We start from the raw sequence: 56065 nt of genomic DNA, 5'->3' as shown, positions 1-56065 counted from the left end.
GACAGTACAATGCGGCACGGTATTAGAAGCCTGGGTACACAGGACGCGCGGGTGTTTTGGGCTTGCACCCATATCAAAGGTGTCAGTTAGTAGCCTGCCATACAATCTTCATGGTTCTTTGATCGGGTCAAACTGAAACCTTAGGCGGCAAATGGGTTGCATGGGCTATGCCAGTGCATGGCGGTTATCGGTATTTAGGCACATGCTTACATAACACGGTCCGAAAAACCAAAGGACCACAGCTTGTTGCAACACGTCAGATCCTAGCGGTGAATGGGCTAAAGCAAACCCAACCGGTTTTCCGCTAGTGAGCGGCCAAAAGCGAAAAGCCGCCTGGTCCCGCCTGGCGAAACTTTGACTGACCCTTGATATCTGGCCGCTATGGTTCCACTGAGCCGCTAACTGTAATTTCACTAATGTGTTTGTTGCGAACAGAGGCAGCAAGCTGCCCCTGTTCGATAGGCTGTTCAGAAAGGGAACCTATGGCGAAGTGGTGGCGGGCGTTCAACCTCTGGTGGGAGGCCAACGTCCTTCCTCAGATGGTCCGGCAACTCCGCATGCCTGAACTGGACGGGACACTCTCCACCGAGCCGCCGCACTAGACTTTCTACCAATCGCAGCAAGAGGCCGTGCTGCCGGCTGAGGGGGATGTAAAGGTATAAGCTTGGCATTGTTCTCTCCATGAATTGATGGAAAGCCGCCACATGAGGAAAACACAAAAAAGGCCGCTCATGAGGCGGCCTTCAGATTAGAAACCTGTCAGACCGCGTTAACGGATTACTGCGCCTACCGCGCGAAGCATTGAGGTCTGACAATTCAGCATTTCTGATCTCTCCTGAATCAGGGTTTCCGGAACGCATGTGTACCAAACGGATGGTGCCGGTTCAACAAACTATGAAGTCATAGGTCGAATTTCGCCGGATAGCGAACTCGCGTTCATTCGCATGAACCGAGTGATGCACCCCATAATCGTGACTTATGTAAAATCTCTTGCCAATACCCGGTACGGCCATCAACTGACTGTTTTAATTCCGTTTAGATCGCGTTCAGCAATGGTGGGGGGCATTTTACAACGTTAAAAGTCCAAGTTTTCGACACTCAACGCATTCTGCTGAATGAACTCTCGCCGTGGTTCCACTACATCACCCATCAGCTTCGTGAATAGATCGTCGGCTTCGACCATGTCATCAACGCGGACCTGCAACAATGTGCGCGCATCGGGGTCCAACGTCGTTTCCCAAAGCTGATCCGGATTCATCTCACCCAGACCCTTGTAGCGTTGCAGCGAAAGACCCTTTTCGCCCTCTTCAAGAATAGCGCGCAGCAGGTCCAGCGGGCCGTGGATGGCTTGCGATCGGTCGCGACGGATCAAGGTGGCCGGCGTGTTGTAGATCTCTTGCAGACTTTGGGTGAAGCTGCCCGTCTTGCGGGCCTCGCCCGAGCGTAGCATCGGGCCGTCGAGCGTGCGCACTTCTTCCACACCGCGCAGGATACGAGCAAGGCGGATGCCGTGATCCTGCGTGATCCGGCCTTGCCAACCGCGTTCGTATTCCAGCGCAATCAGGTCCAATCGGGCGGCGACCTTATCCGCCACGCCTTGCAGGTCGGCATCCACTGCACCGGGCACAAAGGCACCGGCGACGGCGGCCTGCTCCAGAATGTGGCGCGGATAATGCGTCGGGAAAGCGTCCAGAACACGTTTCAACTGGCGCGCCTCGTCAACGACGCGAGTCAGGTCCTGGCCGATCATTTCTTCGCCCGAGCCAAGTTTCAGTACGGCTCCTTCGACACCTTGGTTGATCAGATAGTCATCCAGCGCAGCCTGATCTTTCAGATAGACCTCGGACTTGCCGCGCGCCACTTTGTAGAGTGGTGGCTGTGCAATATAGAGGTACCCACCCTCGATCAGTTGCGGCATTTGCCGGTAGAAGAAGGTCAGCAGCAGCGTTCGGATATGTGCGCCGTCGACATCGGCATCGGTCATGATGACGATCTTGTGGTAGCGCAGCTTTTCGATGTTGAACTCGTCACGGCCAATACCGGTGCCCAGCGCCATCACAAGGTTACCGATTTCCTGGCTCGACAGCATCCTGTCAAACCGCGCGCGTTCTACGTTCAGGATTTTCCCGCGCAACGGCAGTACCGCTTGCGTCAGACGGTCCCGGCCCGTCTGCGCCGAACCACCGGCCGAGTCACCCTCGACCAGAAAAACCTCGGTCTTGGACGGGTCTTTTTCGGAGCAGTCTTTCAGCTTGCCGGCCAGATAGTTCACATCCATCGCCGTCTTGCGGCGGGTCAGTTCGCGGGCCTTGCGGGCGGCTTCACGGGCCAGAGCGGCCTCGATAATTTTGCCGACGATGATCTTGGCTTCATTCGGGTTTTCTTCGAACCATTCAGCCAGTTTTTCGTTCACCATCCCTTCGACCGCCGGGCGCACTTCGGACGACACCAGCTTGTCCTTGGTCTGGGAGGAAAACTTTGGGTCAGGTACTTTGACCGAAAGCACACAAGTCAGGCCTTCGCGCGCATCGTCGCCCGTGAAACTGACTTTTTCTTTCTTCGCGATCCCGCTGGACTGCGCATAGTTGTTGATCGTGCGCGTCAAAGCGCCCCGGAAACCCGCAATATGGGTGCCGCCATCTCGTTGGGGAATATTGTTAGTAAAGGGAAGTACGGATTCATGGTAGCTGTCATTCCACCACATCGCGATTTCGACGCCGATATCGTCCCGTTCGCCCTTGATATAGATCGGCTCGGGCATGGAGGACGTCTTTGACCGGTCCAGATACTTGACGAATTCCTTGACGCCGCCCTCATAAAACAGCTCTGTCTCCAGCCGTTCTGCGGGGCGCTCATCGATCAGAATGATCCGGACGCCCGAATTCAGGAATGCCAGTTCGCGCAGTCGCTTCTCCAGCGTCTCGAACGAGTATTCCAGGTTTGAGAATGTGTCCGTAGAGGCAAGAAAGCGCACCTCGGTTCCGGTGCGGTCACCGCATTCGCCCACAACTTTCAGATGTTCAGCGGTTTCGCCCCCTTCGAACCTGGCGACATGCTCTTTACCGTTCCGCCAGACGCGCAGTTCCAGCCAGTTCGACAAGGCGTTCACCACAGAAACACCCACACCATGCAGACCGCCCGAAACCTTGTAAGAGTTGCTGTCAAACTTACCGCCCGCATGCAATTGGGTCATGATGACTTCAGCCGCCGAGACGCCCTCTTCGGGATGAATATCCACCGGAATCCCGCGCCCATTGTCGCTGACCGAGACACTGGAATCGGCATGAATTTTGACGGTCACATGATCAGCGTGACCGGCCAGTGCTTCGTCAATACCGTTATCGACAACCTCATACACCATATGGTGCAACCCCGAGCCATCATCGGTATCCCCGATATACATTCCGGGGCGCTTGCGGACCGCCTCTAAGCCTTTGAGAACCTTGATGGAATCTGCGCCGTATTCCTGGGGTGCCTGTGCGTCTTCGGACATGCCGTTAGTACCTATATTATTTTCGTAACTTATACGTTCTCTGGTGGGGAATGTCACGCGATCCCCCAACATTTTGTGTGTGTTTCGGCATTTTCACGCAGATCAGAGACGCTCGATATCAGCCGCAATATCCTCGGCGATTGCAAGCGCATCCACATCGCCGCGCTCGGCGGTCAATCGCAACCCCAGGAGGTCGGATTGATAGCGCGCTGCCAGCCGTTCCGGATCATGTTTCAGGTCGATTTCGCCCATCTCCTGTGCACGACGAAAAAGCGAGGCGAAACATGCGCGCATCTCGGCCAGATATGCGCTGGCCCGTGCCGCCAGATCATGATCCTTCGCCTGCAGTTCCGCGTAGGTTTTGGCTAGCATACAGGCTTTTGTGGGCATCTCTGTGCCTTCGGCCACAAGGCGCGGCTGCGTTTGCAGCGCGGCCTTTGGCCCGATGTCATCTGCCAGTGCGGTCATCCGCGCCACACCTTCTTGCGCATAACGTTCTAGAGCCAACGCATAAAGCGCATCCTTGGACCCGAACGCCGCATAGAAACTGCCGGGCTTCAGCCTCAACTCGCGCTCAAGGTCTTTCAGAGAGGTTCCCGCCCAACCCTGTCGCCAAAACAGGTCGCGGGCACGGGAGATCAGGGCATCCCGGTCATATTCAGGCTTTCGTGGCATCGTCTTCACCAATTCTTGAGCGTTCACTCAAATATATACTTGAGTGAACGCTCAATAAACCCTATTTCGGTGTCATCACATCAAAACAGGAGTTCCAAGATGGCAGACTTCCCCTCGCACGACCTCGAATCCGCCCCGGACGGGTCCAAACCCCTGCTGGAAAAATCTCAAGCCGCGTTTGGTCGCCTGCCCGGTCTGCACAAGGTCATGGCGGAAAGCCCTCAGCATCTGGAAGGCTATCAGGTCCTCCACCATCTGTTTCTGCAGACAGATTTCGACAATGATGAGAAAACTGTCGTCTGGCAGACGATCAATGTGGAAAACGAGTGCCACTACTGCGTGCCGGCCCATACCGGCATCGCCAAGATGATGAAGGTGCCAGACGAGATCACCGAGGCCCTGCGCAATGAAACCCCGCTGCCCTCGGCCAAGCTTGAGGCGTTGCGTACCTTCACTCTGCAAATGATGCAGACCCGCGGCAATCCGACCGAAGAACAGCTGCAGTCCTTCTTTGACGCGGGATATTCCCACCGCGCAGTATTAGACGTGGTTCTGGGTCTGGCGCAGAAAACCATGTCCAACTACGTCAACCACATGGCGCAGACGCCCGTTGACGAGGTGATGCGTGGTTTTTTGTGGGAGCGTAGGATCGGCGCGCCTGCCTAGGCGCGGACAACCGAGCCCGCTTCGCCGTCGGTAACCACCAGCGTCTGGGCCCGCTCGCCCAGTTCCGCAAACAGCTCAGGCCCGGTGCCCGTCATCCAGGCCTGAGCGCCCAACGCACAGATCTCATCATAAAGCGCCGCCCGCCGCGCCGCATCCAGATGCGCAGCGACCTCATCCAGCAGCACGATCGGCGGGGCACCCACCATACCCGCCAGTGCGCGCGCGTTCGAGAGTATCAGCGAAACCAGCAATGCCTTCTGCTCACCCGTTGAGCAATCTTTGGCTGGCACACCCTTCGCGGCAAACACCCCATAAAGATCCGAACGGTGCGGCCCGACCAACGTACGCCCCGCCGCCAGATCGCGGAACCGGCTTTCATGCAAAGCCTCGCGCAGATCATCCACCGTATCAGGCATTGTGCCTTCCGTCTGGACAAGCTCCAGCTCTGCCGATGGGAATGCGGTTTCCGCCTGTTCCTGTGCCGCACGCAGATGATCCAATGACGCCAGGCGCGCGGTGTTAATGCGATGGCCCGTTTCAGCCATATGCCCTTCCAGAGCGGTATACCAATGGGCGTCCCGGACCTGATCTTTCAGTAGGCGATTTCGCTCTCTCATGGCCTTTTCATAGGTCAGGGATGACTCAGCGTGTGAAGGATCAAAACTCAGAGCAATACGATCCAGAAAGCGCCGCCGCCCTTCGGCCCCCTCGATCCATAGACGATCCATCGAGGGGATCAGCCAAACAATCCGCGCCAGCTTGCCCAGATCGATTTGACTGGCAGCTTTGCCATCAATTCGAACCTGTCGCGCCGCGCCACCTTCAGACCAGGTTTCAACCTCAAAGTTTTGACCCTGCGCCCGCAATAACCCCGACAGTTTCCAACCCAGCCCCTCAGGTCGTCGTGTCATCTCAGCCGCGCTCGCTCGCCGCATCCCGCGACCCGGCGAAAACAACGAAACCGCTTCAAGGATGTTGGTCTTACCCGCCCCGTTCGGGCCGTGAATCGCCACCGGGCGTCCATCCAAAGACAACCGGGCCAGCTTGTGAGACCGGAAATGCGAGACCGTAAGCTCGGTCAGGGCCAATCCCATGACCCCTCCCTTTCGTTAGAAATCACCCGAACCGGGCAAATCAGACGCGCATCGGCATGACGACGTAAACCGCGCTTTGGTCACTTCCTTCGCGCATCAGCGTCGGATCACCTGCCGAGTTGAACATGAACACAGCGTTTTCGCGATCCACCTGAGACGCGATCTCGAGCAGATACTTGGCGTTAAACCCAATCTCAAGCCGTTCATCCCCGTAGGCGACGGCAAGTTCTTCCTCTGCCGCACCGCTGTCGGGCGCATTGACCGACAGGACCAGCTTATCCGCATCCAATTGCAGTTTTACCGCGCGGGACCGCTCGGACGAAACGGTCGCCACACGATCAACGGCTTGTGCAAATTCGGCGGCGTCCACCTCCAGCTTGCGCGTGTTGCCCTGTGGAATAACGCGGGTGTAATCCGGGAACGTCCCATCAATTACTTTCGATGTCAGCGTGATGTCTGGCGTTGCAAAACGCACCTTGGTTTCACTGACCGAGACGGCGATATCCATCTCGTCATCATCCAGCAGCTTGCGCATTTCACCTACAGTTTTGCGGGGAACAATTACGCCCGGCATGTCCGCAGCGCCATCCGGCAAATCCGCGTCGATACGCGCGAGACGGTGACCATCAGTAGCGACACAGCGCAGTACTTTGCCGCCTTCAGATCCGTCCGCCACATGCATGTAGACACCATTCAGATAGTACCGGGTCTCTTCCGTCGAAATGGCGAATTTTGACTTGTCGAACAACCGGCGCAGCAGTGCCGCTGATGCGGTAAAGTTCGACTGATATTCCGACGACGCCATGACCGGGAAATCTTCTTTCGGCAGCGTCGCCAGCGAGAAATTCGACCGCCCTGCTTCGACCGTCAGACGGCCCGCTGCATTGTCAGCAGTCAGCGTCACAAGCGCTCCATCGGGCAGCTTGCGCACAATCTCATGCAATGTTGTTGCCGCAACAGTCGTCGCGCCCGCTTTCTCAACTTGCGCAGGAGCTTTGTCGACAACCTCGATATCAAGATCAGTTGCACGGAACAGCGCCTGATCACCTTCGGCTTCGATCAGCACGTTGGCCAGGATGGGAATAGTGTTGCGGCGTTCAACAACGGATTGGGCCTGCGAAACGGCCTTGAGAAGGGTGCCGCGTTCGATGCTGATCTTCATACCCTCGGTTCCTCTGACTTGAGTGCGTACATGGGCGGGACTGGCAAGTTACCGGTTCAGCCCTGAGGCACAAGGATTTTTTACGAATTTCTGGGTTGGATTGCCCCATGCGTCAAGGGGCACGTGGTCCACAGGACACAGTTCATCCGGGATCGTGGACTATTCTGCACAAGAAATCGCCCCGGAGGGCAGTTCCGGGGCGTTCAGATGGAATGACCGGATCAGGCTTCCAGCGACCGGCGCAGCATCTCGACATCCTCGGCAATCTGGCCATCGGTCAGCTTGAGCTCTTCGATGCGCTTAACGCCATGCATGATCGTGGTGTGGTCGCGCCCACCAAAACGACGCCCGATTTCCGGCAATGACCGGCTGGTCAGCTGCTTGCACAGATACATCGCCACCTGACGCGGGCGGGCATAAGACCGCAGACGCTTGGGCCCGATGATATCGCTGAGGCGGATGTTGTAGTATTCTGAAACCTTGCGCTGAATTTCTTCAACGGTGATCTTGCGTTCAGATGCGCGCAGCACATCGGCCAGACAATCCTGCGTCAGCTCCATATCAATCTCGCGGCCGACCAGTGAGGCAAAGGCGAAGAGACGCGTCAGGGCGCCTTCAAGCACACGCACATTCGTCGAGATACGGTGGGCAAGGAATTCCAGAACACCGTCGGCAATTTCCAGGCCGGGATAGGTGCTGCTGTACTGCTGCACCTTGTTCTGCAGGATGCCCAGACGCAATTCATAGTCGGTGGGATGCAGATCAACGACCAAACCACATTGCAGGCGCGACTTCACGCGATCTTCAAGATCCTTGATCTCACCCGGCGCACGATCCGCCGAGATGATGATCTGTTTGTTCTGATCCACCAGCGCATTGAAGGTGTGAAAGAATTCTTCCTGCGTCGAATCCTTGCCCGCAATGAACTGGACGTCATCGACCATCAGCACGTCAACCGAGCGGAACAGATGTTTGAAATCCATCATCCGACGTTCGCGCAGGGCCTGCACAAAGCGGTACATGAACTGTTCTGCCGACAGGTAGAGCACGTTCAACTCGGGATGCTTGGTCTTCAGCTCCCACGCAATCGCGTGCATCAGGTGGGTCTTACCAAGGCCGACACCGCCGTAAAGCACCAACGGATTGAAAGTGACCGGGCCACTTTCGGATACGCGGCGCGCTGCGGCATGGGCAAGCTCGTTCGGCTTACCGACAACGAAGCTGTCAAAAGTAAACCGCGCATCCAGCGGTGCAGCCTGCAGCGCCTCAAACGCATCATTGGCCGTGTCTGTAATGGCGGGCCGGGATTCGGGCGCTGATGATGGCTTGGACTCTTCCACTAAAGTGGGGCGCGCTGAGGAATTGGCCGCTGTGCGGAAAGCCAGGCGCTGCACGGTCTCACCCGATGTGTTCAGTTCATAAAGAATGAGATCTGCGAAATTCTGGCTGACGTAGTTGCCCATGAAATTGGTCGGCACCGAGAACACCGCCACACCGTCCTGCAACTCTTGGAACTCCAAAGGTTCAATCCAGGTAGTAAAATTGTTTTTTCCAACCGCCTTGATCAGTTTACTACGCAGTTGTCCCCATTTCTCTTGTGTCATACGGCGCCTCACGCATCCCATCTTTGTTGGCCTAGTGGCCTTATCAATATGTCCCGTTTTCCGGGTCTTATGACGTTCACACACAAGGGTACCATGCACCAAACCTACTGGTCTGGCGGGTATGACTGAATATCATCGCAGTCCAATACAGCACTGCCCCAAAACTAGGGCGCACCCGGAAACCGGGATGCGCATGACATTCCAATTTTTTGACAGGGCTAGGATCGCCGGAAAACCCGGAACCCAGAGCAGATCGTCCATCCGGCCGCAGCCGGTTTTCGAACATTCGTTCCGTGATCCTTCTGATGCCCGTCAGTCAGATCGCTGGAACAGCCTGTCCCCCCAAGCGAGTGAATCGCTGATCTAGTGGTAGCAAGAGGCCGCGGGCGCGGGCAACGAAACTCTGATATTGACTCGGGGTTCGAGCCGAAAGAATCTCTCGAGCCCGTGAAGACGCGGCTTTCAAGCAACAATGAAAAAGGCGCCGCTATGCGCGACGCCTTTTTCGCAATTCAATGCTTGACTGGTATTCGAAGAGAATCAGCCCAGCGCTTTGACGCGTGCCGACAGGCGCGACATTTTGCGGGCAGCGGTGTTCTTGTGGAAGACGCCTTTGGTGACGCCGCGCATCAGCTCGGGTTGCGCAGCGCGCAGGGCTGCGGTGGCCACGTCCTTGTCACCGGATGCGATTGCTTCTTCAACTTTGCGCAGATAAGTGCGGATGCGCGAACGGCGTGCTTTGTTGATAGCGAAACGCTTTTCGTTCTGACGCGCGCGTTTTTTTGCCTGGGGCGAGTTAGCCATGTGTCTCTGACCTTTGTTCGGTACGGTTTTCTAAAATTGCGCGCCACGGGAAAATCCGCACCGGATCGAGATCACGAGTGTGAGTCGGGCCAGAGCGGGCCGCACGCGCATGTATAGCGGCGGTCTCTAACCAAGTTTGGCAGGTTTGCCAAGCTGATTCTTGCGCCTGAGCTTTGACATGAAAAAGGCGGGACCAAGCCCGCCTGATTTCGCTGAATGTCCGTTGTCGTCACTTGTCGCGGAACTGCGCGGCTCTTTTTTCCAGAAACGCCGCCATGCCTTCTTTCTGATCTTCCGTCGCAAACATCGAGTGGAACACCCGGCGTTCAAACAACATGCCCTCGCTCAGCGGTAATTCGTAGCTGCGATTGACGACTTCTTTGGCGGCAATGGCCGTGATCTGGGATTTCTCTGCTATCTTCTGCGCCGCACCGGTTGCTTCTTCGATCAGTTTCTTGGCGGGCACGACGCGGCTCACCAATCCGGCACGCTCGGCCTCTTCGGCGTCCATGAACCGGCCCGTCAGGTTCATATCCATCGATTTGGACTTGCCGACGAACCGCGTCAGGCGCTGGCTGCCGCCGAGTCCGGCGATAACGCCCAGATTGATCTCGGGCTGGCCGAACTTGGCGGTATCGGCGGCAATGATGAAATCGCACAGCATCGCCAGTTCACATCCGCCACCTAGCGCATAGCCTGCAACAGCCGCGATAATCGGCTTGCGGATTGCCGACACACGATCATTCGCGTCGGCAAAGAGGTTAATGTTGAACACATCGACATAGCTCATCGCGGACATCTCTTTGATGTCCGCGCCTGCGGCAAAAGCCTTGTCCGAGCCGGTGATGATGATGCAGCGCACTTTGTCGTTGCCATCCGCATCTTCCAGCGCGTCGCACAGTTCACCCAGCAACTGGGTGTTCAGCGCGTTCATCGCATCTGGTCTGTTAAGCTTGATAAGGGCGATGTGGTCTTCGATTTCGACGATGATCGTCTCAAAAGCCATGAGATGTAAGCTTCCGGTTGTTCCGTTCAAGTACGATTCCTTACCACGCGATTTCGCTGGATCAAGTTATCTTTGGCATTGCGCACAATAGAAGGATGAGCGACCGGATTGGGTGATTCTCTTAATAGCAGCCCCGCATCCATCGGTTCGGCAGGGGTCGCCCTCGCGGCCGTAAACATCAAAGCGGTGCTGAAAATATCCAAGCTCTCCATCAGCTTGGCGGAAATCGCGCAGCGATGAACCACCTGCCTCGATGGCCTCTTGCAGCACCTGTCGGATGATCGGCACCAGTGCTGCGACGCGCGGTGCAGAAATCTTCCCGGCTTTGCGACGTGGCGACACCTTGCCGCGATAAAGAGCCTCGCAGACATAGATATTTCCCAAACCGGCAACGATTCCCTGATCCAAAAGCGCTGATTTGACCGGGGTGTTCTTACCTTTGAATGCATCGATCAGGTGCTGCTCGTGAAAATCATTGCCCAGTGGTTCGGGCCCAAGAACCGCCAGCAGCTTGTGATCTTCAGCCGTTGCTGTCGACAACAGGTCCATCGCCCCGAATCGGCGCGGGTCGTTGAACGTGATGCGCGCACCATTCGCCATGTGAAAGATGACGTGGTCGTGCTTTTGCTTCGCTGGATGGTCCTGCACGAACTGCCCCAGCGGATCACCTGAGACCGTCATCCGTCCGGACATGCCCAGGTGAATAAGCAACGTCTCACCACTGCTCAGATCGGCAAGGATGTATTTCGACCTACGTCGCAGCCGATCTACCCGCTGTCCCGTCAGACGCTCTGCCATGCGATCCGGGAACGGCCAGCGCAAATCGGGGCGGTTCACATCTGCCCGCTCGATCACCACACCCTCCATCGCGGGGCTCAACCCGCGACGGACCGTTTCAACCTCGGGAAGTTCCGGCATGTACCCTCCTGATTGGCGGCAAGCGTATCTTCGAAGGCCTGCATCATTTCATCATGTCCGGTTACATATTTCAGAATCCGCGCAGTCTTCCCATCTGAAAAACGCAATACGTAAGTCCCATGATGCCTAAGGCTGATCTTGGCGAGCTTTTTCAGGTCATAGCACTGCCTCTGAAAAAGCGAGCCTTTGGTGACAAGTTCCGTCCCGTCAATCGTGATCGTGTTGGTAAGATTAAGGATCAGAGTGTAGATCATCAAAGCCAGCAGAATGAGTTTGACTGCGATAATCACTTCCGGGCTCTGCAGAGGGATCGCCTCGTCGAACCCACCCAGATCAGGCCTGACAAAACCCGTATAGAAATAGGCGACCAGCACCATGATCGTCACTACAATCGCCCCAGGAGCGGTGCGAAAAGTTCTGCGTGTCAAGGTTTGCAGCACAGGCTTGTCACTGCCCGCGCGCAACATGGCCTCTTCGATGATGTCATTTGGAAAGTGCCGGACTGCCGCATCCAGCTTGTCGCCCAGTCCTTCGGCGCGGCGCACCCGCAGGATCGTGCGAAAGACGGCCCTGATCCGCCAGCCGAAATACAACAGAACAGCAGCTATGGACAGCAACGCAACCAGCAAGCTCGTCAACAGGAAATCTCCGAGGGTCTAGAATACCTACGCTCTGTGATATGTGGCGACTAAGGAAAATCTGTGGCACATCTGTGCCCCCTGCTACCATTTCGCGCGATTGTCTTCCCCGCCCCGCGGCCTATAAGGATGAGCAACACAGACAGAGGCAGCCATTGATGTCCGACAACAGCGACAAGACCACCCATTTCGGGTTCGAAACCGTACGCGAGGCCGACAAGGCCGGACGCGTGCAGGGCGTGTTCAACTCTGTCGCCTCGAAATACGACGTGATGAACGATGTCATGTCGATGGGCATCCACCGGGTCTGGAAAGACGCGATGATGGACTGGCTGGCCCCGCGCCCCGGCCAGCGCCTGCTGGACGTGGCGGGGGGTACAGGGGATATCTCGTTCCGGTTTCTGAAACGTGCGGGCCACGGTCATGCCACCGTGCTGGACCTGACCGAGCCGATGCTGATCGAAGGTCGCCAGCGCGCCGAAGCCGACCGGATGTCCGACAGCCTGAACTGGGTGGTCGGCGATGCGATGTCGCTGCCGTTCGAAGACAACACGTTCGATGTCTACACGATCTCGTTCGGCATCCGGAACGTCACCCGACCGCAGGTGGCCCTGAATGAGGCCTACCGCGTACTGAAACCCGGCGGCCGTCTGATGGTTTTGGAATTCAGCCAACTGCCTAATGACGGGCTGCAAAAGCTCTATGATCTCTACAGCTTCAACGTCATCCCGCGCATGGGCAAACTGATCGCTGATGATTATGACAGCTATCAGTACTTGGTCGAATCGATCCGCAAATTCCCCGATCAGGAGACGTTCCTAGGGATGGTCCGCACTGCTGGATTCGAAAACGCAAAGTACCGTAACCTCAGCATGGGCATCGCCGCGCTGCATTCCGGCTGGAAAATCTAAATGCGCGGACCTCACAATATCATCCGCCTGATCCGGACAGGCGCTACTTTGGAACGCACAGGCGCCATGAACGTGGTGCTCGATGCATTCGAAGCCCCACGGGCCATCCGCATCCTGGCGCATGTTCTGGGCAAGCCGTTCCAGTGGCTGGGTTACAAGGGCGATCCCGATATGCCGCCTGCCACACGCGCTCTGACGGCGCTGGGCCCGGCTTATATCAAGTTTGGGCAGGTGCTTTCGACCCGGCCGGATGTGGTAGGAAATGAGCTGGCAGCGCAGCTGCGCGTCTTGCAGGACAAGCTTCCGCCTTTTTCAAAGGCCGAGGCCATGGCCGAGGTCGAGAAAGAGCTCGGCCAGTCGATCGCCGAGGTTTTCAGTGACTTCAGCGAACCCATCGCCGCCGCCTCGATTGCGCAGGTCCACAAGGCCAAGCTGACCAGCACGGGCGAGGATGTGGCCGTCAAAGTCCTGCGCCCCAATGTCGAGCGCGCCTTCCGCAAGGACGTCGATGCGTTCTATTTCGCCGCCCGGATTGTCGATCTGTTTGCCCCGGGCGCCCGCCGCCTGCGTCCGATGGAAGTTATCGAACACTTCGACGGAGTTGTACGCGGCGAACTCGACCTGCGGCTGGAAAGCGCCGCCGCCTCGGAGTATGCCGCCAACACCAAGGACGATGACGGCTTTTGGCTGCCGCCGGTGGTTTGGTCTCTTTCTGCACGCCGAGTCATGACACTCAGCTGGGCAGACGGCATCCCGCTGGGTGATAATGACGCACTGGATGCCGCAGGCCACAATCGACGCGATCTGGCGGAACGTGTCCTGCGTCTGTTCCTTCTTCACGCTCTGCGCGACGGCTATTTCCATGCCGATATGCATCAGGGCAACCTGAAGGTCGCCGCGAACGGTGATATTATCGCCTATGACTACGGCATCATGGGCCATATCGACGAATACACACGTCGGGTCTATGCCGAGATCCTTTTCGGTTTCATCCGCCGCGATTACAAACGCGTGGCCGAGGTGCATTTCGAGGCCGGCTATGTCCCCGCCGACAGGGACGTTGACGAGTTTGCCCGCGCCTTGCGTGCAGTTGGCGAACCGATCTTCGGAATGGACGCCACCCATATCTCAATGGGTCGGCTGCTCAGCTATCTGTTCGAAGTCACCGAACGTTTCGGCATGGAAACCCGGACAGAATTAATCCTTTTGCAGCGCACGATGGTTGTGGTCGAAGGCGTAGCCCGCTCGCTTGATGACCATATGAACATCTGGGAGGTCGCACACCCGGTGGTCGAAGATTATATCAAACGCTCTATCGGCCCGCGCGCAGCCTTGCGTGACTTTGGCAAAACAGCAATGGTGCTGGCCCGTTTCGGCCCACGCCTGCCCGCACTGGTCGAAAACGCCTTGATTGCCCAAACCAAAAGTGATGACACCCTGGCCTCAAGCAAGTTCGCAATACTTCTGCCGGCTGCGATCGGCGCTGCCGCTGGGATTGCCGCCACACTTGCCGTGATGTCCTTCGGCTGACACCAATCCGCCAGCTTCATCTGGCCGAAAATATCTTCGGGGGGGATTGCGCCCTGCGCAATTGGGGGGCAGACAGCCCCCCTTGCATAGTCGATGGTCAGAGCCGTTCTATGGCAAGGGCGATACCCTGACCGCCACCAATGCACATGGTGACGAGTGCCCTGGACCCTCCAATGCGCTCCAACTCGTAGAGTGCTTTCAACGTAATGATCGCACCGGTCGCTCCTACGGGATGCCCCAAAGCAATTGCACCACCATTTGGGTTGACCCTGGCAGCATCCAACCCAAGCTCCTGATTGACGGCCAGGGCCTGTGCGGCAAATGCTTCGTTACTCTCGATCACATCGAAATCGTCCGCCGACAAACCCGTCTTCTTGAACAGGTTCTGAACCGCAGGAATCGGTCCGATCCCCATCACCTCAGGACGCACCCCGGCGTGGGCATACCCCAACACACGGGCTTTCGGCTTTAGCCCGGCCTTTTCAGCCGCGCCCGCCGTTGCAAGAACCATAGCCGCGGCCCCATCATTGATGCCCGAGGCGTTCCCTGCCGTAACACGCCCATCCTTCTTGAACACCGCACGCAATCCAGCCAGCGCTTCGGTGGTGGTGGCCTTCGGGTGCTCATCCACTTTAAAGTCCGCCATCTCGCGTTTGACTTTGACCTGCACAGGCGCGATCTGGCTTTCGAAATATCCGGCTTCGATCGCTGCCGCTGCACGGGTCTGGCTGGTCACGGCAAACGCATCCATCTGCTCACGGCTGATCTGGTGTTCGTCGGCCACATTCTCAGCCGTCACGCCCATATGGCCAGTACCGAAGGGGCAATTCAGTGCCCCCAGCATCATGTCGAGCGAGGTGACGTCGCCCATCTTGGCCCCCCATCTTGCCTGAGGCACAATGTAGGGGCTGCGCGACATGCTCTCGGCGCCACCGGCCACAGCGAATTCTGCATCTCCCAACATCAAAGATTGTACCGCCGACACAATCGCCTGCGCGCCAGAGCCACACAAACGATTCACGTTCATTGCCGGGGTCCCGTTCGGAATGCCGGCCTGCATCGCTGCTACGCGCGACAGGTACATATCGCGAGGTTCGGTGTTGATCACATGGCCAAAAACGACATGCCCGATCTGCCCACCTTCGACCCCCGATCTCTCAAGCGCGGCTTCAGTCGCCACAGTCGCCAGATCAATCGGTGCGGTCGAGGCCAGTGCACCGCCAAAGGTGCCGATGGCAGTACGTGCACCATCCAGAATAACGATATCGGTCATGGGTCACTCCTCCTGTGGTTGGTCGCAGTATGCACCCGCAGAAACCGCCTGTCGCCTGAGACGTCCCGTCACAGACGGAATTGACATCTGCCGATTCAAGGCGCATGAAATTCCGTCATGACGGACAAAACAGACGATATCCTGACACGCCTTCCTGCCCGCCTGAAAGAGGCACGTCGGGCCCAAGGCCTGTCCCTCGAAGCGGTCGCGAATCTGAGCGGCGTATCGCGATCCATGGTCAGCCAGATCGAGCGGGGTGAAAGCAGCCCCACAATCTCGACGCTGTGGAATCTTACCCGAGCACTGCAAGTGGATTTTGCCGGGCTATTGGAAGACTCAAAGACAACCGACCAGATTGAGGTTCTCAGAAAATCCGAAGTGCCCAGCATCGATAACATGGGGGAAAACTGCCGCATCCGCATCCTCTCACCGCCGGAAGAGGCCGGAGGCCACGAGGTCTATGATATTCAGCTCGATAAAGACGGCGCCCTGAACAGCCAACCCCATGCGCGCGGTGCACGCGAACAGTTGACCGTGTTGGAAGGTGCCGTTCGCGTCACGTCTGGCGCAGCTGTATCCGAACTTCGCCAAGGGGATACGGCCCGATATGCCGCTGATGTTGTACATTCCATTTCTGCAATTGATCAGGCGCGTGTCTTTCTGATCGTAAAAAACGCTTAGGATTGGCAGATTTCCGCCTTCACGGAAGTTTATCCGTAATTTCGTAAATCCCCTATTTGGGAACTTCATCCGTTATGTTAGAAGTGCGACTCAGAGCAAGGAGATCGCCATGGCAGATGCATTCCTGTCCCACATCACGGACACCCTTAAGCAGATCGAATCCGAAGGTCTGTATAAGCGCGAACGAATGATCACCTCGCCTCAGGGCGGCGAGATTACTGTGGGTGGAAAGCAGGTCATCAACCTGTGCGCCAACAACTATCTGGGTCTTGCGGATCACCCATCGCTGATAGAAGCAGCCAAGAACGCCATGGAACCAAAAGGGTTCGGCATGGCCTCGGTCCGGTTCATCTGTGGCACGCAGGATATTCACCGCGAACTTGAGCAACGGTTGGCCAAGTTCCTGAACAAAGACGATTCAATTCTGTTCGCCGCCTGTTTCGATGCCAATGGTGGGCTGTTTGAGCCCTTGTTAGGGCCTGAAGACGCCATTATCTCGGACAGCCTGAACCACGCCTCAATCATCGACGGCGTGCGGCTGTGCAAGGCCAAACGCTATCGCTACATAAACAATGACATGAACGACCTCGAAGCCTGGCTGAAACAGGCGCGCGAGGATGGGGCGCGGCACCTCATGATCGCGACCGACGGCGTATTCTCGATGGATGGCTATTTGGCCAATCTACCAAAAATCCGCGAATTGGCTGACAAATACGACGCCATCGTCATGGTCGATGACTGCCACGCTACAGGCTTTATGGGGCCAAACGGTGCAGGTACGCCGGATTATCACGGCGTCGATGTGGATATATTAACGGGAACCTTGGGCAAGGCACTTGGGGGGGCAATCGGCGGTTACATCGCCGGGCCGCAGCCAGTGATCGACCTGCTGCGGCAGCGGGCGCGGCCCTATCTGTTCTCAAATTCGCTGCCACCCTCCATCGTCGCCGCCGGGCTTGAGGCAATCCGTCTGGTCGAACAAGGTGACATGCTACGCGCGCAACTGTTCGGCAATGCCAAATATTGGCGTGCAGGGCTGGAAAAGCTGGGATTTGACCTGCTTCCCGGTGAGCATCCAATCATTCCTGTGATGTTGGGCGAAGCCAGTTTGGCCCAAGAGATGGCATCGCGGTTGTTTGATGAGGGCGTCTATGTTTCTGGCTTCTTCTTCCCGGTGGTACCGCGAGGTCAGGCGCGGATCAGAACGCAGATGAATGCGGCTCTAACAAAGGATGAATTGGATCGCGCGCTCGCGGCCTTTGGCAAAGTCGGCAAAGAGTTGGGAGTAATTTGATGCGACCCAACACAATGAAAGCACTGGAAAAATCCAAACCTCAAGAAGGGCTTTGGATGGTTCAGGCCCCTGTACCCGAGATTGGCCCGGACGAAGTTCTGATCTGCATCAACAAGACCGGCATTTGCGGTACGGACATCCATATCTGGAATTGGGATGAATGGGCCTCGCACACGGTGCCGGTCCCAATGATCACCGGACACGAGTTCGCCGGTGAGATCGTTGAAATCGGGCAAAATGTTTCCGGGCTCGAGATCGGCCAGCGCTGCTCGGGCGAAGGGCACTTGATCGGAACCGACAGCCGCCAGAGCCGGGCAGGCAAATTCCATCTGGATCCCGGTACGCGGGGAATCGGTGTGAACGAACAGGGTGCATTTGCGCAGTACCTGAAGCTGCCGGCCTTCAACGTGATTCCATTGCCCGATGATGTTCCGGATGAGATTGGCGCTATTCTCGACCCGCTGGGCAACGCGGTTCATACAGCGTTGAGTTTCGACCTGCTGGGCGAGGACGTGTTGATCACAGGCGCAGGCCCGATCGGCATCATGGCGGCCGCAGTTGCCCGCCATGCCGGTGCGCGAAATGTGGTCATCACTGATATCAATGCAGATCGCCTGAAACTGGCGGAACATGTGGTGCCGTCGATACGTACGGTCGATGTGACCATCGAAGAGTTACCCGATGTCATAGCCGAACTGGGGATGAAAGAAGGTTTCGACGTGGGTCTGGAAATGTCCGGATCGCAGGCCGCATTGGATCAGATGGTCGAAGCGCTAGTCATGGGTGGTAAGATCGCGCTGCTGGGTATCCCGCCTGGGCAATCCCCCGTCGACTGGAGCCGGATCGTTTTCAAGGCCATCACCATCAAAGGTGTTTATGGGCGTGAAATGTTCGAAACCTGGTACAAGATGATCGCCATGCTGCAGAACGGTTTGGATGTAAGCCGCGTGATCACACATCAGTTTGGCGTCGACGATTTTGCGGAAGGATTCGCTGCGATGAAGTCCGGCTTATCAGGTAAGGTTGTTCTGGACTGGACCTGACACGCTGGAAAGTTGCAAAACCGGCCAATACACAGGGATCGAGCAACAAGCCGGAGGACCAAATGGGCAGCACAAAAGATGACCGACCGCTGGAGCGCGGCATCGAGGACTCACTGATCACCGATTTCACCGAAACGCATCGCAAAAGCTATGGCGACTTTCTGCAGCTTAAGACCCTGTTGAACCTGCAGAAAACATTTCAGAACCCTGCTCAGCCAGATGAGATGCTGTTCATCATCATCCATCAGGTCAGTGAGCTGTGGCTGAAACTGATGCACCACCAATTGGTAGAGGTACGCAGGTTCCTACAGCAAGACGATTTCGGCCCTGCTATGAAAAACCTCGACCGGATCAAAGCGATCCAGAGGCAGCTGATCGCCGCTTGGGAAACACTACTTACCATGACGCCCGCCGATTACATGACGTTTCGGGATGCGTTAGGCAGCTCATCGGGCTTTCAAAGTTATGGCTATCGTCAGATCGAGTTCATTCTGGGCAACAAGGATGCCTCGACCCTCAAGGTGCACACGCACGACCCGGAGGTTATGGAGGTGCTGAATGCTGCGTTGTCCAAACCATCTCTCTATGACGAGGTTTTGCATATGCTGGCCCGTCAGGGGTTCGATGTACCAATGGACCTGATCGAACGGGACTACGCGCAACCTTATTCCGGCGATCCGCGCGTGGTGAAGATCTGGGTCGAGGTGTTCCGCAACACAAACAAGCACTGGGATCTGTATGCGCTGGCCGAAAAGCTGATGGATGTGGAGTCTCTGTTCCAACGATGGCGATTCGATCATGCCACAGCGGTCGAACGCGTGATCGGAATGCAGCCCGGCACTGGCGGCTCCAGCGGTGTGGCTTTCTTGCGCAAGGCGCTGGAATTGCGGTTCTTCCACGACCTATATGATATGCGGGCCGAGCTTATGTATTCAGGGAGCTAACCCATGATGTACCGCGGCTTCACTCAGGCAGAGCTTGAGCAGGAATATTCCCCCAGTTCGATGATCGGCGGCGATCTGACACCATATTTGGCAAGCTACACGGCCCTGAGCACACAAGCGCGAGCAGAGATGAAAGTTCAGGAGAATCTGAAATACGGCGACCAGCCAGAACAGGTTCTGGATTTCTTCCCTTCCTCTGACACAAACGCGCCTTTGCATGTTTTCGTACATGGTGGCTATTGGCAGGCACTCAGCCAACGCGAGTCAGCTCCGATGGCACCAGTGTTGCACGAAAACGGGCAAGCCTTTGCGACGCTGAACTATACGCTCGCCCCCGAAGCCCGATTAGGGCAGATGGTCGAAGAATGCCGAGATGCCTTGCTATGGCTTGCATCACAAGCCGAGTCACTGGGCTTTGATCCGACCAATATCACCCTTTCAGGTCATAGTGCGGGCGCGCATCTGGTGGCGATGGTTATGGCAACTTCTTCCAGCGCTTTGGCACAGGCGGGCCTGCGGGTGCGCAATGTGATTCTGATCAGTGGCGTCTATGATCTGGAACCGATCAGCCTGACTTCGGCAAATGACCCTTTGCAACTGACCAAGGTCGAGATTCACGATCTTTCACCCTGCCTCAATCTGCCCGCACCAGGACCGCGCTACAGAGTGACAGCTGCGGAACGGGATACACCCGAGTTTGTTCGACAAAGCCGTGACTATGCAGAGTTGCTGCGAAAAGCGGGGCATTCTGTCAGTTTCGATCTGCAGCAGGGAAGGCATCATTTCGACATCATCATGCCTTCGGGTACGTTTTTGTCGTCGCGAAGCGAGTAACCCAAAAGAAAACAGCGGCCCAACAGAGCCGCTGTTTCTTATCTCTCATCCTAAGCCGGATCAGTCGAGCGTGCGGGTCACTTCTTCGCGCTCGAAAATTTCGATCACGTCGCCTGCGCGAATATCGTCGTAGTTCTCGAACGCCATACCGCATTCCTGACCCGACTGAACCTCAGCCACTTCGTCCTTGAAGCGCTTGAGCGTCTTCAGCGTGCCCTCGTGGATCACCACATTGTCGCGCAGCAGGCGGACGCCAGCCGAACGGCGGGCAACGCCTTCGGTGACCAGACAGCCAGCAACCTTGCCAACACCCGTGACTTTGAAGATCTCTTTCATCTCGGCATAACCGATGAACTTCTCACGGATCTCGGCGCTCAGCAGGCCGGATGCTGCCGCTTTCACGTCATCCACCAGATCGTAGATTACCGAATAATAGCGGATTTCCACACCCTTCTGGTTCGCGGTGTTCCGCGCCGAGGCATTGGCACGCACGTTGAAACCCAAAATAGGCGCACCGGACGCTTCGGCCAGGCCAACATCCGTCTCGGTGATCGCACCAACACCTGAATGCAGTACGCGCACACGCACTTCGTCGTTACCGATTTTCTCCATCGCCTGAACGATGGCTTCGGCAGAACCCTGCACATCCGCTTTCATCAAAATTGGCAGTTCGTTGACGCTTTCGTCTTCTTTGGCCTTCTGCATCAGTTGCTCAAGGGTGGTCGCGGCACCCGCAGCTGCGCGCTTATCCTTGGCAGCATGTTCGCGGTAATCTGCGATTTCACGGGCCTGCGCTTCGGTCTCGGTGACGTTCAGAACGTCGCCCGCTTCGGGTGTGCCGTTCAGACCCAGAACTTCGACCGGAACCGAAGGGCCGGCCTCTTTGACACGATCGCCCTTGTCGTTGATCAGCGCGCGGACCTTACCGTACTGCTCACCCACAACAAAGATATCGCCCTGACGCAGCGTGCCGTTCTGAACCAAAACGGTGGCCACGGGGCCGCGACCGACATCCAACTGCGCCTCGATCACGGCACCTTGGGCGGCGCGATTCGGGTTGGCTTTCAGTTCCAGAATCTCGGATTGCAGCGCAATGGCTTCCAGCAGTTCGTCCAGTCCCTGACCCGTGACAGCAGACACTTCTACGTCCTGAACCTCACCCGACATTTTCTCGACAATGACTTCGTGCTGCAACAGGTCGGTGCGCACCTTGTCCGGGTTTGCATCGGGCTTGTCGATCTTATTGATCGCCACGATCATCGGCACTTCGGCCGCTTTGGCGTGGTTGATCGCCTCAATGGTCTGCGGCATGACCGCATCGTCGGCCGCAACCACCAGAACCACGATATCCGTCACCTGAGCACCACGAGAGCGCATCGAAGTAAAGGCCGCGTGGCCCGGCGTATCCAGGAAGGTCAGGGTCGTGCCGCCGTCGGTTTTCACCTGATAAGCGCCGATATGCTGAGTGATACCACCCGCTTCGCCTGCCACAACGCGCGCATCGCGAATCGCATCCAACAGTGAGGTCTTACCGTGGTCAACGTGACCCATGATTGTAATGACGGGCGGACGAGACTGAAGATCTTTTTCTTCGTCTTCGATCTCTTTGATGACGTCCTCAACATCAGAATCAGAAACACGGGTCACTTTGTGACCGAATTCCTCGATGATCAGCTCGGCCGTGTCGGCGTCGATGGTCTGGTTCTGCGTGACCATCATACCCATGTTCATCAGCGATTTGACGACATCGCCCACACGTTCGGCCATACGGATGGCCAGTTCCGAAACCAGAATCGCTTCGGGCAGCTGCACGTCGCGGATCACCTTTTCCCGCTCGACCGCGCCACCCATGGCTTTCTGGCGTGCGCGTTCCTGCTTGCGCTTCATCGCCGCCATCGAACGTTGGCGGTTGCCTTCGCCGCCGGTCGCCTGACCCAGTGTCAGCTTGCCGGAACGGCGGTTGTCGTCACGTCCCTTGCCACGACCACGCTGATCGCGTTCACGATCCTGCTTGCGTGGAGTTGCAGCAGGGGCCGGTTTGTTGACCGGAGCACGTGCCGGTTTGGGTGCTTCCGCAGCCGGAGCAGCCGCAGCGCGATTGGCCGCTGCTTCAGCCTCTTTGCGCTTACGGTCTTCTTCCTCGGCCTTGGCACGGGCTTTTTCTTCAGCCTCACGCTGTTCGCGTTCCTTGGCTTCCTGTTCCGCACGGCGACGGGCGCGTTCTTCTTCACGCGCCTTTTCCTGGGCTTCACGCGCGGCGGCCTCTTCGACCTCGCGGGCCTTGGCGGCCTGCAATGCCTTCATCCGGCGTGCCATTTCGGCGTCGGAAATTCCCGCAGGACGACGCGAAGGATCACCCGAAGGCGTGGCACCACCAGGCTTGGACGCGCCCGGCTTGGGAACCACGACGCGTTTGCGTTTGGTCTCCACCACGACATTCTTGGTACGTCCGTGGCTGAAACTCTGTTTCACATTTCCGGGGCGTGCCCCGCCACGAAGACCCAATGTCTTTTTGCCGTCACTATCGCTCATAAAGCTTCTTACCCTTCCGCGCGGCCCTTGCCGCCGTCATCCGTTTCGCGCAAGCCAAGCAGGCGCTGCGCTTCCTCTACAACACGTTTGGCGAGTCCGCCAGAGGCCAAGGCCGCATGAATCACCGTTTGGCGCCCAAATGCTTGCCCTAACTCGTCCGCGGTCAGCCAACCGATGTATTTTCCAAAGTGCGGCGTGCTGAGTTTGGACTTGCCGCGCCCCGATCCATCGGCGGCCTGAAGCAACACCTGGGCCTCTTCCCGGTCCAGCATCGCCTTGACCTTTTCGTATCCAGCGACTGCATCGCCGGACTTGCGCGCCAGACTCAGCAGCTCGATCACGCGGCGCGTAACCTGCCGCTCAACCTCGTTCGCCAAATCCGGCGACGCAGTTACCTGCGCCTTGAAACCGCGTGCAAACAGCTTTTTGCTTACGGCCTTCTCCAGTGCAGACCGATCTGCCGCCACATAGACCCCGCGCCCCGGCAATTTTGCCGCCACATCGGGAAAGACCTGACCGTCCGGTGCCGCGACAAAGCGGATCAACCCATATTTAGGTTGAACCTCGCCCGTGGCGATGCACTTGCGTTCGGGTCCGTCAGACCGATCTTTATGGACGCCACCGCGACCCATTTTCGCCACCCGAAGCCTGAAATCAGGCCTCGGCCTCCTCTTCAATTGCTTCGCCGTCTTCTTCGGCTTGCTCCAACTCAGCCGGATCAACCCAGCCCAACATGATGCGCGCGGTCATGACCATATCCTGCGCTTCTTCCAGCGTGACGCCGAAAGGTTCCAGCACACCGTCATCCTTGATTCGCTCTCCATCAACTGTCGTCCAGCCACCAGCCAGCTCCCAGTCAGCGCAAGTCGCAAAGTCTTCGAGCGTTTTCACGTCGTCCTTGGCCAGCGCCTCCACCATCTGGGGTGTCAGGCCTTCAAATTCAATCAGACTGTCCTCAACGCCCAGCGCGCGCGCAGCATCCAGCGCCGCCTTGGCCTGTGCTTCCAGGAATTCACGCGCACGGGTCTGCAGCTCCTGTGCGGTGCCTTCGTCAACACCGTCGATCACCAACAATTCGTCGATCTCGACGTAAGCCACTTCTTCGAGGTTGGTGAACCCTTCGGAAACCAGCAGCTGAGCGAAGAATTCGTCCAGATCGAGGGTTTCCATGAACAGGTTTGTACGGGCTTCGAATTCTTTCTGACGGCGGGCCGATTCTTCGGCTTCTGTCATGATGTCGATGTCCAGATTGGTCAGCTGACTGGCCAGACGCACGTTCTGACCACGGCGACCGATGGCGAGGCTCAGTTGTTCTTCAGGAACGACAACCTCGATCTTGCCAGCTTCTTCGTCCAGAACCACCTTGGAAACCTCAGCAGGCTGCAGCGCGTTCACCAGGAAAGTCGGCTGATCTTCGTTCCACGGGATGATGTCGATTTTCTCGCCCTGCAGCTCGTTTACAACGGCCTGCACACGGCTGCCGCGCATACCAACGCAGGCACCGACGGGGTCGATCGAACCGTCATAAGATATAACGGCGATCTTGGCGCGCGAACCGGGGTCGCGGGCCACGGCCTTAACCTCGATGATGCCGTCATATATCTCCGGCACTTCCATTTTGAACAGCTCGGCCATGAATTCCGGCGCGGTGCGCGACAGGAAGATCTGGTGGCCACGAACCTCGCGACGGACTTCCTTGATATAAGCGCGCACGCGGTCATTCGGGCGATAGCTTTCGCGGCCGATCTTGTCGTTGCGGCGCAGAACGGCCTCGGCACCGCCCAGATCGACGATGACATTGCCAAATTCTTCGCGCTTGACCGCGCCGTTGATGATGGTGCCTGCGCGATCCTTGAAATCTTCGTACTGACGGTCGCGTTCAGCTTCGCGGACCTTCTGCAAGATGACTTGTTTGGCCGACTGGGCTGCAATCCGACCCATTTCAACCGGCGGCACTTCTTCGACGTAGACGTTCCCGACCTCGGGCGCTTCCATGTATTGCTTCGCCTGCTCGACGGTCAATTCGGCTTGATAGTTCTCCAGCTCTTCATCCTCGACCACAGTGCGAACGCGGGTAAAGGTCGCCTTGCCGGTTTTGCGGTCGATGCTGACGCGAATGTCCATCTCGGCGCCGTAGCGGCTCTTGGCGGCACGGGCGAGCGATTCCTCCATCGCTTCGACAACCAGACCGGGGTCGATCATCTTTTCGCGGGCCACGGCCTCGGCGGTCTGCAGCAGCTCCAGCTGGTTGGCTGAGGTGATTGCCATCAGTTCGTCTCCTCTTCGGACCCTTCGGTCTCAATCTCGTCGAAAGCGTTTTCGTTCAGGGCACCGGCGTCTTTGCGCTGGCGCAACATTTCCTTGATCAGGTCATCAGTCAGGACCAGCTTGGCGTCGCTCAGCCAGTCAAATTGCAGACCAATTGTGATCGTCTCATCTCCCTCGGAGATGTTGATCAGAACCTCATCCCCCTCAATCCCGGCCAGTTCACCCTTGAACCGGCGGCGGCCATCGATCAACTCAGCAGTTTCGATCTTGGCCTCATACCCTTCGAACATCTCAAAATCCTTGAGACGGGTCAGCGGGCGGTCGATGCCGGGGCTGGACACTTCCAGAGCGTAGGCGTCAAGGATCGGGTCCTCGACATCCAGCGTGGCGCTGACTGCATTGGAAATCTCGGCGCAATCGTCCACTTCGATCCCGCCGTCAGGCTTGTCGGCCATGATCTGCAGAGTGGTCATCTTGCCGCTCATCAGGCGAATGCGCACAAGTTCATACCCCAGATCTTCGATCACGGGGGTGATGATCTCGGCCAGTCGCCGGTCGATGGCAGCTTTTGCTATCAGGTCGTTTGTCATCTGGTTCTCTACCCTGTCGTCGGGCACAAAAAAACGGGCGCGCGGCCCGTCGAAATTTCCGGTGGTGCCTCGGACCAGAAGTCCGACGCGCCGCTGTTGCAACTGCATATACGCACGGTTTTCCGAGTCTGCAACCCCCGGCGCAGATCGTGATCAGAATTATGCCAGCCACCACCGTTCGGCGATGCGCCCGTCATCCAGCGCACCCCCCTTGCCGATCTGACGCGGCATCCCGACATGTGCGGCCACAGCCAACATCACATCGGTCTCACCTGGATGATATCTAAGACCGCGTTGACCCTTCAGCTCATCACTTTCGGGCAAGGCAGCAATATCCACATACCCATCCCGCAAAGCCTCGGCACGCACACGCGCGTCAGGGATCACGATGATTTCCAGCGCGTCAACCCAACCCGCCTGACCATCTTTGTAATGTCCTGCAACCCTACGTCCAAGGAAATGGTGAGAATCATTGGCCCGTTCCACGCGATAGCATCCAGTGCCACTCGCCCTGTGCAATGGGGTTACTCCTTGCCCGCCGCGTGTGACAACAAATCGACTGTCGGCCAGCAAGAAAGGCAGGCCCGGATTAGCCTCGACCAGTTCCAGCCTAACGCGATCAGGGGCCAACGCTTCGACCCGTCCGATTTCTGCCAGCACCGCAACTACATCGTCAACATGCAAGGGTATTCCATCGTGGAACATCGCGTCACCGCGCAAATCAAAGTTCCATACACGCGCTTGTTCTTCAGTCTGCCACGCAACCGCCAGTTCGCCGCGTAAGGTACCATCAGGCGCGACTTCGGTCAGCGTGTCGAACACCGCCCCACGAGCCAACAACTCCAAACTGTCATCGCGCGGGACAGCAAGCCGCAGCTTACCACCTGTCTTCGGTGTGTCCGCCAGCGATCCACCCGTGGCCGTGAGCAATGCAGCGGCCGCACCAGAGGCAAACAAGGCACGACGGTCGATCCGGGTCATGCCGCACCCTCCGCAACGCGATCCATGATCCGCACCAACTCGACGCTTATGCCTGGCTCGGACAGGGCATGCCCTGCCTGACGCACCATCTTCAACTCGGCACCTGGCCAGTGCTGCGAAAGGTTCCAGGCTGCCTTGGGCGGGCAGATCATGTCGTATCTGCCCTGCACGATATGACCTGGGATATGCGCAATGCGGTCCATCTGACCCAGAATCTGCCCGTCATATTCCAGAAAGGCACTGTTCCTGAAATAGTGGTTCTCCAACCGCGCAAAGGTCCGGGCATACTCTCCCGGGCTTTCCCCAACCGACCCGTTTGTGTGAATCGAGGCCAGCGCATTTTCCCAGTGCGACCACGCACGGGCATACAGAACTTCGGTTGCGCGATCCCCCGAAAACAAACGTTTGTGATAGGCATTGATAGCGTCGGATTGTTCGGTCTCAGGCAACAGAGAGGTGAACTTAGCCCATTGCTCGGGCCAGAACTTGCCCGCACCGCCTCCATAGAACCAATCCAGCTCGGCCTGCGTGGCCAGAAACACACCGCGCAGCACCAGACGGTTGACCCGATCCGGGTGCGTCTGCGCGTAGATCAACGCCAGTGTCGCACCCCAGCTGCCACCAAAGACGATCCAGTCCTCAATATCAAACAACGTCCGCAACCGCTCGATATCCGCGACCAGATGCCAGGTCGTATTATCTTCGACCGAGGCCGTGGGCCGTGACCGGCCACATCCGCGCTGGTCAAACAGAATCACCCGATAGACATCCGGATCGAAATAGCGCCGCATCGCTGGGCTACAGCCACCTCCCGGTCCCCCATGCAGCACCACAACCGGTATCCCGCTGGGATTGCCGCATTGTTCCACGTAGATACGATGCCCATCGCCCATATCGACCACACGCTGATCGAACGGATCGATCGGCGGGTAAAGATATTGAACTGCGCGCTTTTGGTCCGGGTACTTGTCCATTATGGCCCTATATAGTCCTTAAGCGTAAAAGAGCATACGGAGACAGGAATGCAAGCGCATCCGAACACGGTTGACCCGTCAGAGATCGCAAAATTTGAGGCGATGGCCGCCGAATGGTGGGACCCGCATGGGAAATTCAAACCGTTGCACATGCTGAATCCGTGCCGTCTGGACTATATCACACAGCAAATCGCGGGCGAATTTGACCGTGATCTGAAGGCTCCGCACCCGTTCGAGGGCCTTCGCCTGCTGGATATCGGCTGCGGCGGCGGGCTGCTGAGCGAGCCTATGGCGCGCCTTGGGGCCGAAGTGGTCGGAGCCGATGCCGCCGAGGGCAACCTGCCCGTCGCCCGCATCCATGCCGAGCAATCGGGCCTGCAGATCGACTATCGCCACACCACCGCCGAGGCGATGGCCGCCGCAGGTGAACAGTTCGACGTGGTGTTAAACATGGAAGTGGTCGAGCATGTGGCCGATCCGCTCAGCTTTCTGACCGCCACGCAGCAATTGCTGAAACCCGGCGGGCTAGAGGTTTGCTCCACCCTCAACCGCAACCCGAAATCCTATGCCATGGCGATTTTCGGGGCCGAGGTCGTCATGCGCTGGCTGCCGCGCGGCACGCACGAATGGAACAAGTTCATCACCCCCGATGAGTTGTTCGACTTGCTGCACCAAGCCGGGCTGGAGCCGGTGGACCGCAAGGGGTTCGTGTTCAACCCGATCCTGTGGAGCTGGTCGATCTCGGACCGGGATTTGAGCGTGAATTATGTAACGGCGAGTGTGAAGGATGGGCCGTAGGAGGGGTTTTCACGCCTGTCAAGCAAACATCAATGATGCGGGAAGATGAGTGCAAGCACTCACCCTACAAGACCTATGTTGTGTTTTTTAATGCTTTTTGATCAATTGTTTGGATCGTCAAATCACCACTCGGAAGTCTTTGCAAAGCAACATGCATTAGCTTTTCAAGTAACGCAGTACTCTTTTGGCCCTTGCGCCAGTAGGTAACCTTATATTGGATTTTTCCAGAAAGCCCGGATACTTTGCTTTCGGTTTTTAGGTCGATTGCACCGTTGAGATACCAGCCTTGACCTGTAGGAGGAACTTCGTAGGTTTGGCTCTTGTCGCTGTCTCCAGAGGGAACTCTTGCGCCAATTTCCGTATACAACTCGTCTACTTTGAACTCGATAGGGTAGTCCGCGAGGTTATTCACGATGAACCCAAGTTTTACAGCATTTAGAGCCTGATTGTTGGCATCTGTATAAGCCTCCAAATAGGGCTGTGAGTGCACAAGTTTGCCATCTATCGTAATCTTAGACCTCCATGAGGATACATTGGCAATTCCCCCTGCAATACCTCCAAATGTCAGTGCCATAGCAGCGATTAGGTATGGCAACGGGACTGGTGACGCGGTAAAGTAATGAGCTACCCCTACCAGCACAACGCCTAAAGACGGCCACAACCACGGAGCAACAAATTCGTTTGTAAGAAGGCCGTGCCAAGCTTCGATACTGAAAATGAACTTTAATATTTTTTTTAGCATATGATACTCGTCTTACGATCCACTATTAGTGGTCGAGGACATATGCTAAGGGGATACACCTCAACCTCAACCCATTTGTTCCCGCCAAGGCTGACCTTTAGCCGATCAAATCAATCTGCACAAAGAACCCCTACTCCCCCTCCAACTGCAACCGCAAATCCCGCAGCACTGGCAGTGTACTGCGCACCCGCTCCAGCCCCAGCTCTCCGACCACGCGGTTGATCAGCGGGGCAATCGACGAAATCGCCTGATCCCGCGCGCGGCGACCGGCGGGGCTGATCGCGACCATCTTGCGGCGGGCGTCGTCCCAGTCGGGGCGGATGTGGATGTATCCGGCCCATTCCAGCTTGGCCAAGGTGTTGGTCATCGCCCCTCGGGTCACATGGAAGGTGCTGGCCAATTGTGCCGGGCTGCGCTCATCCCCGACAAAGACCAGATGATTCAGCACCGAGAAATGCGAGATTTCCATGCCCTTGGGCAGCACCCGGCTTAGCCGGTTGCGCAACAATTGGTCAGCGGTCAGGATCTCGCTGAACAGCGTGACCGCCAGGGCATTTTTCTCGTCAGTCATGGTCCGGTTCTGGATCAGGGTCCGTCGAAGGAACGGATATGTGTCAACGAGGGCACCCTGCGGCGCGCCTCGGTCACAGAACTATCATGCAAATCAAAAATGTGAATGCCTTGATCGGTGCCTGCGTCGATCAGCACCTCTCCCCACGGGGTCACAACCATGCTGTGGCCGTGGGTGTGCCGCGTTTTGCCGCGTGTTTTCGAATGCTCGCCGGTCTGGGCCGGGGCCAGCACCCAACACCCCGTCTCAATCGCCCGCGCGCGCAACAGCGATTCCCAATGCGCCGCACCTGTTACGGGCGAAAACGCGGCAGGTACGGTCAGAATACGCGCCCCCGCCTGCGCCAGTGCGGCATAGAGATGCGGAAACCGGATATCATAGCAGATCGACAGGCCAACCGTGCCGAAATCGGTCTGGGCCACTACGGCCTTTTCACCGGGGCGATAGTTCTTTGATTCGCGGAACGTCTCAGTCTCAGTGACCTGAACGTCGAACATGTGTATCTTGTCATATCGCGCCACGATCTGGCCCTGCGGGTCGATCATGAAAGACCTGTTGGCAAAGCGCCCATCCGCGTCATGCGTTTTGATCGCAAGCGATCCGATCAGCAGCCAAATACCCAGCGCGGCGGCCTGTTCGCGCAAGCCAGCCAGAGTAATGTCATCTTCTTCATGCTGCAGAACCTCGCGCTGTCGCGTGGTGCTGGTGGACACGCAGTTCGTCACCTCAGGCGTCAGGATAAAGCGCGCGCCATCGGCGACAGCCTCGGCCATCATGGCGCGCACCATGTCCAGATTTTCAGCCGGATTATCCGACGAGGTGATCTGCAGCAGGGCGGTTTTCATCACGCCGCAAGCAGGCGATCCAGCTTGCCCTGCCGCTCAAGCTCGTGCAGTTCATCGCAACCGCCGACATGGGTTTGGCCTATGAAAATCTGCGGCACAGTTCGCTTGCCGCCAGCGCGCTGGATCATTTCGGGTTTGCGTTTGGGGTGCATCAACACATCGACCTCTGAAAACTTGACGCCTTTCTGCTTCAGCAACCGCTTGGCCGCGTGACAAAAGCCACATAGCGGTGATGTGTAGATTTCTACCGGCTTCATATTCCGTCCCTTCGGGTTTCGCATAATCTTCCGCGAATTATGCATCCTTGGCAACGCGCGCCAGTACCAACACGAAAATATGATTTGCCCCCGACGCGCGGCAGACACGCGCGCAGGCCTCCAGCGTCGCGCCCGAGGTCATAACGTCATCGACCAGAAGAACATCGCGACCCTGCATCATATGCTCTCGTTTGTGATGTGCAGCTACGGCGCCAGTAAGTGCTGCTTCGCGTTCGACCGCTGTTTTGCCATCCAGAACTGGCGTGCGTCTGGTGCGCACCAATAGATCAGGGCAAACGTTTAAACCCGTTTCCCGACCCAATTGAAGCGCAAGCAGTGCCGACTGGTTATACCGTCGTCGGATCAGCCGGGACCAATGCAGGGGAACTGGTGCGATCAGCATGTTCGGACGAAACACCTCGGATCCGGCTTGGGCCATCCAGCGCGCAGCGGGGCGCGCCAATTCCGGACGATCCCCATGTTTCAACGCCAGGATCAGCGATTTGGCGCCCCCCCGATACAGCAGCGCAGCCCGACCATCCCGCCATGCGCGTGATCGCTTGAGGCAGTCGTCACATTCAATCCTGTACCCATCTCGTGCACCGGGAACCGGGATCCCGCAACTCTCGCAAACCGTTCCGCCAATAAACGGTGTATCGCGCCAGCAAGGGCCACACAGGCCAAAGTCTGATTCGGTCAGTGCGCCGCAGGAAAGGCAACGCGGGGGATAGATCATCTCAACTGCGGTTTGAATCCCCTGACGAATGCGATACTTGCGGCTTATGAAACTGCCGTCCGACACTGCACCCTCTCTGTTTGATCGCGCTGCGCTTACGCTTCACCGCAGGCGCGCGCACGATGAGGCGTTGTTCCTGCACCGCGCCGCGGTTGACGAGGTGCAGGATCGTCTATCCATGGTTAACAAAACCTTTAAGGCTCCCGCCGTCGTGACCCCATTCCCTCATGTTTGGGAAGGCTTGTGGCCCGAGGCCCGGATCATCAAGGATGATGAGGTTCTGGATCTGACTTCGGGCACCCATGATCTGGTGATACACGCGATGGCGTTGCATTGGGCAAACGACCCGGTTGGCCAATTGATCCAATGCCATCGCGCTCTGAAACCCGATGGCTTGCTGCTGGCCGTATGCTTGGGCGGTGATACGCTTCAAGAACTGCGTGCAGCACTGGGTCAGGCTGAGATCGAGGTTACAGGCGGTCTCAGCCCCCGAATCGCACCGATGGCGGAGTTACGCGATTTGGGCGCTTTGCTGCAACGGGCCGGGCTTGCCTTACCCGTTGCCGACAAGGCTACGCTGTCGGCTGAGTATCGCGATCTGACGCATCTGATGCAGGATTTGCGGCAAATGGGGGAAACCAACGCACTGGCGAATCGCCTGAAGCAACCGACACGGCGCGTTGTTTTTGAGAAAGCGCAAGAACTCTACTCTGCTCACTTCACAACGGCCAAAGGCCGCCTGGCCGCAACATTTGAACTGGTCTGCCTGACCGGCTGGGCTCCTGACGACAACCAGCCCAAACCTTTACGCCCGGGATCAGCCCGTATGCGTCTTGCTGATGCGTTGGGCACGGATGAGGGCAAACTGCCCGATTGACGACCGGTCGATTCCCTTTATCTCAGGCCAGACACCACAATTCAGGAAGCTTCACATGTTTGATGCCACTCGTCCCACCCATGCACCCGCAGACCATCCCAAGGTCAAGATGGGTCGTGTCGGTATCCTGATCGCCAATCTTGGGACACCGGATGACTTCGGGTACTGGCCGATGCGGCGCTACCTGAACGAATTCCTATCGGACAAACGGGTGATCGATTATCCAGCGTGGAAATGGCAACCAATTCTGCAAGGTATCATTCTGACCAAACGCCCCTTCAGTTCGGGCGAGGCCTATAAATCGATCTGGAATCACGACAAGGGTGAAAGCCCCCTGATGACGATTACCAAGGATCAGACAATCAAACTGCGCGAGGCAATGCAGGCCCGCTATGGTGATCGGGTGATGGTTGATTTCTGTATGCGTTATGGCAATCCATCCACGAACTCCAAAGTGCGTCAGATGGTGGCAGAAGGCTGCGACCGCATCCTGTTTTTCCCGCTCTACCCGCACTATGCCGGTGCCACGTCAGCCACCGCCAACGATCAGTTCTTTCGTGCATTGATGAAAGAGACGTGGCAACCCGCCAGCCGCACCGTGCCCGCCTATTTCGATGAACCGGCCTATATTGATGCGCTGGCAGGCTCGGTCGAGCGCGCCTATGCGGCAATGAAGACCAAGCCGGATGTCCTTGTCTGCTCTTACCACGGGATGCCAGAGCGCTATTTGCAGCAAGGCGACCCTTACCATTGTCAGTGCATCAAAACGTCAAGACTGTTGAAAGAGCGTTTGGGATGGTCAGACGATCAGTTGGTATCAACCTTCCAGTCACGATTTGGGCCAGAAGAGTGGTTGAAACCCTACACTGTCGATCATGTGGCTGATCTGGCACGAGCAGGCAATAAGAATATCGCCGTCATCGCACCTGCATTTTCTGCCGATTGCATCGAGACATTGGAAGAGATCAACGAAGAAATCCGCGAAAGCTTCGAAGAAGCAGGTGGAGAAGCTTTCACTTATATCCCGTGCCTCAATGACGATGATTCGCATATCGCAGCATTGGGTAAAGTGATCGAGGACAACCTGCGCGGCTGGCTGGACTGACTACGCCCATTGACCGGACATGAAAAAAGGCGGTGGTTTGCACCACCGCCTTTTAAATCGATGAAAGTCTCGTCGACTTAGCCTGCGGCAACAGCTGCAGCAACAACGACCAGCAGGATCAGCGGCAGGATGATACCCTGCGACGAACCTTGGGTTTCTTCGACAACAACCGGTGCTTCAACAACCGGCTCTTCCAGGTTGCCCGCATATGCGGTCGATGCAGCAGCAGTCAGAGCAGCAGCGATAACGAGTTTCTTCATATTAACCTCCAGAATTTGCGCGATTCCCAATAGCGAAACCGCACATCTAAGACTTACCTCGTGAGTTTTTCTAATCAGCTATCCCCATGGATTGCAATTGCAACTTACGCTGCAAGCGGGTTCATGCGCGAAAATGTCGTCAAATTAGCAACACTTGCGTGCCGACCCTGGCCATTGAGAACAGCTCGGCAATATCTTCGTTGAACAAGCCGATGCAGCCATTCGACGATCGGCGGCCAATTTTGCGCGTATCGTGGGTGCCGTGGATGCGGTAGTACTTCCAGCCTAGATATAAAGCGTGCGTCCCCAATGGGTTATCCGGGCCGGGCGGGATGTAATCCGGCCATTCCGGGTTACGTTTTTTCATCGATGGGGTCGGCGACCAGCTTGGCCCCTCCACTTTGCGAATGACGCTGGTGCGCCCGCGGCGGGTCAATTCTTCGGTCAGAGGCACCGAAGACGGGTAGAGTTTGTATACGGATTGATCATCTGACCAATAATGCAGCGCCCGAGATACTGTATCGACCAGAATGGCCCCGTTATTGGTGTTCGAGAAGTAGGGTTGCCAGTCCAGCGCCCTAAAGCCGGATACGTTGCGGCGCACATCGGCTTCAGCCTCCGGAGCCGGGCGCAAGGGGTCGCCAGGGATATATTGAGCAAGCGCAGGTGAAGCCAGACTGGCGGTCACACCAGCCAGGAATCCACGGCGCGTCGAAGTTGGAATGCGATTCTTGACCATGCAGAGCGGTCCTTTGTTAACGTAGAATGTAAAATCTAGGGTATTTTATGGCCAGAATGCTTCAGTCGCAAATCAAACCGGCAGATTCACGCAAGGTTGGGCCATTGTGCGTTTGCTCCGGGCCGTCAGGCAGGTTATTTCCCTTGTCGACACAAAATTTAGGCCTCTCATGACACGTATTCTTTCTCTTCTGATGATTTGTTTTGTCGCTTTGGCGGCATGTACCGATTCGGTTGCTACGATTGGCGCTGATGGTCGGCCACTGCCCTCGGTTTACAAAATCCGGGGCAACCCTGAAAAACTGCAGTTCAGAATGCTGGATTCGGTTAATGCGCTGCGGCAGGCCTCGGGCCTGCAGCAGGTACAATTGAATTCGCAACTGAATGCAGCTGCTGAAACCCACTCGAAAGACATGGCACGGCAAAACCGGCCCTGGCACTTTGGCTCGGACGGATCCTCTCCGCTAGATCGGGCGACACGTGTCGGCTATTTCGGGACCTTCCTGGGCGAGGCGATCTCGGAAACCTATGAAACCGAGACCGAAACACTGGCCGCCTGGATGCAGGAACCAGGACCTCGCGCAGTGATCATGGACCCCAAAGCCACCCAGATGGGCTTTGCCTGGCATCAGGAAAACGGCGGCAAGATCTGGTGGACGCTGGAAATGGGAACCGGCGGCTGATCAAGCCCGTGACGGACATAAAAAAAGCCCCCGAAAATCGGGGGCTTTTTTTCGGAGAACATGGAACTCAGGCCGCCTGCATTGATTGGGCTTCGGTCAAAATTGCATAGAGCTTTACCGGATCTGGATTGGCCCGCAGTTTTGTGCAGACTGATTGCTCGCGCAACGTGCGTGACACCAGTGCCAGCGCCTTAAGGTGTTCAACCCCCGCCTCTTCCGGGGCAAACAGCGAAAACGCCAAATCCACGGGCTGACGATCAACCGAGCCAAAATCGATGGGCTTTTCCAGCATGACAAACACACCCGAGACCGCTTCCAACTCGGTCAGACGGGCGTGCGGAAGCGCTACACCGTGGCCAACACCTGTCGGACCAAGGCTTTCCCGTTCAAGCAGGCTGTCGACAATCACCTGCGCATCAAGCCCTAGCGTTGCAGCGCCCACATCGCCAATTTCCTGAAACAAACGCTTTTTGCTGGACGCGGCTGAAAGCACACGCACTGCTTCGGGCTTCAGAATGCTCGAAAGCTCCATCATTTCGCTCCTTAGCCGTGCCCCCGTGGTCAGGGGGCAGGCCAATTATTCTTGCCTGTTTACGGATCGATCCAGCCGATGTTACCGTCCTCACGACGATATACGACATTCAATCCGTCCTTGTTTTCGTTCCGGAACACCAGCACCGGCGCACCGGCGAGTTCCATCTGCATAACGGCTTCACCAACACTCAGCGATGGGATCGTAGTTTCCATCTCAGCCACAATCATTGGCTGCAGTGATTCAGGTTCGTCAGCCGTCTCCGATTCGTCAGAAGCGAGGATATAAGAGGACGCACCAAAGAGTTCAACCGGCTCTGAGCGATCCTTATGGTGGTCCTTCAGGCGGCGCTTGTAACGGCGCAGTTGTGTTTCCATCTTGTCACAACAGCCCTCAAACGCCGCATAAATCTCGGTCGCGTGAGCCTTGGCCTGAGCGGTCAGGCCGGTCGACAGATGCACAGTGGTTTCGCATACATATTCATGCGCTGAACGGGAAAAGACGACGTTGGCGTCTGTTGGCCGCTGGGCATATTTGCCCACAACCTCGCCCAGTTCGGTCTGCACATGGGTCTGCAGGGCCGCACCGATGTCGATCTGTTTTCCGCTGATTTGGTAACGCATGTGATCTCCTTCACAATTCACACCCATTCTGGCGCCACGGAACGTGACGGACTTGTTTTTATCGGGTGGGGGGTCGCGGCGGACTCTGCGGTTGCCGCTGATCCAGCCCTTCGAAGAAGGGACATCGAGATCCAGACTGGAACCGAAGAATTGCCATAACCCAATTGAGGCAAGAGACGGCGGAAGAGTCAATCAAAACAGGTGTGTATATACGCGAATTCCGCCATGCATCCGGCGCATTTCCGCGTATCCTCATGAAATGCGGAAGTTTTCACCCAGATAGACGCGGCGCACATTCTCGTTTTCGACCACCTCATCGGGAGTGCCCGACATCAAAACCTGACCGTCATGCAGGATATAGGCCCGATCCACAATCTCCAGCGTTTCCCGAACGTTGTGGTCAGTGATCAGAACCCCGATGCCGCGCTTTCTCAGGTCGGCCACCAGATGTCGGATATCACCCACGCTGATCGGATCGACCCCGGCAAAGGGCTCGTCCAACAGCAAGTATTTCGGATCGGCAGCCAGACAGCGCGCGATTTCAACCCGGCGGCGTTCCCCGCCAGACAGAGCCAGCGCCGGCGCCCTGCGCAGATGCTCGATCGAGAAATCCGACAACAACTCCTCAAGCCGTTCTTTTCGGCGATGCGCGTGTTTGACGGTGATATCCAGAACCGACGCGATGTTGTCCTCGACACTCATGCCACGGAAAATCGACATCTCCTGCGGCAGATAGCCGATGCCCAAACGGGCGCGGCGATACATCGGCAGTGTCGTGACGTTCTGCCCGTCAATCTCGACGGTGCCCGCTTCGGGGAAAACCAACCCTGCGACCGAATAGAAGGTGGTCGTCTTGCCCGATCCGTTCGGCCCAAGCAATGCCACCACTTCTGACCGGTTCAGGGTCATCGAGACATCACGGATGACAGTCTTCTTGCGATATGATTTCCGCAGCTTCTCGATCTTCAGGCCAGACGAGCCTTCGGCGATGGACAGTTCAGGACGGTTCATCAGTTTCCACCTTGCTGCAAAATGGTCTTGACCCGCCCCGACATCGTGGCTGTGCCAGAAGTCAGGTTCGCAATCATTTGATCGCCGCTGATAATGCTGGGCCCCTGTGTCAGAAGCACATTGCCCTTCATCTCGATCACGCCGGAATCGATAGTGTATTCCGCCCAGTCACCCTCGGCGGCGTCGGGCGGGCTGACCAGAACCACGTTTTCGGTCGCTTCCATCCGTTCGATGGCCGAGCGTTCGTTGTTATAGATGACGAGAACGCGTTTTGCGGTCAGGCGCATCTCGCCCTGAATGACGACAACGTTGCCAACAAACTCGGCCGATCCGTCTTCCTGATTGACGTTCAGCGTCTCGGAGGTCACTTCGACCGGCAGGGTCGGATCGGCATTGGCCGAGCCAAATGCCACCTGAGCCTCCTGCGCAGAAACGGGCGCGGCACCGACGGCCACGGCAATACACAAACAGGCGACACGTAAATCGAACACAAGTTATCTTTCTGCTTTTTGCGGCTCGTATATCAGCTTCACGCCGCCTGTAAAAAGAATATGGACTGGTCCGTCCTTTTTTTCAGTCCCAAATGTCATTCGCCCTGCGGTAAAGTCGCCAATCGGACCCGTTCCGTCTATCTGACCAGGGCTATCGCCACGGATTTCGTTCAAAGATGTGTTCAACAGATCGGTCGTCACCTGAAGGCCATCCGCGGTTGTAATAACCACGTCCCCGACAAACGTCGCAGTTCCCTTGTCGGGCCGGATCATGCCGGTGTTGGATTCAAGCGTTATCTCGCCACCGTTGCTTAGCCCAAAGCGGCCCTGAACCTCAGCCGCCGTTGGGGTATCGCTCTCACCACCCTTGCTGGCACGGCGCGCTTCAACCCGAATTTCTTCGCCCTTGCGGGTCACCCCCTTGTAGTCAGGACGTGTGACAACCTGATCGGTCAGCCGGTTGTCGATCTCCTGCCCGCTAAACGGCACCGAAACGTTGGTGTCGATACTGCGCGAAAGCAGGAAAACCGAAGAAAGCAACAAGATCGCAACCAGCGGCAGCAACACCTTCAGGAACTGCACCCAACGGGAATGACGATCCACCTGTGCCATCTCGTTAACCCAAGCCTACGCGCAGACAATCATGGATGTGCAACAACCCTTCGGCCGCCCCCCCGGTTGCGGGGTCCACTACAAAGAGCGAGGTGATCTTGCGGTCGTTCATGATTGAAACCGCCTCTTCCGCCATCGCGTTGGGCGCAATGGTCAGCGGGTTCTTGGTCATCACCTCTTCGGTGCTCTTGTCCAAAAGGCCTTTCATGTTCCGGCGCAAGTCGCCATCTGTCACGATGCCCATCAGACGGCCTGCCTCATCCGTTACGCCAACGACGCCAAAGCTTTTCTGGCTCATGACCAGCAGGGCCTCGCTCATCGGGGTGCCGGCAGTCACCAGAGGCAATTCCTTATGCATCAGGTCACGTACCGTAGAAAGTTGCGCCCCCAGCTTGCCACCTGGGTGATATGCGCGAAAATCCTCTGGTTTGAAATCCCGATACTTCATCAATGCAATCGCCAACGCGTCGCCCATCGCGAGTGTCAGCGTGGTCGAGATCGAAGGCACCATACCAAAGCCGCAGGCCTCTCCCATTGATGGAATGAGCAGATGCACGTCTGCCTGCTTCATCAAAGTGCTTTCAGGCTTGCTGGACAACCCGATCAGCGGGATACCAAAGCGACGGGTGAAAGCCAGCAGATTGACCAGTTCCGGCGCTTCACCCGAATTCGAGATGGCAAGAACGACATCACCTTTCGAGACCATGCCCAGATCACCATGACTGGCCTCGGCAGGGTGGACGAAATACGCAGGTGTTCCGGTGCTGGCCAGCGTCGCCGCGATTTTGTGGCCGATATGGCCGGATTTGCCGATACCACTGACGATTATGCGACCTGTTGCCTGCAGGATTAGCTGCACCGCCTCGGCGAAATGTTCGTCCAAGCCGTTGGCGAGGACGTCCAAGGCCCGGGCCTCATCGGTGATGACCTGACGGGCTGTTTTCAGAAAGGACTCGGTATCAGTCATGAGTGCGCAAAAATATCGGTTTCAGGCCAGCCTGCGAGGTCAAGCTTCGCACGCGTCGGAAGGAAATCAAAACAGGCTTGTGCCACTTCGGTGCGGTCCTCGCGGGCAAGCCGCCCATCCAATGCGTTACGCAGACGGTGCAGATACAGCACATCAGATGCGGCATATTCCAGCTGAGCGTCCGTCAGCGTTTCAGCACCCCAATCGCTCATCTGTTGCTGTTTCGAGATATCGACGCCCAGCAATTCCTGACACAGGTTCTTAAGGCCGTGGCGGTCGGTATAGGTGCGTACCAACCGGCTGGCGATCTTGGTACAGTAGACCGGCGCTGCCAGTGCTCCGAACGCGTGATACATCGCCGCAATATCGAAACGGCCAAAATGGAACAGCTTCAACACTTCGGGATTTTCCAGCATCGCACACAGATTCGGTGCCGATGATTGACCCTTCTCCACCTGAACGATGTGACAGTTTCCATCCCCGCCCGACATCTGGATGACACAGAGCCGGTCCCGATGCGGGTTCAGCCCCATGGTTTCGCAATCGATGGCCACGACCGGGCCCATATCCAACCCATCGGGCAGATCATTTTTATACAGGTAATTCGCCACGCCGGCTTCCTTTGTGCGGTCTCGACCCCGAGATAGGAGGTTTCGCAGGCAAACTCAACGTCATCAGCGTGAAGGTGGTTTCTGTTGGGCAACTATCTTGACATCATCCCCATGGGGGGGATTAGGATGCACTATGACATCCCATACCCACAATTCCCATTCGCAGATCACAGCGCGCCTGAAACGCGCGCATGGGCATTTGGCCAAGGTGATCACCATGCTCGAAGATGAGGCCCCCTGCGCAGATATCGCTCAGCAGCTTTTTGCGGTAGAGAAAGCAATCACCAACGCCAAGCGTGTGCTGATCCATGACCATGTTGATCACTGCCTGTCTGATGAGGCGGATCGGAATGCCATCGAAGACTTCAAAACCATTACCAAATACCTCTGACAAATGCTCAGCATACTAACAAATCGCACCTATCGGCATTTGCTGGCAGCCCAGATCGTGGCCCTGACAGGCACCGGACTGGCGACAGTGGCGCTGGGGCTTCTGGCCTTTGATCTGGCCGGAAATTCTGCCGGGTTGGTTCTAGGCACTGCGCTGACCATAAAGATGGTGGCCTATGTCACAGTAGCCCCACTTGCCGCCGCCTTTGCCGAGCGGTTGGATCGACGCAAAATGCTTGTGGTATTGGACGTCGTGCGCGCTCTGGTCGCACTGTGTCTGCCATTCGTCACCGAAATTTGGCAGGTCTATGTGCTGATTTTTGTTCTGCAATCGGCATCAGCCGGGTTTACACCGGCCTTTCAGGCGACGATCCCCGATGTCCTGACAGACGAACAGGACTATACCAAAGCCCTGTCCCTCTCACGTCTCGCAGTCGATATGGAGACCCTGCTGAGCCCGATGCTGGCCGCCTCCCTGCTGCTGTTTGTCAGTTTCGACAGTCTGTTTCTGGGCACCAGTGTCGGCTTTATTGCCTCTGCCCTGCTTGTGGTGTCTGCCACCCTGCCCTCGCCCAGACCGGTTGAACCGCGCGGCATCTATGACCGCACCACCCGCGGCATCAGGATATATCTCAAGACGCCACGCCTGCGGGGCCTGTTGGCACTGAGTTGGAGCGCAGCAGCGCTGAGTTCGATGGTGATCGTCAATACGGTCGTCATTGTGCGCAGCAACCTCGATCTTTCCGAGAGCGCCGTTGCCATCGCTCTGGCCGGGTTTGGCGGCGGCTCGATGCTGGCGGCTTTTGCATTGCCGCGCCTGCTGAAACGCTTTTCCGATCGCCGGGTAATGTTTAGTGGCGCAGTGCTGGGAACGGGTGTAATGGCAATCGCGGCAGGTCTTTCTGCCGCCATGCCAATCACGCTGGGTCTGCTGACGGTGACCTGGGTATTGGTCGGCTTTGGGTATTCAAGCACACTTACGCCGTCGGGCCGTCTGCTGACCCGATCCGCCCATGCCGAAGATCGCCCTGCCGTGTTTGCCGCCCAGTTCACCCTGTCTCATGCCTGCTGGCTGGTACTTTATCCTCTGGCCGGGTGGCTGATGACCCGCTTTGGAGCCACGACAGCCATGGCTGGAATGGCAGTCGCCGCCATTCTGGGGCTTACTCTTGTGCTGAGAGTATGGCCGCGAACCAACACAAAAGCAGTGGTTCACAGCCATCCGGATCTACCTCCGGATCATCCGCATCTGACCGGACCAAAACCCCATGCCCACCCGATTATCATTGACGATTTGCACCATCGCGTTCCTCATGAACCTTGAGCTCAAACCAGCAACTATCATAAACCCGGACACACTCGCCTCATCCCGGAGCCAGCATGGACCAGCTTGACCGACGCATCATCGCCGCCCTCCAGCATAACGCCAGGGACTCGACAACGCGCATCGCGGCTATGCTGGGTGTTGCACGGACAACGGTGCATGAACGCATCAACCGCATGGAAGAGCGCGGCGTCATCGCGGGCTATTCCGTCGTCCTGCGTGAAACCGAAGACACACCGAAGGTGCAAATCATCGTTCTTCTGGAAGTGCAGCAAAAGGAAACCACGCGCATTATCAAGCGGCTTGAAACCTATCCCGAGGTGAAACTGTGCCTGTCGATCAATGGTGAGTTTGACCTGCTGCTGTCAGCCGAAGCTCCACGGATCGAAGACCTCGACATTCTGGTTGACGAACTGGCGCGAGTCCCCGGTGTGTTGCGCACCAACACCAGCGTGGTTTTTGGTCGAAAGATCGATCGAAATTGAGGCGCGCTAACCCTCTGTAAACGGATGATTGGCTAGCTTGGCCGGGATCGATCAAAATCCCGGACCGGCAGAATGCCAATTCAAAAACTTCTAACTACAGCGCTACTGGCGCAGACGCTGCTGGCACAGGCCGGACATGCAACGCCCAGCGCGCATATGGCAGCATTGTGTGATCGCGCCGCGCAGCGTGCCGCACAGTCCGAAGGCGTTCCGCTGAAGGTTCTAAGGGCAATTGCCCGTGTGGAGACAGGTCGCGCACTGGATGGCAGGTTGGAGCCCTGGCCCTGGACCGTCAATCGCGAAGGCAAGGGATATTGGTTTGCGTCGGAAGTCGAAGCAAAATCCTATGTGTTCGACATATTTAGATCCGGCGTCCGCAGCTTTGATGTCGGGTGTTTTCAGATCAACTATCGCTGGCATGGCAAGGCCTTCCGCTCAATTGATGCGATGTTCGATCCGGATGAAAATGCCACCTACGCGGCGCGGTTTCTGACGCAGCTTTATGCGGAACTCGGATCGTGGCCAGCCGCCGCCGGAGCTTACCATTCGCGCACTCAACACCACGCGGCCGCATATACCGATCGCTTTCAAACCGTGTTGGCACAGTTGGACGGCGCGGACATCAGTAAGGGGCGTGATCCTTTCACCGCCTCTGCCAGCCCTCTCATTCCCCTGAACACACCTGCCCTCGACCGAAATGCGCTTGGGTCATTGGTTCCTGGCACCGGCACTGCAACCGCTTTCATCACTTTCAATTAGGAGCAGACAGTGCCCCGCATCGATCCCCGCACCCTGTTCTCTCCGACCGTCCTGCTGGCTTTGGCGCTCATGGCGGTCATCGTCATGATGATACTGCCTATGCCTGCTTGGGTGTTGGATGTGGGCTTGGCGGCATCGTTCGCGCTGGCGATCCTGATCTTCACCCTGACCCTTTTTATCGAACGGCCACTGGATTTCTCGTCCTTTCCGACCATCCTGCTCGCCTCGTTAATGCTGCGCTTGTCGCTGAACGTGTCCTCGACCAAGCTTATCATCGGTCAGGGGCATACCGGCACCAACGCAGCAGGTGACGTGATCGAGGGCTTTGCCCAGTTTGTCATGGGCGGCAGCATCTTTCTGGGCCTCGTCGTGTTTGGCGTGCTGCTGATTGTGAACTTCATGGTCATCACCAAGGGCGCGGCCCGCATGGCCGAAGTGGGCGCCCGGTTCGCGCTGGACGGAATGCCCGGCAAACAGCTTGCCATCGACAGCGACATGTCCGCCGGTGCCATTGATCACCAACAGGCCAAGGAACGGCGCGAGCGCGAACAACAGGAAACCACTTTCTTCGGGTCACTCGACGGGGCGTCGAAATTCGTCAAGGGTGATGCGATTGCAGGGCTTCTGATCACGTTGCTCAACCTCGTGATGGGGTTGGTCATGGGCGTGATCGTACACGGAATGCCGGTGTCATCCGCCTTCGAAACCTATGCAATCCTTACTGTCGGCGATGGCTTGGTATCCCAGATACCCTCAGTGATCATATCGATTGCCTCAGCTTTGCTGCTGGCGCGTGGCGGCACGCAAGGTGCAACCGACAATGCGATCTTCTCGCAGCTTGGACGGCACCCGGCGGCGCTGGCAACCGTCGCGATGCTGATGGCACTGTTCGCGCTGGTGCCCGGCCTGCCGTTTCTGCCCTTCATTCTAGGGGCCGGAGTGCTGGGCTATGCCGCCTTTTCCGGCCTCAGAAAGCACGGCGCTGACGCCACAGAGGCCCAGACAGTAGAAGTTGAGGCCGATTCTCCGATTTCACAGGCCATCGGCGACATTCTCGATCTGGATGACGTGCATCTGGAGTTCGCCCCCGATCTGGTCAGCATGGTGTTGAATCCGGGTACCGGACTTGATGCACGGATCGCCAATATGCGGACCTATGTCGCCTCAAGCTTTGGCCTCATCCTGCCCGAGATTCGCCTGACCGACCGCGCCGATCTGCCGACTGGAACTTACGTGATCAAGGTCCAGGGGGTCGAACAGGCGCGCGGCGTTCTGAACTCTGAACTTGTGCTGGCTCTGGTGCAGGACGGGTTCGACTTTCTACCCGACGGCACCGACGTTACCGAACCAGTCTATGGTGCTCCGGCGCGTTGGATATTACCCAAAGATCAGGAAGCTGCCGCGCTGAACGGGGCCACAATCGTTACCCCACCCGAAATATTGGCCACCCACCTTCTTGAGATCATCAAGCAGAACTTCTCGCGCTTGCTGACGCTGAAATCCCTGCGGCGCCTGTTGTCCGAGATGACGCGGCTCAGCGATCCGACACGGGCAGAGGCCAATCGCAAGCTGTTGGATGAGCTGATCCCGGACAAAGTGCCGATCGACACGCTGCACGCGGTCCTGCGGCTGTTACTTGATGAGAGGGTTTCGATCCGCAATATGGCACTCATCCTTGAAAGTGTGGCCGAAGCACGCCTGACCACGACACAGCCCGAGGGGATTTGTGAACTGGTGCGTCAGCGGCTGGGTTTCCAACTTGTCGCCGACATGAAGCGCGAAGACGGATCAATCCCGCTGATCCAGCTCGCGCCGGAGTGGGAGGACACATTTGCCACCTACCAGATCGATGCCCCGAACACTGGCATGGACGTGGCGCTGCCACCCAACCTGTTCAACAAGCTTGCCGATGGCGTCGTCGACAGCATTGCAAAATCAGCCGATCACGGCTTGTTTCCGGCGGTTGTGACTTCGACCCGGCGGCGGCGATTGTTGAGAACGATAATGCACGCGCGTGGCGTCGCAAATCCGGTCCTGTCTTTTGAGGAGATCGGGCTTGAGGCGCGGCCTGCATTGGTTGGGACAGTACCCGCGTGATCACTTTCCCCGCAGAGCTTTTGCCACATCTCGGGCATAACCTGTGGCATTTGTTCGCCGTATTTCTTCGCGTGTCTGCAATGGTCTCACTGCTGCCTGCATTTGGCGAACGCAGCATTCCGGCGCGGGTTAAACTTGGGGTCGCGGTCGCGTTCACGATAATTATCATGCCTGCCATCCCCTCTGCGGATGTTTTACCGAAATTTCCTGGCATGGCAGGTATGATCGGTGTCGAAATCCTGATTGGTCTTTTGCTCGGTATCGGTTTGCGCCTGTTTGTCTTTGCCCTCCAAACAGCGGGTTCCATCGCGGCGCAGGCCACATCTTTGTCGCAAATCCTGGGCGGGGCGGCCACCGAACCTGTCCCTGCTATGGGATATTTGCTGACACTGGCCGGGTTGGCGCTGGCAATGTTTCTGGGTCTGCATGTCCGCGCCGCACAATTTATGATCAACAGCTACATGCTGTTTCCCATAGGAGTGCTGCCAGCAGCACCCGACCTTTCGCAATGGGGAGTCACACAAATCGCAAGCAGCTTTGGGCTGGCCTTCGCGCTGGCAATGCCATTTGTCATTGCATCGCTGATCTATAACCTCGCGCTCGGCGTGATCAATCGGGCGATGCCGCAACTCATGGTCGCGTTTGTTGGTGCACCGGCCATTACATTCGCGGGCTTGTTCCTGTTGTTCGCTGGAACACCGCTGATCCTGTCAACCTGGTCTGATGCCCTGTTTTCGTTCCTCCAAAATCCGCTGGGAAGTGTGCGATGAGTGCATCGGACGACGACAGCGACAAGTCATTTGAGGCCACACCGCAAAAACTGGAAAAGGCCCGCAAAAAAGGCGAGATTGCAAAATCCAATGACCTGTCGGTGGTGGCCGCATATGCCGGGCTGCTGGCCGCACTATTGGTCGCAGGCCGGTACACGGCAGACCATCTTGGGACCCTGCTTGTTGTGCTCATTGACCAGTCAGACCAGATCGCGGTTTTGCTGGCCGTCGGCCCTGCGACCTCCACCGTGGCTGGCATCTTGCAATCGGCCTTAGTTCCGGTGGCCGCGCTGTTCATTGTACCGGCTGCGGCGGTGTTGTTCAGTCTGATTGCCCAGCGGGCATTGATCTTTGCACCGGACAAGCTGAAACCACGCGCCTCGCGCATATCGATCATCTCAAACGCAAAGAATAAATTTGGCCGGGGCGGCCTGTTCGAATTCGCCAAAAGCTTTGTGAAACTGCTGATCTACGGCACCTGCCTTGCGCTATTTCTACGCGCGAACCTGTCCGAAATTCTAACAACCAGCGCAGCACCCGAACGGTCCTCGATTTGGTTGATGATGAATTTGCTGACACGCTTTCTGTTCATTGTCATTACAATTGCACTGGCAATCGGCGTTATCGACTACCTGTGGCAGCACGCTGAACACCTGCGCAAAAACAGAATGTCGCGCAAAGAGATACAGGATGAAACCAAAGATTCCGAGGGCGATCCGCATGTCAAACAGAAACGCCGCCAGCGCGCGCAGGACATTGCGACCAATCAGATGATGGCCGATGTGCCCAAGGCTGATGTGGTGATCGTAAACCCGACACACTACGCCGTTGCCTTGAAGTGGTCACGGGCGACCGGAAGCGCTCCGGTCTGTGTGGCCAAAGGTGTCGATGAGGTCGCCGCGACAATCCGGGCTGCGGCCGGGGATGCAGGCGTTCCCATTCACTCTGACCCGCCGACCGCACGGGCATTGCACGCCACGGTCGAAATCGGACAGGAAATCACCGAAGAGCAATACCGCCCTGTCGCCGCTGCCATTCGATTTGCCGAAGCCATGCGCAAAAGGGCCAAGGGGCAGGTCGGATGACATATGACCGCATGACCGATCTTTCGAAGGTAGCCGAAGCTGTATTCCAGCGCGATCACCAGAAGCTGCGCCCTTTATTGCAGCGTGAAGCACAGTTGCTCAATCAACTGGCCCGCCTGGATTCGCAACTGGCCGCGGTCAAAGCGACCAGTGCGCAGGCAGATGGCTATCATGTGACCGGCACTGATCTGTTGTGGCACAGCTGGGAGTCAGCCACGCGGCGAGACCTGAATACAGAGCTGGCGCGCCTGCGGTCACAAAAACTTGCGGCAATGGAAAATCTTCGCGGGGCGTTTGGGCGCAAGCAGGCCGTTACGAATCTGGCGCACCGCGTGCAAGATCACAAGCGGCGCGCGGCACAGTCCAGATCCCAGGAGGCGTGATCAGCGCCGCATACTGTTGCCTTGAACCGGTTCAGGTATCCTGACGGCTGACGCTCATGATCAGAACCTTCGAGACATCCTGACCCAGATCCTTTCTTGCTACCTCGAGCAATGCCTTGCGCAACGCCCCAAGGTTGTCTGATCGCGTAAAGGCCCCATCGAAGCCGCCGATATTGGCGTGATCGAACAGGACCTGCAGAAAGCGATCCCTCAGCTTCGGTTCTATCTCATAGAAGGCTTCGGCAATCCCCGGGCGCACTTCAAGGCTGAGGGACATGGTGACCAGCGCCGATATCTCGTCCTCGGCAACAACAGGGATCACGAACTGCTTGGTGAGTTTGAGATACTCGTGAACCCCTGAGTCATCGCCTTTGCCCTTCTTGGACTTATTTGTTTTGTCCGCCTTGGGTATCTGTGCGGCTTCTGCAGGTTCCTTGGCCTTATCGGAAGGCGCCAGAACAAGTCTGACACCCACACCAACGGCAAGGCCAGCAATCAGCAGAACGATTGGTAACAGCTTTCCCATCTACTCAGCCCTCAGAACGGCAGCAAGGTATCAAGTATCTGCTGGCCATAGCGCGGTTGCTGCACATCTGTGATCTGCCCTCGGCCCCCATATGACACACGCGCAGACGCAATCTTGTCATAGGTAATCTCATTCTGGCGCGAGATATCTTCGGGCCGGACATAGCCCGAGACCAGCAATTCACGCAGTTCGAAATTCACCCGCAACTCCTGAGAGCCGGATATCGAAAGCACCCCGTTAGGCAGAACATCGATGACCGTTGCCGCCACACGCAAGGTCAGCTTTTCTTTGCGTTTAACAGATCCTTTGCCTTTGCTGACAGACTTTGAATCAATCGATACGGCCTCATCAAGCGAAGCCCCCTCTGGCAGCTTTTTACCCGCACGCTGAGGCAGGCCAAAGAGGTCCGGTACCTCAAGATTTTCGGACCCCGCGCGCGACCGGTTGGTGTCATTGGATATTTCAGCCTTTTCGTCCAATTCGATGACAACTGTCAGAATATCACCCTTTTTCATGGCGCGCTGATCGCCCAACAGCGAATGTTGACCACCACTCCACAACGAGGATTGGTCAACCGTTCGCTGCGGCTGGCTGTGCAGAGGAAGCCCAGGCCAAAGCATCGCAACATGTTCAGGCGACTGTGTGTTTGGCGTCAGACTGGGCGGCTTGCCGAGATGGTCCAGTCGGCCGCAGGCCGCAACACTCAAAACGATAAGTAGCAAGAATTTTAAAAAGCTCGGCATCATTTTACCTCGATTTGACCATCCGGGCGGACAACGCCCGTAACTGTTGTGCGAGACGCCAGATTCATGACGCGTATACGCTCGCCGACTGCACCACGGCCAAGCGCGCGACCTTCTGCGGTAATGGATAGCGCAATGCGATCAAACACTAACGTCACCAGATCGTTTCGATCCACGATGGCAGGAGGACCAACATCAGCGGGACGAATTGGCCGACCAGGATAAAGTGCAACGCGCGCCTCCTGACCAACAAGAATCTCAGATCTGCGAACCGCCCCATTGACCTCAACGGGTTTGATTTCCAGATCAGATGCGACGATGACCTCTTTGGCGCGAATCGTCCGGGTGGGCACAACAATCTCGGCCATGCTAGCGAGCGGCATCAAACACAGGATCAAAGGCAGAATCCGCATCACCGCACCTGCGTTGTTGCGCCCATCATCTGATCGACGGCGGAAATGACTTTGGCGTTCATCTCATAACCGCGCTGCGCTTCGATCAGCTCTGTGACTTCCCGTACCGCATCGACCGAACTGTCCTCAAGGTAACCCTGACGCAAGGTTCCCAATCCGTCCTCACCGGGTGTTCCGACCACAGGAGCGCCGGAAGCTTCGGTTTCCTTGAACAGATTGCTGCCTACGGCTTCTAGCCCTTTGGCATTGGAAAAGCTGGCTAGTGTAAATTCACCCAGCAGCTGCCCTTCGGCAGTATCATCGAAATAGGCATAGACTTCACCCGCGGCATTTATCGAAATCGATCTTGCGTCGTCGGGGATGGTAATCTCAGGGGCAACGGCGAAACCATCCGATGTGACGATCAGACCCTCGGCCGAACGTTTCAGACTGCCATCGCGGGTATAGGCAGACTGGCCATTGGGTAATGTCACTTCAAGATAACCGCGCCCTTCAATGGCAACATCCAGGTCGCTGCCCGTTGCAGAAAGCCCACCCTGTTCCAGTTGAACTGTGATCGCTGCGGGTCGCACGCCCAATCCCAGTTGGATACCCGTCGGCAAAACTGTTCCGTCCGAAGCGTTGACAGCCCCGGCGCGCGCCAACTGTTGATAATGCAGATCCGCAAACTCAGCCCGGCGGGTATTGTAACCCGTTGTGTTCATATTCGCGAGGTTGTTCGATATCGTCTCGACCCGCATCTGCTGGGCAGTCATGCCGGTTGCCGCGATTTTCAAAGCACGCATGTCGTTTTCTCCTTCAGGTGATCAGCGCATCAACGCCTTTAGCGCCCCGCGAACGCGTTCGTCTTCGGTTTCCAGAAAGCTCTGCCCAAGCTCATATGCCCGTTGGATCTCGATCATCCGGGTCACCTGGCCGATGGCATTAACGTTGGAACCTTCTAAAAACCTGTGCAGTACAACCGGTTCATCTACCGGATCGACCTGTTCTGTGGGGCGGAAATGGGTGCTTCCCTCTCGCACCAGGTTTTCCGGGTCGGCGACGCTGTAGACACCGATTTGACCCAGGATCTGGCCATTGACACTCATGGTGCCGTCGCTGCCGACGTCGATCGTCTCAGCATCCGGAGGGACAAAGACCGGCGCGCCGTTGCTATCCAGAACCCGGTGCCCGTCCATCGTCACCAGATCGCCCTCAGCATTGGATGAAAAGCTGCCCGCCCGCGTCAGGCGGTTGCCCGCAGGTGTCTCGATCATGAAGAACCCGTCGCCTTCGATGGCAAAGTCGAAGGAGCCACCTGTTTCAGTCAGCACTCCCTGTTGCAAGGACGTATTGCGTATCTGCGCCCGGCTGAGCGATAGCGATGGATTGCCCGGCAGGTCCCGGACGAATTCCGAAAACACCAAACCCTGCTGGCGGTAACCAGTTGTGTTGGCATTGGCGATGTTGTTGGCCACCAGCCGCATCTCATTCATCAGACCGGATTGACGGGATAGGGTGACATATGCGGTGTCCATCAGCGACCTCCGGCAATAAGCGGGATCAAAGTCCCGGTGAAAAAGGTGACAAGCGTCTGAGTCATGAAGCCCATCGACATCCAGAACACGACGACGATAGCGATCAGTTTCGGCACGAAGGTCAGCGTCATCTCCTGCACCGAGGTCAGAGCCTGAAACAGACCCACGGTGAGGCCCGAGATCAGCGCCACCGCCAAAATCGGAACCGACGTGATGACCGCGACCCAGAGCGCCTGGCGCACAATGTCGTAGAACAGGCCTTCGCTCAGCATGGTTCAGACCGGCATCCGCAGGATTTCCTGATAGGCTTCGACGACTTTGTTTCGGACGATCACAGCTGTTTCCACCGCCAGTTCCGTCTGCGCCAGCGCCTGAACCAGTGCGTGTGGATCAGCTTGCCCGACCATCGATGACTGCGCTACCTGCTCGCTATGTTTCAGTGTTGCAGCAAAATCCTGAAACGAGGATCGCAACCCCTGCGCCACCCCTTGATGGTCCGGGTCAGCCTGCGTAGCGGGGCGCGCGCCTGTATAGCTCTGAGCGGCAGTGAGTGATTGGAAATACATTCTGGCTTTCCTTTACTTTCGGAGTAAATCCATCAGACTCGACGACATCTGCCGGGTCTGGTCGAACATCTTGAGATTGGCTTCGTAACTGCGCTGCGCCTCGCGGGCATCGGCAATTTCGATCATAAGATCGACGTTCGATCCGCGATAATGGCCCGTCTCATCAGCCATCGGATGACCCGGGTCGTAAATCCGGCTCAGATCGCGACGGTCGAGTTTGACACGACCTGTCTGCACCGTTTCCTTGCCATCAACTTCGACCATTTCGAACGGCACGGTCTTGCGCCGGTATCCCGGCGTATCCGCGTTCGAAATATTTTCGGACACGTGGCGCAGCCGCGCCGCCTGAGCGCGCAAAGCGCTGGCCGAAGCGGTCAGGGAATGGGAAAAATCGCTCATCCTGAACCCCTTACGCCCGACCCAGGCTGGTGCGCAGCACGCTGATGGATGATCGGTAAATAGCCAGGGCACGGTCGTGCTGACGCTTGACCTCAACCGCTTTCAGCATTTCTTCTTCCAGTGAAACACCATTGCCATTCGGATCACCCGATGCCGCGGCAGTGTATTCCGCCCAGGGCTGATGGCCTGTATCACCATGAAGATGGTTGGCACGTGTTGCGCTCATCGCGACCTCACGGCCCGTGGATTCAAACGCAGTCTGAAAGGCCTCAACGTCGCGGGGCTGATAGCCCGGCGTATCTGCATTGGCCATATTGCGCGAGATGACGGCCTGCCGTTGCCCGGCATGGGTTGCCATTGCGTACGCAGTCTTAAAGACGTTCAGGTCATAGAACATCGGGGCTTCTCCCTCGATCAATTTCAATCAAGGCTTAACCCCGAATCCTTTAGAAACCGTTTTCAGGAACCAAATGGAGGACTTGTGATGGCTGATCTCGATCCGATACGTCTGAAATGCGAATTCGACAGAGTATCAGCAGTGCGCCATATCGGACGTGTCACCAGCGTGGCACGGGGGGTGATCGAAATTGATGGCCTGGCCGCACAGGCCCGAATCGGGGATCACCTGACCTTGCGCCGAAAGAATGGCCCTGATCTGGCGGGAGAGGTTTTGCATGTCGACTCAGACGAGATTCATATGCTGCCTGCCACCGCGCCCGATGGTGTCTGTCTGGGTGATCACGTCTCTCTCGACCAGATGCCTGCCTTCGCGCCCGGACCGCACTGGCTGGGGCGGGTGGTCGATCCGTTTGGCAAGCCTCTGGACGGCAAACCTCTGTTGCCGGGCACGCAGGAACGCGACCTCATGCAGGCCCCGCCTGCCGCAGTTACGCGTAAACCTCTGGGTACGCGCATGGAAACGGGGCTCGCCGTGCTCAATACGATGCTGCCGATTGTTCAGGGTCAGAGGATCGGTTTGTTCGCCGGCTCGGGCGTCGGCAAATCGACTTTGCTGGCTACTCTTGCCCGCTCGATGCAGGCAGATGCCGTGGTCGTCGCTTTGGTGGGTGAACGCGGGCGCGAGGTGAATGGGTTTGTTGAGACCGCATTGGGCGTGGAAGGCATGAAACGATCCGTGGTCGTAGCGGCGACTTCGGATCAGTCCGCACTGGCGCGCCGGCGTTGTGCCTGGTCGGCCATGTCGGTGGCGGAATTTCTTCGGGATCAGGGGATGAACGTCCTGTTTCTTGCCGATTCAGTCACACGTTTTGCCGAGGCCCATCGCGAAATCGCAGCTGCCATGGGTGAGGCTCCCTCGCTGCGCGGCTACCCGCCATCGGTCACTCCGCTGATTGCGAATCTGTGCGAGCGGGCTGGCCCGGGAACTGCTGAACAAGGCGATATCACCGCTGTATTCAGCATTTTGGTGGCAGGCTCGGATATGGACGAGCCAGTCGCCGATATTCTGCGCGGGGTGCTGGATGGGCATATTGTTCTGAGTCGCGATATCGCGGAACGCGGCCGGTTCCCGGCCATCGACCTCAGCCGATCCGTGTCACGTAGTCTGCCCGGCGCCGCAACCGCAGATGAGAATCAGATGATCGCAGAAACGCGCAAACTGGTCGGCAGTTACGAACAATCCGAAGTCATGATCAAAGCCGGGCTTTATGCCGAAGGGACCGATCCTCTGTTGGATCGTGCCGTTCGGGTTCACGAAGAGCTGGATGATTTCTTTGCAAAGTCCGATTCCGAAGGAATCGACAACAGCTTTAACCGGCTATCGCTGATTCTGCGGCGCGCTGGCCCTGCACGGTAGTTGCAGAATTCGGAACAGTTTTAAGTGTTAAGTCCACCTTAAGACCTGCCCTGCTACCCCGGTAGTCGGGTGAATAGAAGGTGATGGAGATGGGTGCGCAATCCAACGCGGCGCCAATCATCATCAAGAAGAAACGCGTATCTGGTGGCGGTGGCCACCACGGTGGTGCATGGAAGGTCGCGTATGCGGACTTCGTTACCGCCATGATGGCTTTCTTCATGTTGATGTGGCTATTGAACGCAACGACCGAGAAACAACGCAAGGGTCTGGCAGATTATTTCTCGCCAACGATTCCGGTCAATCCGGTCTCGGGCGGCGGTGATGGCGCCTTTGGCGGCGACAACATGTTCTCGGAAAAAACCATGGTGATGGACGGGTCGGGCGCCAGCAACCGAAACCCGACCGAGGCAAAGCAAGCGCGCGGATCAACTGGCGTGGATGAGCAAGGCGGCGGCAAGGGCGCGTTCGAAGACTTCTCGTCACTCGAGGCTCAGTTGCTGGGCCGAAGCGGCGAAAGTCTGGTGTCCGACAAAATGCTCAAGCACATCGTGACCCGCGTCACGGACGAAGGGCTCGTGGTCGAGTTGTTCGCCACCGAAGATCAGCCGCTTTTCGAATCGGACACGGACAAACCGACGCAAATGATGCGGGCGCTGGTGCTTCTCGTGGCACGGTCCTCGGATCTGGTGACCAATTCAATTTCGGTCGAAGGGCACGTACGATCCGCTCCCGTTGTGCTGGCACATAACCCGGTTTGGGATCTGTCGACCGCCCGGGCACAGAGCACACGCCAATTGCTTCAGAACAAAGGCGTCCAACCACCACGCCTGGACCGTGTGACCGGGCACGCAGACCGAGAGCTATCGGTAAGTAACCCGATGGCAGTGCGTAATAATCGCGTTGAGATCATCTTCCTGCGCAATCCCTGAGAGGCAAAGGATAGACAGAATTTTAGCTGTTAGCGCGCTGTTAAGGGCCGGTGCGGTACGTGTTGCAACAACGATTGACGCAACAAAAGGGCGTGCCGATGACCATTTCCTCTTCGCTGAATGCCGGTGTGGCGGCGCTGAAGGCCAACGCCAACAGGCTGGCCACGATCTCTGATAACATCGCCAACTCTTCGACTTTTGGCTATAAGCGGGTGGAGACCGATTTTCATTCCATGGTCACGTCGGGCCAGGGTGGTAGCTATTCGGCAGGTGGGGTCCGAACCACGAGCCAGCGCCTGATCGATCAACGCGGATCTCTGGTAACCACCAACAACTCAACGGATCTGGCCGTGCGTGGCCGGGGTATGCTGCCGGTTCGCCCAAGCTCGCAGATCGCGTCGGGTTCAAACGAGATGTTGCTGACCACAACAGGTTCGTTCCGTACTAATGAAGAAGGGTATCTGGTCACCCAATCCGGCCTTGTTCTTCTGGGCTGGCGCGCCGCTGCAGACGGCACCATCCCCAGCGTTCCGCGCGACACACCAGCTGCGCTGGAACCCATTCAGCTGAGCGTTAATCAGCTGTCTGGTGCCCCTACAACATCCATGAATCTACGCATGAACCTGCCGGCAACTGCAACCGACGCCGGCGCGCCGGGGGATGCTCAGCCACTATCGGTCGAGTATTTCGATAACCTGGGCAAATCTGAAAGCGTCGATATCGAATTGGTACCAACGGTTCCAGCAACCGGCAGCAGCAATGAATGGACTATGACTTTGCGCGATTCGGCCTCGGGTGGCACTGTCATCGGTGAGTACACTTTGACCTTTACCGATAGCCGCACAGCCGGTGGCACCTTGGCAAGTGTTGCCGCCGTGTCCGGCGGTGCCTACGATCCGACAACCGGCAGCGTAGTGGTCAATGTGGCCGGTGGACCGATGGAGATCAATATCGGACAGATCGGCGACGCGGACGGGATTACGCAGCTTTCGGACACGTTTGCACCGGTTTCGATCACCCGCGATGGTTCTGCTGTAGGAACCATGACAAGCGTGCAGGTCGATGAAAACGGCTATGTCTACGCGTTTTACGATACCGGAATCAGCCGCCGGATGTTCCAGATTCCTTTGGCCGACGTCCCCAACCCAAACGGGTTGACCGCACTGGACAGTCAGACTTACGCGCCATCACGCAACAGCGGCACTTTCTTCTTGTGGAACGCAGGCGAGGGGCCGACAGGCGATCTGGTGTCCTTTGCACGCGAGGAGTCGACCACTGATGTTGCTACCGAACTGACCTCGATGATCCAGACCCAACGCGCCTATTCCTCAAGCGCTAAGGTCATTCAGACCGTGGATGAGATGTTGCAGGAAACCACCAATATCAAACGCTGATCCGGTGGCTGACCGGCGGAAAGGAAACGCCTGATGAATATGTCGACTGCACTAAACAACGCACTGGGCGGTCTAAGCGCGGCCAGCCGCGGCGC

63 protein-coding genes (1 of these 63 running past the window's edge) are annotated in these 56065 nt (G+C 57.2%); 24 read left to right on the top strand and 39 right to left on the bottom strand.

The window, feature by feature from the left end; genetic code table 11:
* Positions 1-1075: 1075 nt before the first annotated feature.
* Both gyrB and BLU89_RS17775 read right to left on the bottom strand, forming a co-directional pair.
* Positions 1076-3493 (bottom strand): DNA topoisomerase (ATP-hydrolyzing) subunit B, encoded by a 2418-nt coding sequence (gene gyrB / locus BLU89_RS17780; protein ID WP_074738527.1) that lies wholly within the window; start codon positions 3491-3493, stop codon positions 1076-1078.
* A gap of 102 nt (positions 3494-3595) precedes the next feature.
* Positions 3596-4168, bottom strand: a complete 573-nt coding sequence (locus BLU89_RS17775) for a TetR/AcrR family transcriptional regulator (protein WP_074738525.1) — start codon at positions 4166-4168, stop codon at positions 3596-3598.
* A gap of 99 nt (positions 4169-4267) precedes the next feature.
* Between BLU89_RS17775 and BLU89_RS17770 the strand changes: the two genes are divergently transcribed.
* Positions 4268-4834: a carboxymuconolactone decarboxylase family protein gene (locus tag BLU89_RS17770; RefSeq protein ID WP_074738523.1), complete on the top strand. Its 567-nt coding sequence runs from the start codon at positions 4268-4270 to the stop codon at positions 4832-4834.
* Here BLU89_RS17770 and recF read toward each other — a convergent pair.
* The 7 genes from recF to BLU89_RS17735 all read right to left on the bottom strand — a co-directional run bounded on the left by recF (position 4831) and on the right by BLU89_RS17735 (position 12060).
* Positions 4831-5928: a DNA replication/repair protein RecF gene (gene recF / locus BLU89_RS17765; protein WP_074738521.1), complete on the bottom strand. Its 1098-nt coding sequence runs from the start codon at positions 5926-5928 to the stop codon at positions 4831-4833. The two genes, BLU89_RS17770 and recF, sit on opposite strands and share 4 nt — an antisense overlap.
* A gap of 40 nt (positions 5929-5968) precedes the next feature.
* Positions 5969-7090, bottom strand: coding sequence for a DNA polymerase III subunit beta (dnaN, locus tag BLU89_RS17760; RefSeq protein WP_074738519.1), 1122 nt, complete (start codon positions 7088-7090; stop codon positions 5969-5971).
* Between the two features lie 221 nt (positions 7091-7311).
* Positions 7312-8694, bottom strand: coding sequence for a chromosomal replication initiator protein DnaA (gene dnaA, locus BLU89_RS17755; RefSeq protein WP_074738517.1), 1383 nt, complete (start codon positions 8692-8694; stop codon positions 7312-7314).
* A 540-nt stretch (positions 8695-9234) separates the two neighbouring features.
* On the bottom strand, positions 9235-9498 hold the full coding sequence (rpsT, locus tag BLU89_RS17750) for a 30S ribosomal protein S20 (protein WP_074738515.1): 264 nt from the start codon (positions 9496-9498) through the stop codon (positions 9235-9237).
* Between the two features lie 229 nt (positions 9499-9727).
* Positions 9728-10504, bottom strand: a complete 777-nt coding sequence (locus tag BLU89_RS17745; protein ID WP_074738513.1) for an enoyl-CoA hydratase — start codon at positions 10502-10504, stop codon at positions 9728-9730.
* Positions 10505-10570: 66 nt separating this feature from the next.
* Entirely contained in the window at positions 10571-11422 is an 852-nt protein-coding gene (gene mutM, locus BLU89_RS17740) for a bifunctional DNA-formamidopyrimidine glycosylase/DNA-(apurinic or apyrimidinic site) lyase (protein ID WP_074738511.1), read from the bottom strand.
* On the bottom strand, positions 11380-12060 hold the full coding sequence (locus tag BLU89_RS17735) for a hypothetical protein (RefSeq protein WP_074738509.1): 681 nt from the start codon (positions 12058-12060) through the stop codon (positions 11380-11382). The genes mutM and BLU89_RS17735 overlap by 43 nt, the downstream gene beginning before the upstream one ends.
* 158 nt (positions 12061-12218) lie before the next feature.
* On the opposite strand from BLU89_RS17735, the gene ubiE reads away from it, so the two are divergent.
* Positions 12219-12971, top strand: a complete 753-nt coding sequence (gene ubiE, locus BLU89_RS17730; RefSeq protein WP_074738507.1) for a bifunctional demethylmenaquinone methyltransferase/2-methoxy-6-polyprenyl-1,4-benzoquinol methylase UbiE — start codon at positions 12219-12221, stop codon at positions 12969-12971.
* Entirely contained in the window at positions 12972-14501 is a 1530-nt protein-coding gene (gene ubiB / locus BLU89_RS17725) for a 2-polyprenylphenol 6-hydroxylase (protein ID WP_074738505.1), read from the top strand. It abuts the gene before it with no gap.
* Between the two features lie 97 nt (positions 14502-14598).
* Here the strand turns inward: ubiB and BLU89_RS17720 are convergent, their stop codons facing one another.
* Complete coding sequence (locus BLU89_RS17720) at positions 14599-15774, bottom strand: acetyl-CoA C-acyltransferase family protein (protein ID WP_074738503.1); 1176 nt, start codon at positions 15772-15774, stop codon at positions 14599-14601.
* A 117-nt stretch (positions 15775-15891) separates the two neighbouring features.
* On the opposite strand from BLU89_RS17720, the gene BLU89_RS17715 reads away from it, so the two are divergent.
* The 5 genes from BLU89_RS17715 (at position 15892) to BLU89_RS17695 (ending at position 20570) form a co-directional block, all read left to right on the top strand.
* Positions 15892-16455, top strand: a complete 564-nt coding sequence (locus tag BLU89_RS17715) for a helix-turn-helix domain-containing protein (protein ID WP_074738501.1) — start codon at positions 15892-15894, stop codon at positions 16453-16455.
* Positions 16456-16564: 109 nt separating this feature from the next.
* Complete coding sequence (locus BLU89_RS17710; RefSeq protein ID WP_074738499.1) at positions 16565-17749, top strand: glycine C-acetyltransferase; 1185 nt, start codon at positions 16565-16567, stop codon at positions 17747-17749.
* Between the two features lie 14 nt (positions 17750-17763).
* Positions 17764-18792, top strand: a complete 1029-nt coding sequence (gene tdh, locus BLU89_RS17705; RefSeq protein WP_074738544.1) for an L-threonine 3-dehydrogenase — start codon at positions 17764-17766, stop codon at positions 18790-18792.
* A gap of 62 nt (positions 18793-18854) precedes the next feature.
* Positions 18855-19736 carry a tryptophan 2,3-dioxygenase gene (locus BLU89_RS17700; protein ID WP_074738497.1) on the top strand — a complete coding sequence of 294 codons (882 nt, stop codon included), beginning with the start codon at positions 18855-18857 and terminating at the stop codon, positions 19734-19736.
* Between the two features lie 3 nt (positions 19737-19739).
* A complete protein-coding gene (locus tag BLU89_RS17695; RefSeq protein WP_074738495.1) occupies positions 19740-20570 on the top strand; it encodes an alpha/beta hydrolase in 831 nt (276 codons plus the stop codon).
* 60 nt (positions 20571-20630) lie between these two features.
* Here BLU89_RS17695 and infB read toward each other — a convergent pair whose 3' ends face one another.
* The 6 genes from infB to pip all read right to left on the bottom strand — a co-directional run bounded on the left by infB (position 20631) and on the right by pip (position 27915).
* On the bottom strand, positions 20631-23102 hold the full coding sequence (gene infB, locus BLU89_RS17690; protein ID WP_074738493.1) for a translation initiation factor IF-2: 2472 nt from the start codon (positions 23100-23102) through the stop codon (positions 20631-20633).
* Between the two features lie 8 nt (positions 23103-23110).
* Positions 23111-23734: an RNA-binding protein gene (locus tag BLU89_RS17685; protein WP_074738491.1), complete on the bottom strand. Its 624-nt coding sequence runs from the start codon at positions 23732-23734 to the stop codon at positions 23111-23113.
* Positions 23735-23756: 22 nt separating this feature from the next.
* Positions 23757-25370, bottom strand: a complete 1614-nt coding sequence (gene nusA, locus BLU89_RS17680) for a transcription termination factor NusA (protein ID WP_074738489.1) — start codon at positions 25368-25370, stop codon at positions 23757-23759.
* Positions 25370-25960 (bottom strand): ribosome maturation factor RimP, encoded by a 591-nt coding sequence (gene rimP, locus BLU89_RS17675; protein WP_074738542.1) that lies wholly within the window; start codon positions 25958-25960, stop codon positions 25370-25372. Before rimP ends, nusA begins: the two co-directional genes overlap by 1 nt.
* 159 nt (positions 25961-26119) lie before the next feature.
* Positions 26120-26941 (bottom strand): ABC transporter substrate-binding protein, encoded by an 822-nt coding sequence (locus BLU89_RS17670; RefSeq protein WP_074738487.1) that lies wholly within the window; start codon positions 26939-26941, stop codon positions 26120-26122.
* Complete coding sequence (gene pip, locus BLU89_RS17665; protein WP_074738485.1) at positions 26938-27915, bottom strand: prolyl aminopeptidase; 978 nt, start codon at positions 27913-27915, stop codon at positions 26938-26940. The genes BLU89_RS17670 and pip overlap by 4 nt, the downstream gene beginning before the upstream one ends.
* 48 nt (positions 27916-27963) lie before the next feature.
* Between pip and ubiG the strand changes: the two genes are divergently transcribed.
* Positions 27964-28713 (top strand): bifunctional 2-polyprenyl-6-hydroxyphenol methylase/3-demethylubiquinol 3-O-methyltransferase UbiG, encoded by a 750-nt coding sequence (gene ubiG / locus BLU89_RS17660; RefSeq protein ID WP_074738483.1) that lies wholly within the window; start codon positions 27964-27966, stop codon positions 28711-28713.
* Positions 28714-28786: 73 nt separating this feature from the next.
* Here the strand turns inward: ubiG and BLU89_RS17655 are convergent, their stop codons facing one another.
* The 5 genes from BLU89_RS17655 to BLU89_RS17635 form a co-directional block, all read right to left on the bottom strand.
* Complete coding sequence (locus BLU89_RS17655; RefSeq protein ID WP_074738481.1) at positions 28787-29455, bottom strand: hypothetical protein; 669 nt, start codon at positions 29453-29455, stop codon at positions 28787-28789.
* A gap of 130 nt (positions 29456-29585) precedes the next feature.
* The gene (locus BLU89_RS17650; protein ID WP_074738479.1) at positions 29586-30026 is read right to left on the bottom strand and encodes a MarR family winged helix-turn-helix transcriptional regulator; all 441 of its coding nucleotides are present in this window, start codon (positions 30024-30026) and stop codon (positions 29586-29588) included.
* Between the two features lie 14 nt (positions 30027-30040).
* Positions 30041-30871 (bottom strand): carbon-nitrogen hydrolase family protein, encoded by an 831-nt coding sequence (locus tag BLU89_RS17645; RefSeq protein WP_074738477.1) that lies wholly within the window; start codon positions 30869-30871, stop codon positions 30041-30043.
* Positions 30871-31128, bottom strand: coding sequence for a glutaredoxin 3 (grxC, locus tag BLU89_RS17640; protein WP_074738475.1), 258 nt, complete (start codon positions 31126-31128; stop codon positions 30871-30873). The genes BLU89_RS17645 and grxC overlap by 1 nt, the downstream gene beginning before the upstream one ends.
* Before the next feature lie 37 nt (positions 31129-31165).
* Positions 31166-31930 (bottom strand): ComF family protein, encoded by a 765-nt coding sequence (locus BLU89_RS17635; protein WP_245709783.1) that lies wholly within the window; start codon positions 31928-31930, stop codon positions 31166-31168.
* On the opposite strand from BLU89_RS17635, the gene BLU89_RS17630 reads away from it, so the two are divergent.
* Positions 31911-32741, top strand: coding sequence for a methyltransferase domain-containing protein (locus BLU89_RS17630; RefSeq protein ID WP_074738471.1), 831 nt, complete (start codon positions 31911-31913; stop codon positions 32739-32741). The genes BLU89_RS17635 and BLU89_RS17630 overlap by 20 nt on opposite strands.
* A gap of 55 nt (positions 32742-32796) precedes the next feature.
* Positions 32797-33846 carry a ferrochelatase gene (hemH, locus tag BLU89_RS17625; protein ID WP_074738470.1) on the top strand — a complete coding sequence of 350 codons (1050 nt, stop codon included), beginning with the start codon at positions 32797-32799 and terminating at the stop codon, positions 33844-33846.
* A gap of 77 nt (positions 33847-33923) precedes the next feature.
* Here the strand turns inward: hemH and BLU89_RS17620 are convergent, their stop codons facing one another.
* Both BLU89_RS17620 and BLU89_RS17615 read right to left on the bottom strand, forming a co-directional pair.
* A complete protein-coding gene (locus BLU89_RS17620; protein ID WP_074738468.1) occupies positions 33924-34106 on the bottom strand; it encodes a hypothetical protein in 183 nt (60 codons plus the stop codon).
* 139 nt (positions 34107-34245) lie between these two features.
* A complete protein-coding gene (locus BLU89_RS17615) occupies positions 34246-34845 on the bottom strand; it encodes a L,D-transpeptidase (protein ID WP_074738466.1) in 600 nt (199 codons plus the stop codon).
* Positions 34846-35014: 169 nt separating this feature from the next.
* Here BLU89_RS17615 and dalA point away from each other — a divergent pair, with 169 nt between their 5' ends.
* Positions 35015-35527, top strand: a complete 513-nt coding sequence (gene dalA / locus BLU89_RS17610) for a divisome-associated lipoprotein DalA (RefSeq protein ID WP_074738464.1) — start codon at positions 35015-35017, stop codon at positions 35525-35527.
* Between the two features lie 67 nt (positions 35528-35594).
* Here dalA and BLU89_RS17605 read toward each other — a convergent pair whose 3' ends face one another.
* The 7 genes from BLU89_RS17605 to BLU89_RS17575 form a co-directional block, all read right to left on the bottom strand.
* On the bottom strand, positions 35595-36059 hold the full coding sequence (locus tag BLU89_RS17605) for a PTS sugar transporter subunit IIA (RefSeq protein WP_074738462.1): 465 nt from the start codon (positions 36057-36059) through the stop codon (positions 35595-35597).
* A gap of 59 nt (positions 36060-36118) precedes the next feature.
* On the bottom strand, positions 36119-36682 hold the full coding sequence (gene hpf / locus BLU89_RS17600; protein ID WP_074738460.1) for a ribosome hibernation-promoting factor, HPF/YfiA family: 564 nt from the start codon (positions 36680-36682) through the stop codon (positions 36119-36121).
* Positions 36683-36934: 252 nt separating this feature from the next.
* The gene (lptB, locus tag BLU89_RS17595) at positions 36935-37693 is read right to left on the bottom strand and encodes an LPS export ABC transporter ATP-binding protein (protein WP_074738458.1); all 759 of its coding nucleotides are present in this window, start codon (positions 37691-37693) and stop codon (positions 36935-36937) included.
* A complete protein-coding gene (locus BLU89_RS17590) occupies positions 37693-38184 on the bottom strand; it encodes an LptA/OstA family protein (RefSeq protein ID WP_074738456.1) in 492 nt (163 codons plus the stop codon). Before BLU89_RS17590 ends, lptB begins: the two co-directional genes overlap by 1 nt.
* A gap of 3 nt (positions 38185-38187) precedes the next feature.
* Complete coding sequence (locus BLU89_RS17585; protein ID WP_083347787.1) at positions 38188-38796, bottom strand: LPS export ABC transporter periplasmic protein LptC; 609 nt, start codon at positions 38794-38796, stop codon at positions 38188-38190.
* A gap of 4 nt (positions 38797-38800) precedes the next feature.
* Positions 38801-39763, bottom strand: a complete 963-nt coding sequence (locus BLU89_RS17580) for a KpsF/GutQ family sugar-phosphate isomerase (RefSeq protein WP_074738454.1) — start codon at positions 39761-39763, stop codon at positions 38801-38803.
* A complete protein-coding gene (locus BLU89_RS17575; RefSeq protein WP_074738452.1) occupies positions 39760-40374 on the bottom strand; it encodes a ribonuclease D in 615 nt (204 codons plus the stop codon). Before BLU89_RS17575 ends, BLU89_RS17580 begins: the two co-directional genes overlap by 4 nt.
* 133 nt (positions 40375-40507) lie before the next feature.
* On the opposite strand from BLU89_RS17575, the gene BLU89_RS17570 reads away from it, so the two are divergent.
* From BLU89_RS17570 to BLU89_RS17535, 8 genes are all read left to right on the top strand, one after another.
* Entirely contained in the window at positions 40508-40765 is a 258-nt protein-coding gene (locus BLU89_RS17570; RefSeq protein WP_074738450.1) for a metal-sensing transcriptional repressor, read from the top strand.
* Positions 40766-40768: 3 nt separating this feature from the next.
* Positions 40769-42088 carry an MFS transporter gene (locus BLU89_RS17565; RefSeq protein ID WP_074738448.1) on the top strand — a complete coding sequence of 440 codons (1320 nt, stop codon included), beginning with the start codon at positions 40769-40771 and terminating at the stop codon, positions 42086-42088.
* A gap of 56 nt (positions 42089-42144) precedes the next feature.
* The gene (locus BLU89_RS17560) at positions 42145-42573 is read left to right on the top strand and encodes an Lrp/AsnC family transcriptional regulator (protein WP_074738446.1); all 429 of its coding nucleotides are present in this window, start codon (positions 42145-42147) and stop codon (positions 42571-42573) included.
* 72 nt (positions 42574-42645) lie between these two features.
* Positions 42646-43332, top strand: a complete 687-nt coding sequence (locus BLU89_RS17555) for a transglycosylase SLT domain-containing protein (protein ID WP_083347786.1) — start codon at positions 42646-42648, stop codon at positions 43330-43332.
* 9 nt (positions 43333-43341) lie between these two features.
* Positions 43342-45429 (top strand): flagellar biosynthesis protein FlhA, encoded by a 2088-nt coding sequence (gene flhA / locus BLU89_RS17550; RefSeq protein WP_074738444.1) that lies wholly within the window; start codon positions 43342-43344, stop codon positions 45427-45429.
* Entirely contained in the window at positions 45426-46199 is a 774-nt protein-coding gene (locus BLU89_RS17545) for a flagellar biosynthetic protein FliR (protein WP_083347785.1), read from the top strand. Before flhA ends, BLU89_RS17545 begins: the two co-directional genes overlap by 4 nt.
* Positions 46196-47284, top strand: a complete 1089-nt coding sequence (gene flhB / locus BLU89_RS17540; protein WP_074738442.1) for a flagellar type III secretion system protein FlhB — start codon at positions 46196-46198, stop codon at positions 47282-47284. Before BLU89_RS17545 ends, flhB begins: the two co-directional genes overlap by 4 nt.
* Entirely contained in the window at positions 47281-47667 is a 387-nt protein-coding gene (locus BLU89_RS17535) for a hypothetical protein (RefSeq protein WP_074738440.1), read from the top strand. Before flhB ends, BLU89_RS17535 begins: the two co-directional genes overlap by 4 nt.
* Positions 47668-47698: 31 nt before the next feature.
* Here the strand turns inward: BLU89_RS17535 and BLU89_RS17530 are convergent, their stop codons facing one another.
* From BLU89_RS17530 to BLU89_RS17490, 9 genes are read right to left on the bottom strand one after another with little or no spacing between them, the layout of a single operon-like run.
* Entirely contained in the window at positions 47699-48193 is a 495-nt protein-coding gene (locus BLU89_RS17530) for a flagellar basal body-associated FliL family protein (RefSeq protein ID WP_074738438.1), read from the bottom strand.
* An 11-nt stretch (positions 48194-48204) separates the two neighbouring features.
* Positions 48205-48936, bottom strand: coding sequence for a flagellar basal body L-ring protein FlgH (flgH, locus tag BLU89_RS17525; RefSeq protein WP_143030605.1), 732 nt, complete (start codon positions 48934-48936; stop codon positions 48205-48207).
* Positions 48936-49349, bottom strand: a complete 414-nt coding sequence (gene flgA / locus BLU89_RS17520; protein ID WP_074738434.1) for a flagellar basal body P-ring formation chaperone FlgA — start codon at positions 49347-49349, stop codon at positions 48936-48938. The genes flgH and flgA overlap by 1 nt, the downstream gene beginning before the upstream one ends.
* Positions 49349-50134, bottom strand: coding sequence for a flagellar basal-body rod protein FlgG (flgG, locus tag BLU89_RS17515; protein ID WP_074738432.1), 786 nt, complete (start codon positions 50132-50134; stop codon positions 49349-49351). The genes flgA and flgG overlap by 1 nt, the downstream gene beginning before the upstream one ends.
* Positions 50135-50155: 21 nt before the next feature.
* A complete protein-coding gene (locus tag BLU89_RS17510; RefSeq protein ID WP_074738430.1) occupies positions 50156-50866 on the bottom strand; it encodes a flagellar hook-basal body complex protein in 711 nt (236 codons plus the stop codon).
* Positions 50866-51138, bottom strand: coding sequence for a flagellar biosynthetic protein FliQ (locus BLU89_RS17505; protein ID WP_039541098.1), 273 nt, complete (start codon positions 51136-51138; stop codon positions 50866-50868). The genes BLU89_RS17510 and BLU89_RS17505 overlap by 1 nt, the downstream gene beginning before the upstream one ends.
* Positions 51139-51141: 3 nt before the next feature.
* On the bottom strand, positions 51142-51432 hold the full coding sequence (gene fliE, locus BLU89_RS17500; RefSeq protein ID WP_074738428.1) for a flagellar hook-basal body complex protein FliE: 291 nt from the start codon (positions 51430-51432) through the stop codon (positions 51142-51144).
* A 12-nt stretch (positions 51433-51444) separates the two neighbouring features.
* Positions 51445-51831 (bottom strand): flagellar basal body rod protein FlgC, encoded by a 387-nt coding sequence (gene flgC / locus BLU89_RS17495; protein WP_074738426.1) that lies wholly within the window; start codon positions 51829-51831, stop codon positions 51445-51447.
* A gap of 10 nt (positions 51832-51841) precedes the next feature.
* Complete coding sequence (locus tag BLU89_RS17490) at positions 51842-52228, bottom strand: FlgB family protein (RefSeq protein ID WP_074738424.1); 387 nt, start codon at positions 52226-52228, stop codon at positions 51842-51844.
* A gap of 87 nt (positions 52229-52315) precedes the next feature.
* Between BLU89_RS17490 and BLU89_RS17485 the strand changes: the two genes are divergently transcribed.
* From BLU89_RS17485 to flgK, 4 genes are all read left to right on the top strand, one after another.
* A complete protein-coding gene (locus tag BLU89_RS17485; RefSeq protein ID WP_143030604.1) occupies positions 52316-53647 on the top strand; it encodes a FliI/YscN family ATPase in 1332 nt (443 codons plus the stop codon).
* A gap of 89 nt (positions 53648-53736) precedes the next feature.
* Positions 53737-54576, top strand: a complete 840-nt coding sequence (locus BLU89_RS17480) for an OmpA/MotB family protein (protein ID WP_074738535.1) — start codon at positions 53737-53739, stop codon at positions 54574-54576.
* 98 nt (positions 54577-54674) lie between these two features.
* The gene (locus BLU89_RS17475) at positions 54675-55970 is read left to right on the top strand and encodes a flagellar hook protein FlgE (RefSeq protein ID WP_176797721.1); all 1296 of its coding nucleotides are present in this window, start codon (positions 54675-54677) and stop codon (positions 55968-55970) included.
* A gap of 33 nt (positions 55971-56003) precedes the next feature.
* Positions 56004-56065, top strand: partial view of a flagellar hook-associated protein FlgK gene (gene flgK / locus BLU89_RS17470; RefSeq protein ID WP_074738418.1) — the 5' portion only. The gene runs 1390 nt beyond the window's last position; the window shows 62 of its 1452 coding nt (coding positions 1-62); the start codon lies at positions 56004-56006; the stop codon falls past the right edge of the window.

Source organism: Ruegeria halocynthiae, from assembly GCF_900106805.1.
Lineage (GTDB): Bacteria > Pseudomonadota > Alphaproteobacteria > Rhodobacterales > Rhodobacteraceae > Ruegeria > Ruegeria halocynthiae.
Note: the sequence above shows the minus strand (reverse complement) of the source record. Positions and strands in the feature narration are given on the sequence as shown.

Bases quoted from the DNA above. Each gene is read 5' to 3' on its own strand.
- gyrB (WP_074738527.1), bottom strand. From the start codon at position 3,493: ATGTCCGAAGACGCACAGGCACCCCAGGAATACGGCGCAGATTCCATC.
- BLU89_RS17775 (WP_074738525.1), bottom strand. From the start codon at position 4,168: ATGCCACGAAAGCCTGAATATGACCGGGATGCCCTGATCTCCCGTGCC.
- BLU89_RS17770 (WP_074738523.1), top strand. From the start codon at position 4,268: ATGGCAGACTTCCCCTCGCACGACCTCGAATCCGCCCCGGACGGGTCC.
- recF (WP_074738521.1), bottom strand. From the start codon at position 5,928: ATGGGATTGGCCCTGACCGAGCTTACGGTCTCGCATTTCCGGTCTCAC.
- dnaN (WP_074738519.1), bottom strand. From the start codon at position 7,090: ATGAAGATCAGCATCGAACGCGGCACCCTTCTCAAGGCCGTTTCGCAG.
- dnaA (WP_074738517.1), bottom strand. From the start codon at position 8,694: ATGACACAAGAGAAATGGGGACAACTGCGTAGTAAACTGATCAAGGCG.
- rpsT (WP_074738515.1), bottom strand. From the start codon at position 9,498: ATGGCTAACTCGCCCCAGGCAAAAAAACGCGCGCGTCAGAACGAAAAG.
- BLU89_RS17745 (WP_074738513.1), bottom strand. From the start codon at position 10,504: ATGGCTTTTGAGACGATCATCGTCGAAATCGAAGACCACATCGCCCTT.
- mutM (WP_074738511.1), bottom strand. From the start codon at position 11,422: ATGCCGGAACTTCCCGAGGTTGAAACGGTCCGTCGCGGGTTGAGCCCC.
- ubiE (WP_074738507.1), top strand. From the start codon at position 12,219: ATGTCCGACAACAGCGACAAGACCACCCATTTCGGGTTCGAAACCGTA.
- ubiB (WP_074738505.1), top strand. From the start codon at position 12,972: ATGCGCGGACCTCACAATATCATCCGCCTGATCCGGACAGGCGCTACT.
- BLU89_RS17720 (WP_074738503.1), bottom strand. From the start codon at position 15,774: ATGACCGATATCGTTATTCTGGATGGTGCACGTACTGCCATCGGCACC.
- BLU89_RS17715 (WP_074738501.1), top strand. From the start codon at position 15,892: ATGACGGACAAAACAGACGATATCCTGACACGCCTTCCTGCCCGCCTG.
- BLU89_RS17710 (WP_074738499.1), top strand. From the start codon at position 16,565: ATGGCAGATGCATTCCTGTCCCACATCACGGACACCCTTAAGCAGATC.
- tdh (WP_074738544.1), top strand. From the start codon at position 17,764: ATGAAAGCACTGGAAAAATCCAAACCTCAAGAAGGGCTTTGGATGGTT.
- BLU89_RS17700 (WP_074738497.1), top strand. From the start codon at position 18,855: ATGGGCAGCACAAAAGATGACCGACCGCTGGAGCGCGGCATCGAGGAC.
- BLU89_RS17695 (WP_074738495.1), top strand. From the start codon at position 19,740: ATGATGTACCGCGGCTTCACTCAGGCAGAGCTTGAGCAGGAATATTCC.
- infB (WP_074738493.1), bottom strand. From the start codon at position 23,102: ATGAGCGATAGTGACGGCAAAAAGACATTGGGTCTTCGTGGCGGGGCA.
- BLU89_RS17685 (WP_074738491.1), bottom strand. From the start codon at position 23,734: ATGGGTCGCGGTGGCGTCCATAAAGATCGGTCTGACGGACCCGAACGC.
- nusA (WP_074738489.1), bottom strand. From the start codon at position 25,370: ATGGCAATCACCTCAGCCAACCAGCTGGAGCTGCTGCAGACCGCCGAG.
- rimP (WP_074738542.1), bottom strand. From the start codon at position 25,960: ATGACAAACGACCTGATAGCAAAAGCTGCCATCGACCGGCGACTGGCC.
- BLU89_RS17670 (WP_074738487.1), bottom strand. From the start codon at position 26,941: ATGACCCGGATCGACCGTCGTGCCTTGTTTGCCTCTGGTGCGGCCGCT.
- pip (WP_074738485.1), bottom strand. From the start codon at position 27,915: ATGGACAAGTACCCGGACCAAAAGCGCGCAGTTCAATATCTTTACCCG.
- ubiG (WP_074738483.1), top strand. From the start codon at position 27,964: ATGCAAGCGCATCCGAACACGGTTGACCCGTCAGAGATCGCAAAATTT.
- BLU89_RS17655 (WP_074738481.1), bottom strand. From the start codon at position 29,455: ATGCTAAAAAAAATATTAAAGTTCATTTTCAGTATCGAAGCTTGGCAC.
- BLU89_RS17650 (WP_074738479.1), bottom strand. From the start codon at position 30,026: ATGACTGACGAGAAAAATGCCCTGGCGGTCACGCTGTTCAGCGAGATC.
- BLU89_RS17645 (WP_074738477.1), bottom strand. From the start codon at position 30,871: ATGAAAACCGCCCTGCTGCAGATCACCTCGTCGGATAATCCGGCTGAA.
- grxC (WP_074738475.1), bottom strand. From the start codon at position 31,128: ATGAAGCCGGTAGAAATCTACACATCACCGCTATGTGGCTTTTGTCAC.
- BLU89_RS17630 (WP_074738471.1), top strand. From the start codon at position 31,911: ATGAAACTGCCGTCCGACACTGCACCCTCTCTGTTTGATCGCGCTGCG.
- hemH (WP_074738470.1), top strand. From the start codon at position 32,797: ATGTTTGATGCCACTCGTCCCACCCATGCACCCGCAGACCATCCCAAG.
- BLU89_RS17620 (WP_074738468.1), bottom strand. From the start codon at position 34,106: ATGAAGAAACTCGTTATCGCTGCTGCTCTGACTGCTGCTGCATCGACC.
- BLU89_RS17615 (WP_074738466.1), bottom strand. From the start codon at position 34,845: ATGGTCAAGAATCGCATTCCAACTTCGACGCGCCGTGGATTCCTGGCT.
- dalA (WP_074738464.1), top strand. From the start codon at position 35,015: ATGACACGTATTCTTTCTCTTCTGATGATTTGTTTTGTCGCTTTGGCG.
- BLU89_RS17605 (WP_074738462.1), bottom strand. From the start codon at position 36,059: ATGGAGCTTTCGAGCATTCTGAAGCCCGAAGCAGTGCGTGTGCTTTCA.
- hpf (WP_074738460.1), bottom strand. From the start codon at position 36,682: ATGCGTTACCAAATCAGCGGAAAACAGATCGACATCGGTGCGGCCCTG.
- lptB (WP_074738458.1), bottom strand. From the start codon at position 37,693: ATGAACCGTCCTGAACTGTCCATCGCCGAAGGCTCGTCTGGCCTGAAG.
- BLU89_RS17585 (WP_083347787.1), bottom strand. From the start codon at position 38,796: ATGGCACAGGTGGATCGTCATTCCCGTTGGGTGCAGTTCCTGAAGGTG.
- BLU89_RS17580 (WP_074738454.1), bottom strand. From the start codon at position 39,763: ATGACTGATACCGAGTCCTTTCTGAAAACAGCCCGTCAGGTCATCACC.
- BLU89_RS17570 (WP_074738450.1), top strand. From the start codon at position 40,508: ATGACATCCCATACCCACAATTCCCATTCGCAGATCACAGCGCGCCTG.
- BLU89_RS17565 (WP_074738448.1), top strand. From the start codon at position 40,769: ATGCTCAGCATACTAACAAATCGCACCTATCGGCATTTGCTGGCAGCC.
- BLU89_RS17560 (WP_074738446.1), top strand. From the start codon at position 42,145: ATGGACCAGCTTGACCGACGCATCATCGCCGCCCTCCAGCATAACGCC.
- BLU89_RS17555 (WP_083347786.1), top strand. From the start codon at position 42,646: ATGCCAATTCAAAAACTTCTAACTACAGCGCTACTGGCGCAGACGCTG.
- flhB (WP_074738442.1), top strand. From the start codon at position 46,196: ATGAGTGCATCGGACGACGACAGCGACAAGTCATTTGAGGCCACACCG.
- BLU89_RS17535 (WP_074738440.1), top strand. From the start codon at position 47,281: ATGACATATGACCGCATGACCGATCTTTCGAAGGTAGCCGAAGCTGTA.
- BLU89_RS17530 (WP_074738438.1), bottom strand. From the start codon at position 48,193: ATGGGAAAGCTGTTACCAATCGTTCTGCTGATTGCTGGCCTTGCCGTT.
- flgH (WP_143030605.1), bottom strand. From the start codon at position 48,936: ATGCCGAGCTTTTTAAAATTCTTGCTACTTATCGTTTTGAGTGTTGCG.
- flgA (WP_074738434.1), bottom strand. From the start codon at position 49,349: ATGCGGATTCTGCCTTTGATCCTGTGTTTGATGCCGCTCGCTAGCATG.
- flgG (WP_074738432.1), bottom strand. From the start codon at position 50,134: ATGCGTGCTTTGAAAATCGCGGCAACCGGCATGACTGCCCAGCAGATG.
- BLU89_RS17510 (WP_074738430.1), bottom strand. From the start codon at position 50,866: ATGGACACCGCATATGTCACCCTATCCCGTCAATCCGGTCTGATGAAT.
- BLU89_RS17505 (WP_039541098.1), bottom strand. From the start codon at position 51,138: ATGCTGAGCGAAGGCCTGTTCTACGACATTGTGCGCCAGGCGCTCTGG.
- fliE (WP_074738428.1), bottom strand. From the start codon at position 51,432: ATGTATTTCCAATCACTCACTGCCGCTCAGAGCTATACAGGCGCGCGC.
- flgC (WP_074738426.1), bottom strand. From the start codon at position 51,831: ATGAGCGATTTTTCCCATTCCCTGACCGCTTCGGCCAGCGCTTTGCGC.
- BLU89_RS17490 (WP_074738424.1), bottom strand. From the start codon at position 52,228: ATGTTCTATGACCTGAACGTCTTTAAGACTGCGTACGCAATGGCAACC.
- BLU89_RS17485 (WP_143030604.1), top strand. From the start codon at position 52,316: ATGGCTGATCTCGATCCGATACGTCTGAAATGCGAATTCGACAGAGTA.
- BLU89_RS17480 (WP_074738535.1), top strand. From the start codon at position 53,737: ATGGGTGCGCAATCCAACGCGGCGCCAATCATCATCAAGAAGAAACGC.
- BLU89_RS17475 (WP_176797721.1), top strand. From the start codon at position 54,675: ATGACCATTTCCTCTTCGCTGAATGCCGGTGTGGCGGCGCTGAAGGCC.